Origin of the sequence: Salicibibacter cibarius, assembly GCF_016495725.1 — a bacterium.
Lineage (GTDB): Bacteria > Bacillota > Bacilli > Bacillales > Marinococcaceae > Salicibibacter > Salicibibacter cibarius.
The window spans coordinates 2,011,796-2,069,466 of the sequence record NZ_CP054705.1; the positions used below are offsets into that span (position 1 = coordinate 2,011,796).

At 47.0% G+C, this 57,671-nt stretch carries 56 protein-coding genes, 3 pseudogenes and 1 riboswitch (1 of these 60 cut by a window edge); of the genes and pseudogenes, 53 read left to right on the forward strand and 6 right to left on the reverse strand.

Features of this window, described 5'->3' with window-relative positions:
* From xerD to HUG15_RS10685, 22 genes are all read left to right on the forward strand, one after another.
* Positions 1-434: the final stretch of a site-specific tyrosine recombinase XerD gene (gene xerD, locus HUG15_RS10580; RefSeq protein ID WP_200128934.1), read on the forward strand. The gene continues 460 nt to the left of window position 1, outside the view; 434 of the gene's 894 nt are visible here — the last part of the coding sequence; its start codon lies beyond the left edge, outside the window; the stop codon is at positions 432-434.
* An 81-nt stretch (positions 435-515) separates the two neighbouring features.
* The gene (deoB, locus tag HUG15_RS10585; protein ID WP_200128584.1) at positions 516-1,709 is read left to right on the forward strand and encodes a phosphopentomutase; all 1,194 of its coding nucleotides are present in this window, start codon (positions 516-518) and stop codon (positions 1,707-1,709) included.
* 2 nt (positions 1,710-1,711) lie between these two features.
* Positions 1,712-2,542, forward strand: coding sequence for a purine-nucleoside phosphorylase (locus HUG15_RS10590; protein ID WP_200128585.1), 831 nt, complete (start codon positions 1,712-1,714; stop codon positions 2,540-2,542).
* Between the two features lie 5 nt (positions 2,543-2,547).
* Positions 2,548-3,366: a purine-nucleoside phosphorylase gene (locus tag HUG15_RS10595; protein WP_425504051.1), complete on the forward strand. Its 819-nt coding sequence runs from the start codon at positions 2,548-2,550 to the stop codon at positions 3,364-3,366.
* 391 nt (positions 3,367-3,757) lie between these two features.
* On the forward strand, positions 3,758-4,951 hold the full coding sequence (locus HUG15_RS10600) for a D-alanyl-D-alanine carboxypeptidase family protein (RefSeq protein WP_200128935.1): 1,194 nt from the start codon (positions 3,758-3,760) through the stop codon (positions 4,949-4,951).
* Between the two features lie 106 nt (positions 4,952-5,057).
* The gene (spoIIAA, locus tag HUG15_RS10605; RefSeq protein ID WP_200128587.1) at positions 5,058-5,411 is read left to right on the forward strand and encodes an anti-sigma F factor antagonist; all 354 of its coding nucleotides are present in this window, start codon (positions 5,058-5,060) and stop codon (positions 5,409-5,411) included.
* Entirely contained in the window at positions 5,412-5,852 is a 441-nt protein-coding gene (spoIIAB, locus tag HUG15_RS10610) for an anti-sigma F factor (protein WP_200128588.1), read from the forward strand.
* 11 nt (positions 5,853-5,863) lie between these two features.
* Entirely contained in the window at positions 5,864-6,613 is a 750-nt protein-coding gene (gene sigF, locus HUG15_RS10615) for an RNA polymerase sporulation sigma factor SigF (RefSeq protein WP_200128589.1), read from the forward strand.
* A gap of 187 nt (positions 6,614-6,800) precedes the next feature.
* Positions 6,801-7,412, forward strand: a complete 612-nt coding sequence (gene spoVAEA / locus HUG15_RS10620) for a stage V sporulation protein SpoVABEA (RefSeq protein ID WP_200128590.1) — start codon at positions 6,801-6,803, stop codon at positions 7,410-7,412.
* Positions 7,360-8,832 (forward strand): spore germination protein, encoded by a 1,473-nt coding sequence (locus HUG15_RS10625; protein WP_200128591.1) that lies wholly within the window; start codon positions 7,360-7,362, stop codon positions 8,830-8,832. Before spoVAEA ends, HUG15_RS10625 begins: the two co-directional genes overlap by 53 nt.
* A gap of 60 nt (positions 8,833-8,892) precedes the next feature.
* Positions 8,893-10,197: a diaminopimelate decarboxylase gene (gene lysA / locus HUG15_RS10630; protein ID WP_425504052.1), complete on the forward strand. Its 1,305-nt coding sequence runs from the start codon at positions 8,893-8,895 to the stop codon at positions 10,195-10,197.
* Between the two features lie 284 nt (positions 10,198-10,481).
* Complete coding sequence (locus tag HUG15_RS10635) at positions 10,482-10,829, forward strand: GNAT family N-acetyltransferase (RefSeq protein WP_200128593.1); 348 nt, start codon at positions 10,482-10,484, stop codon at positions 10,827-10,829.
* Between the two features lie 204 nt (positions 10,830-11,033).
* Positions 11,034-11,804: a segregation/condensation protein A gene (locus HUG15_RS10640; RefSeq protein ID WP_200128936.1), complete on the forward strand. Its 771-nt coding sequence runs from the start codon at positions 11,034-11,036 to the stop codon at positions 11,802-11,804.
* Positions 11,797-12,378, forward strand: a complete 582-nt coding sequence (gene scpB, locus HUG15_RS10645; protein ID WP_200128594.1) for an SMC-Scp complex subunit ScpB — start codon at positions 11,797-11,799, stop codon at positions 12,376-12,378. Before HUG15_RS10640 ends, scpB begins: the two co-directional genes overlap by 8 nt.
* A 260-nt stretch (positions 12,379-12,638) precedes the next feature.
* Complete coding sequence (locus HUG15_RS10650; RefSeq protein ID WP_343073157.1) at positions 12,639-13,469, forward strand: superoxide dismutase; 831 nt, start codon at positions 12,639-12,641, stop codon at positions 13,467-13,469.
* A 328-nt stretch (positions 13,470-13,797) separates the two neighbouring features.
* Positions 13,798-14,316 (forward strand): YhcN/YlaJ family sporulation lipoprotein, encoded by a 519-nt coding sequence (locus HUG15_RS10655; protein ID WP_200128595.1) that lies wholly within the window; start codon positions 13,798-13,800, stop codon positions 14,314-14,316.
* Between the two features lie 15 nt (positions 14,317-14,331).
* Entirely contained in the window at positions 14,332-14,805 is a 474-nt protein-coding gene (spoVAC, locus tag HUG15_RS10660; protein WP_200128596.1) for a stage V sporulation protein AC, read from the forward strand.
* Positions 14,805-15,818, forward strand: a complete 1,014-nt coding sequence (gene spoVAD, locus HUG15_RS10665; RefSeq protein WP_200128597.1) for a stage V sporulation protein AD — start codon at positions 14,805-14,807, stop codon at positions 15,816-15,818. The genes spoVAC and spoVAD overlap by 1 nt, the downstream gene beginning before the upstream one ends.
* Positions 15,815-16,165 (forward strand): stage V sporulation protein AE, encoded by a 351-nt coding sequence (spoVAE, locus tag HUG15_RS10670; RefSeq protein ID WP_200128598.1) that lies wholly within the window; start codon positions 15,815-15,817, stop codon positions 16,163-16,165. The genes spoVAD and spoVAE overlap by 4 nt, the downstream gene beginning before the upstream one ends.
* A gap of 255 nt (positions 16,166-16,420) precedes the next feature.
* Positions 16,421-17,524, forward strand: coding sequence for a D-alanyl-D-alanine carboxypeptidase family protein (locus HUG15_RS10675; protein WP_200128599.1), 1,104 nt, complete (start codon positions 16,421-16,423; stop codon positions 17,522-17,524).
* A 6-nt stretch (positions 17,525-17,530) separates the two neighbouring features.
* On the forward strand, positions 17,531-18,127 hold the full coding sequence (locus HUG15_RS10680) for a nucleoside recognition domain-containing protein (protein ID WP_200128600.1): 597 nt from the start codon (positions 17,531-17,533) through the stop codon (positions 18,125-18,127).
* Positions 18,128-18,664 carry a spore maturation protein gene (locus tag HUG15_RS10685; RefSeq protein ID WP_200128601.1) on the forward strand — a complete coding sequence of 179 codons (537 nt, stop codon included), beginning with the start codon at positions 18,128-18,130 and terminating at the stop codon, positions 18,662-18,664.
* Between the two features lie 941 nt (positions 18,665-19,605).
* Here the strand turns inward: HUG15_RS10685 and HUG15_RS10690 are convergent.
* Positions 19,606-20,790: an IS256 family transposase gene (locus HUG15_RS10690; protein WP_200123767.1), complete on the reverse strand. Its 1,185-nt coding sequence runs from the start codon at positions 20,788-20,790 to the stop codon at positions 19,606-19,608.
* A gap of 618 nt (positions 20,791-21,408) precedes the next feature.
* On the opposite strand from HUG15_RS10690, the gene HUG15_RS10695 reads away from it, so the two are divergent.
* The 9 genes and pseudogenes from HUG15_RS10695 to HUG15_RS10735 all read left to right on the forward strand — a co-directional run bounded on the left by HUG15_RS10695 (position 21,409) and on the right by HUG15_RS10735 (position 31,428).
* A complete protein-coding gene (locus tag HUG15_RS10695) occupies positions 21,409-22,128 on the forward strand; it encodes a pseudouridine synthase (RefSeq protein ID WP_200128602.1) in 720 nt (239 codons plus the stop codon).
* 104 nt (positions 22,129-22,232) lie between these two features.
* On the forward strand, positions 22,233-23,870 hold the full coding sequence (resB, locus tag HUG15_RS10700; RefSeq protein ID WP_200128603.1) for a cytochrome c biogenesis protein ResB: 1,638 nt from the start codon (positions 22,233-22,235) through the stop codon (positions 23,868-23,870).
* A 49-nt stretch (positions 23,871-23,919) separates the two neighbouring features.
* Complete coding sequence (gene ccsB / locus HUG15_RS10705; RefSeq protein ID WP_200128604.1) at positions 23,920-25,113, forward strand: c-type cytochrome biogenesis protein CcsB; 1,194 nt, start codon at positions 23,920-23,922, stop codon at positions 25,111-25,113.
* Between the two features lie 68 nt (positions 25,114-25,181).
* Positions 25,182-25,907 carry a response regulator transcription factor gene (locus HUG15_RS10710; RefSeq protein ID WP_200128605.1) on the forward strand — a complete coding sequence of 242 codons (726 nt, stop codon included), beginning with the start codon at positions 25,182-25,184 and terminating at the stop codon, positions 25,905-25,907.
* Positions 25,904-27,675: pseudogene (locus tag HUG15_RS10715) on the forward strand (ATP-binding protein). Before HUG15_RS10710 ends, HUG15_RS10715 begins: the two are co-directional and overlap by 4 nt.
* Before the next feature lie 12 nt (positions 27,676-27,687).
* A complete protein-coding gene (locus HUG15_RS10720) occupies positions 27,688-28,638 on the forward strand; it encodes an ABC transporter substrate-binding protein (protein ID WP_200128606.1) in 951 nt (316 codons plus the stop codon).
* Between the two features lie 19 nt (positions 28,639-28,657).
* The gene (locus HUG15_RS10725) at positions 28,658-29,671 is read left to right on the forward strand and encodes a FecCD family ABC transporter permease (RefSeq protein WP_246516590.1); all 1,014 of its coding nucleotides are present in this window, start codon (positions 28,658-28,660) and stop codon (positions 29,669-29,671) included.
* Positions 29,672-29,673: 2 nt separating this feature from the next.
* Entirely contained in the window at positions 29,674-30,969 is a 1,296-nt protein-coding gene (locus HUG15_RS10730) for an ABC transporter ATP-binding protein (protein ID WP_200128608.1), read from the forward strand.
* A gap of 282 nt (positions 30,970-31,251) precedes the next feature.
* Positions 31,252-31,428, forward strand: a complete 177-nt coding sequence (locus HUG15_RS10735; RefSeq protein WP_200128609.1) for a hypothetical protein — start codon at positions 31,252-31,254, stop codon at positions 31,426-31,428.
* Positions 31,429-31,477: 49 nt separating this feature from the next.
* Here the strand turns inward: HUG15_RS10735 and serA are convergent, their stop codons facing one another.
* Positions 31,478-33,025, reverse strand: coding sequence for a phosphoglycerate dehydrogenase (gene serA / locus HUG15_RS10740; RefSeq protein ID WP_246516637.1), 1,548 nt, complete (start codon positions 33,023-33,025; stop codon positions 31,478-31,480).
* Between the two features lie 139 nt (positions 33,026-33,164).
* Complete coding sequence (locus tag HUG15_RS10745; protein WP_200128611.1) at positions 33,165-33,431, reverse strand: ferredoxin; 267 nt, start codon at positions 33,429-33,431, stop codon at positions 33,165-33,167.
* 168 nt (positions 33,432-33,599) lie between these two features.
* Between HUG15_RS10745 and HUG15_RS10750 the strand changes: the two genes are divergently transcribed.
* Positions 33,600-33,845: a hypothetical protein gene (locus HUG15_RS10750; protein ID WP_200128612.1), complete on the forward strand. Its 246-nt coding sequence runs from the start codon at positions 33,600-33,602 to the stop codon at positions 33,843-33,845.
* 79 nt (positions 33,846-33,924) lie between these two features.
* Here HUG15_RS10750 and HUG15_RS23030 read toward each other — a convergent pair whose 3' ends face one another.
* The gene (locus tag HUG15_RS23030; RefSeq protein WP_246516591.1) at positions 33,925-34,200 is read right to left on the reverse strand and encodes a hypothetical protein; all 276 of its coding nucleotides are present in this window, start codon (positions 34,198-34,200) and stop codon (positions 33,925-33,927) included.
* Positions 34,201-35,023: 823 nt separating this feature from the next.
* Here HUG15_RS23030 and HUG15_RS10760 point away from each other — a divergent pair.
* Positions 35,024-35,455 carry a DUF2663 family protein gene (locus HUG15_RS10760; RefSeq protein WP_200128613.1) on the forward strand — a complete coding sequence of 144 codons (432 nt, stop codon included), beginning with the start codon at positions 35,024-35,026 and terminating at the stop codon, positions 35,453-35,455.
* A 150-nt stretch (positions 35,456-35,605) separates the two neighbouring features.
* Here the strand turns inward: HUG15_RS10760 and HUG15_RS10765 are convergent, their stop codons facing one another.
* Both HUG15_RS10765 and HUG15_RS10770 read right to left on the reverse strand, forming a co-directional pair.
* Positions 35,606-35,815: a hypothetical protein gene (locus tag HUG15_RS10765; protein ID WP_211202374.1), complete on the reverse strand. Its 210-nt coding sequence runs from the start codon at positions 35,813-35,815 to the stop codon at positions 35,606-35,608.
* A 137-nt stretch (positions 35,816-35,952) separates the two neighbouring features.
* Positions 35,953-36,982, reverse strand: a pseudogene (locus HUG15_RS10770) (RNA-guided endonuclease TnpB family protein).
* Positions 36,983-37,185: 203 nt separating this feature from the next.
* Here HUG15_RS10770 and HUG15_RS10775 point away from each other — a divergent pair.
* The 20 genes and pseudogenes from HUG15_RS10775 (at position 37,186) to HUG15_RS10860 (ending at position 57,442) form a co-directional block, all read left to right on the forward strand.
* Positions 37,186-37,872, forward strand: a complete 687-nt coding sequence (locus HUG15_RS10775) for an SIR2 family NAD-dependent protein deacylase (protein WP_200128615.1) — start codon at positions 37,186-37,188, stop codon at positions 37,870-37,872.
* A 284-nt stretch (positions 37,873-38,156) separates the two neighbouring features.
* Positions 38,157-38,768, forward strand: coding sequence for an adaptor protein MecA (locus HUG15_RS10780; RefSeq protein ID WP_200128616.1), 612 nt, complete (start codon positions 38,157-38,159; stop codon positions 38,766-38,768).
* Between the two features lie 79 nt (positions 38,769-38,847).
* Positions 38,848-40,110 carry a Glu/Leu/Phe/Val family dehydrogenase gene (locus HUG15_RS10785; protein ID WP_200128617.1) on the forward strand — a complete coding sequence of 421 codons (1,263 nt, stop codon included), beginning with the start codon at positions 38,848-38,850 and terminating at the stop codon, positions 40,108-40,110.
* Positions 40,111-40,396: 286 nt separating this feature from the next.
* Positions 40,397-41,389, forward strand: a complete 993-nt coding sequence (locus HUG15_RS10790) for a YpdA family putative bacillithiol disulfide reductase (protein ID WP_200128618.1) — start codon at positions 40,397-40,399, stop codon at positions 41,387-41,389.
* Positions 41,390-41,402: 13 nt separating this feature from the next.
* Positions 41,403-42,368 (forward strand): asparaginase, encoded by a 966-nt coding sequence (locus tag HUG15_RS10795; RefSeq protein WP_200128619.1) that lies wholly within the window; start codon positions 41,403-41,405, stop codon positions 42,366-42,368.
* A gap of 33 nt (positions 42,369-42,401) precedes the next feature.
* A complete protein-coding gene (locus tag HUG15_RS10800) occupies positions 42,402-42,566 on the forward strand; it encodes a hypothetical protein (RefSeq protein WP_200128620.1) in 165 nt (54 codons plus the stop codon).
* 253 nt (positions 42,567-42,819) lie between these two features.
* Positions 42,820-43,098, forward strand: coding sequence for a hypothetical protein (locus HUG15_RS23035; RefSeq protein ID WP_246516592.1), 279 nt, complete (start codon positions 42,820-42,822; stop codon positions 43,096-43,098).
* Positions 43,099-43,156: 58 nt separating this feature from the next.
* Positions 43,157-43,540, forward strand: a complete 384-nt coding sequence (locus tag HUG15_RS23040; protein WP_246516593.1) for a hypothetical protein — start codon at positions 43,157-43,159, stop codon at positions 43,538-43,540.
* Between the two features lie 249 nt (positions 43,541-43,789).
* Entirely contained in the window at positions 43,790-44,113 is a 324-nt protein-coding gene (locus tag HUG15_RS23045) for a hypothetical protein (RefSeq protein ID WP_246516594.1), read from the forward strand.
* Positions 44,114-44,236: 123 nt separating this feature from the next.
* A riboswitch (SAM riboswitch) is annotated at positions 44,237-44,341 on the forward strand.
* A 106-nt stretch (positions 44,342-44,447) separates the two neighbouring features.
* Positions 44,448-45,572, forward strand: a complete 1,125-nt coding sequence (locus HUG15_RS10810; RefSeq protein ID WP_425504038.1) for a methionine biosynthesis PLP-dependent protein — start codon at positions 44,448-44,450, stop codon at positions 45,570-45,572.
* Between the two features lie 29 nt (positions 45,573-45,601).
* A complete protein-coding gene (locus HUG15_RS10815; protein ID WP_200128938.1) occupies positions 45,602-47,437 on the forward strand; it encodes a bifunctional homocysteine S-methyltransferase/methylenetetrahydrofolate reductase in 1,836 nt (611 codons plus the stop codon).
* A gap of 648 nt (positions 47,438-48,085) precedes the next feature.
* Positions 48,086-49,051 carry a spore cortex-lytic enzyme gene (sleB, locus tag HUG15_RS10820; protein ID WP_200128622.1) on the forward strand — a complete coding sequence of 322 codons (966 nt, stop codon included), beginning with the start codon at positions 48,086-48,088 and terminating at the stop codon, positions 49,049-49,051.
* Positions 49,052-49,065: 14 nt separating this feature from the next.
* On the forward strand, positions 49,066-50,418 hold the full coding sequence (gene ypeB / locus HUG15_RS10825; RefSeq protein ID WP_200128623.1) for a germination protein YpeB: 1,353 nt from the start codon (positions 49,066-49,068) through the stop codon (positions 50,416-50,418).
* A 180-nt stretch (positions 50,419-50,598) separates the two neighbouring features.
* Complete coding sequence (gene cmk, locus HUG15_RS10830) at positions 50,599-51,279, forward strand: (d)CMP kinase (RefSeq protein WP_200128624.1); 681 nt, start codon at positions 50,599-50,601, stop codon at positions 51,277-51,279.
* Positions 51,279-51,874, forward strand: a pseudogene (locus HUG15_RS10835) (lysophospholipid acyltransferase family protein). Before cmk ends, HUG15_RS10835 begins: the two are co-directional and overlap by 1 nt.
* 170 nt (positions 51,875-52,044) lie before the next feature.
* Complete coding sequence (rpsA, locus tag HUG15_RS10840) at positions 52,045-53,199, forward strand: 30S ribosomal protein S1 (protein WP_200128625.1); 1,155 nt, start codon at positions 52,045-52,047, stop codon at positions 53,197-53,199.
* Positions 53,200-53,438: 239 nt separating this feature from the next.
* Positions 53,439-54,041 carry a YphA family membrane protein gene (locus HUG15_RS10845; protein ID WP_200128626.1) on the forward strand — a complete coding sequence of 201 codons (603 nt, stop codon included), beginning with the start codon at positions 53,439-53,441 and terminating at the stop codon, positions 54,039-54,041.
* Positions 54,042-54,102: 61 nt separating this feature from the next.
* The gene (der, locus tag HUG15_RS10850) at positions 54,103-55,416 is read left to right on the forward strand and encodes a ribosome biogenesis GTPase Der (RefSeq protein ID WP_200128627.1); all 1,314 of its coding nucleotides are present in this window, start codon (positions 54,103-54,105) and stop codon (positions 55,414-55,416) included.
* Between the two features lie 335 nt (positions 55,417-55,751).
* A complete protein-coding gene (plsY, locus tag HUG15_RS10855; protein WP_200128628.1) occupies positions 55,752-56,387 on the forward strand; it encodes a glycerol-3-phosphate 1-O-acyltransferase PlsY in 636 nt (211 codons plus the stop codon).
* Between the two features lie 29 nt (positions 56,388-56,416).
* The gene (locus tag HUG15_RS10860; RefSeq protein WP_200128629.1) at positions 56,417-57,442 is read left to right on the forward strand and encodes an NAD(P)H-dependent glycerol-3-phosphate dehydrogenase; all 1,026 of its coding nucleotides are present in this window, start codon (positions 56,417-56,419) and stop codon (positions 57,440-57,442) included.
* Positions 57,443-57,671: the final 229 nt, after the last annotated feature.

Below are 57,671 nucleotides of genomic sequence, written 5' to 3' on the forward strand. Positions count from 1 at the left end.
CGCTAACGCTCGATGACGCCCATTTGGACATGGGGTTTGTCCGTTGTATCGGAAAAGGAAACAAAGAACGCATCATCCCGCTCGGATCGAAAGCGATTGATGCGCTGAAAACCTATCGGTCCAAAGGCCGTCCAACGTTTATGAAAAAACAATCCCATGATATTCTTTTCGTTAATCGGTTAGGCAAGCAACTAAGCCGGCAAGGATTTTGGAAAGTGTTAAAAAAGCATGCGGAAAACGCGGGGATTAAAAAAGCCGTTACCCCTCATACATTGCGGCACTCGTTTGCGACGCATCTCGTGGAAAACGGAGCGGATCTTCGCGTCGTCCAGGAACTGCTCGGACATGCCGACATAACGACAACGCAAATTTACACGCATATTTCCAGGCATCATCTTAAACACATTTATCAAACCTATCACCCGCGGGCATAGACGGAGGTCAGATGTCAGAGGCCGGAGGCAGATGATTGCCCACCTCTCACTTCCCACCTCTAAGAAGAAAGGTGAATCAACATGAGTCATGTATTTTCTCGTATTTTTGTCATCGTAATGGACTCCGTCGGGATCGGAGAAGGCGTGGACGCAAAGGAATTTGGCGACGAAGGAGCGGATACGCTCGGGGCAATCGCCCGCCACAACAATGGCCTTGATATTCCCAACTTGAATCAACTTGGCATCGGCTACTTAAAACAGGCACCAGGCCTTCACAAAATAGAAGAACCGCTTGCTTTTTATGGCAAAATGAATGAAAGGTCCAGAAGCAAAGACACGATGACCGGCCATTGGGAGTTGATGGGTTTGTATGTCGACGCTCCTTTTCGCACGTTTCCGAACGGATTTCCGGAAGATTTAATTACGAAGTTGGAAAACGCGGCCGGGCGACCGGTCATTGGAAATAAAGTTGCCTCTGGTACGAAGATTATTGAAGAACTCGGAGAAGAACAAGTCGAAAAAGGCGCGCTTATCGTTTATACCTCCGCCGATTCGGTTTTGCAAATCGCGGCCCATGAAGAAGTGGTGCCGTTGGAGGAATTATACCGCATTTGTGAAATAGCAAGGGAATTGACGTACGAAGATCCCTACATGCTGGGCAGAGTCATCGCCCGCCCGTTTATAGGCGCACCCGGAAAATTTCAGCGCACAAGTAACCGTCATGATTACGCGCTGAAGCCATTTGCCCCCACGGTCATGAACGCATTGGCGGACGCCGGCTTTACATCGGAAGCGATCGGAAAAATTGATGATATTTTTGACGGGGAAGGGGTGACCCAATCGGTTCGAACGAATTCGAATATGGACGGGATGGACAAGCTTATGCAATCGATCGGGCGCCCGTTCGAAGGGTTGTCGTTCCTTAACCTCGTTGATTTTGACGCCCAGTTTGGGCACCGTCGCGATCCTGTTGGTTATAAAGACGCGATTGAAGCATTCGATGCCCGTTTACCGGAAGTATTGGAAGCGCTCGGTGAAAAAGATTTACTTATGATTACGGCTGACCATGGGAACGATCCCACCTATCCGGGAACCGACCATACCCGGGAGCAAGTGCCGTTGCTTAGTTTTACGAAAGCGAATCAGCCGGGCAAACCGCTTGGAACGAGAGAGACATTTGCCGATGTGGGAGCGACGATCGCGGACAATTTTCAAGTGGCGAGCCCTGAGCATGGGATAAGTTTTTTGCAGAGCTTGACGGAGAGGAGCAAATAGCTATGAACGAAACAGTGAAAAACGCCGTTGAACTGATCAAAAAAAAGACGGCGATGAATCCCCGAATTGCCGTTACGCTTGGTTCCGGGTTAGGCGGGCTTGCCGATGAGATTGAGGCCGAAGCCGTTATTCGGTATGAAGACATCCCCGGCTTTCCGAGCTCGACCGTTAGCGGGCACGCGGGAGAATTTGTGATCGGTCATTTGAAAGGTGTTCCGGTCATCGCCATGAAAGGACGCTTCCACTATTATGAAGGTTATTCGATGCAGAAAGTCGTCTTGCCGACTCGTGTGATTAGCGCGCTCGGTGTAAAGACATTGATCGTGAGCAACGCTGCCGGAGGGGTGAATACTGCTTATTCGCCCGGCGATTTAATGGTGATCAAGGACCATATCAATCAGATGGGTGATCATCCGTTGATCGGTCCGAACGATGAGGAGGTTGGTCCGCGCTTTCCGGATATGTCGGCCGCCTACGATGAAGACTTGATGGAAAAAGCCCATGAGGAAGCAACAGCGATGGGGTTGGGGTTGCAACATGGCGTTTACGCGGCAACGACCGGTCCCACCTATGAAACCCCCGCGGAAGTGCGGATGTTTCGGGCGCTCGGTGCCGATGCCGTCGGGATGTCCACTGTTCCCGAAGTGATCACTGCCAATCACGCGGGTGTGCAAGTGCTTGGTATCTCTTGCATTTCTAATGCGGCTGCCGGGATCCTCGATCAACCGTTAAGCCATGAAGAAGTGATCGAGACAACGGAACGCGTCAAAACCAACTTCACGGAACTTATCACACGTGTCATTTTGCGAATCGGAAACGGAGGGCAATCATGACAACGATGCGGAGACAAATTGAGAAAGCAACAGACGCTGTTAAGCGACAGTTGGGTGGCGGAAATGTCGATATTGGTCTGATTCTAGGCTCAGGGCTAGGCGACCTTGCCGATGAGGTGGAGAATGCGGTGCGGATCAATTATGAAAATATTCCCGGCTTCCCGACTTCGACGGTTGAAGGACATGCCGGCCGCCTCGTCCTCGGCGAATTAGAGGGAAAGAACGTCGTCGCCATGCAGGGTCGTTTTCATTATTATGAAGGATACAGTGCACAAGAAGTAACCTTCCCGGTACGTGTGATGAAAGCACTCGGCGTACATACACTAATCGTAACCAACGCGTGTGGGGGCATGAATCACAACTACCGTCCCGGAGATTTTATGCTGATTAAGGATCATCTAAATATGACCGGAACGAACCCACTTATCGGCCCCAATGATGAGGAACTGGGCACCCGTTTTCCGGATATGAGCCAAGCGTATTCCCCATCATTGATGGCTTTGGCGAAAAGAATCGCGGAAGAAGAATCATTCACCGCGCACGAAGGCGTATACGCAGGTATTTCCGGTCCCAGTTTTATGACAACGGCTGAACTGGCGATGCTGAGAAATTTGGGTGGAGATGTCGTGGGGATGTCCACCGTTCCCGAGGTCATCGTGGCGCGCCATGCCGAAATTGAAGTGCTCGGCATTTCCTGTGTCACGGATATGGCCGTGGCCGACGATCACGGCGGCGTCAGCCACGAAGAAGTCATGGAAACGGCAGCAAAAACGAAACCTACATTCGTGAAGTATGTGAGGCGCATATTAAAGGATATGGATTAGGGAAAGAAAGCTCAAAACGAAGACGGTTTTGGGCTTTCTTTTTTTGTAGCCGATGAAACGGGCCGTTTCGGACGTTATGGAACGGTCATGAAGCCCGAAACTGAAAGACCGGAACCATTTCGGTCGCCATGGAGCATCTATGAAGCCCGAAATCGAAAGAATCGCCCCGTTACGGTCGCCATGAGGCGGTCATGAAGCCCGAAAGTGTAAGACCGGCCCCGTTTCGGACGTCATGGAACGGTCATAAAGCCCAAACCCGAGAACCCCGCCCTGTTTCGGTCATCATGAATCGGCTGGACTTCTCTTTGTCTCTTAAAGAAAACCCTTAGCACCGGCGTATAAATGAATGAAAGGAGGGGGATGCTAGAAGAAAAAACGGAGGAAACGAATGATGTGCAAAAAAGTTATGGCAATCGCGCTATCATCGATTCTTTTATTCCTGCCTCAATTGGCTTCAGGGGAAGAAGAATCCACAGAGCTGGCGGAGGAAACGGGTGCTGCAATTTTAATGGAAGCCGATACGGGAGAGGTTTTGTATAAAAATAATGAGCATGAAACCTTGCCCCCCGCATCCATGACGAAAATTATGACGATGCTTTTAATAATGGAAGATATTGCTAACGAAGATTTGAGCTTTGATGAAATGGTGACGACGAGTGAAAAAGCCGCTTCCATGGGAGGCTCCCAAATCTTTTTGGAGACCGGGGAAGAAATGTCGGTGCGCGACATGCTGAAGGCAATCGCGATCGCTTCCGGCAACGATGCATCGGTCGCGATGGCTGAGCATATTTCAGGTTCAGAAGAAGCATTTGTTGAACGGATGAACGAAAGAGCGGACGAGCTTGGGTTAGACGATACGACGTTTTATAACTCAAACGGTCTCCCCTCCGATGGCCATGAAACGAGCGCCCATGACCTTGCCGTTATGGCTCGTGAACTGCTTGAATATGAAGAAATCACTTCATTTACCGGCGTCTATGATGATTATTTGCGCCAAGGGACAGATGATGAATTTTGGCTCGTGAACACGAATCGATTGCTGAAATTTTTTGATGGGATGGACGGGTTGAAAACCGGATTTACGAATGAATCAAAATATGGGTTAACAGCAACGGCAAAACGAGATGATATGCGTCTTATAGCCGTTGTGATGGGTGCGGAAACGCCTAAAATGAGAAATGCAGACGTTAGTGGGCTCCTTAATTATGGTTTTGCAAACTATCAGGTTGAACCGATGTTTGATAAAGGTGCAGCGGTAACCTCCGTTCCCGTTGAAAAAGGCACACAAGACTCCGTCGTCGGGCGCCTCGATAGTAATGTTAGTTTGTTGCACGGCAAACAAGATTCATCTGAGGACGTAACGGAAAATATCGAACTCAAAACGTTGCAAGCACCTATTGAAGAAGGGGACGTCATCGGTAAGTTCCAGATGCAACGTGAAGGGGAAACGATTGCCGAATCAGCAATTGTCGCCGGCGAAACGGTGGAAAGCGCTTCTTGGTGGCAGTTGTTTAAACGCTCAACGTTAAGGATCATCGGCGTTGAACCGGACCCTGAGGGTGCGATTCCTGATGACGATTCTTGAAAATCTCCAAGGAACGATGACTTATTTTGTCAGGATGGCAGGATAAAGACGGCGGAAAGCGAATGAGGAGTATGGAAAGCTAATTGGGAGAATGGAGGAACTAGAGATGAGTTTCAACGTTGAAACCGAACAGAAGAACAGCATATTATGTGTGCGCTTGTACGGGGAGTTGGATCATCATGCGGCGAGTGCTTTGCGGGAAAAGGTGGATGAAGCCTTGGAAGACCCCGGAATTGAACATGTGATTTTTAACGCGAAAGGTTTAACCTTTATGGATAGCTCAGGGGTCGGCGTTGTTTTGGGAAGGTACAAAAAAATACAGGCAAGGGGAGGAGAACTCGTCGTTTGCTCGGTTTCTCCTTCCGTGCACCGTATTTTTGAAATGTCGGGCTTATACAAAGTCTTGCGGCTAACGGATGGGGAAAACCATGCATTACGGACATTGGGGGAGGCCGTTTAAATGAAAAACGAAATGAACATCCAATTTTCAGCACTTAGCCAAAATGAATCGTTTGCACGTGTAAGTGTCGGCGCGTTTATTGCTCAACTGGATCCAACGATGGATGAATTGACGGAAATAAAGACCGTCGTTTCCGAAGCCGTAACGAACGCCATCCTTCATGGATATGAAGAAAATCCGGCAGGAACGGTTTACCTTACCGTCGTTTTGGAAGACGACACGGTCGCGCTTATCGTGCGTGATGACGGGGATGGCATCGGTAATATTGAAAAAGCGCGTGAACCTTTGTACACATCAAAGCCGGAACTGGAACGGTCGGGGATGGGATTTACCATCATGGAAAATTTTATGGACGAAGTGAACATCACGTCTTCCAATGGGACAGGTACGACGGTCTATGCGAAAAAACAACTGTCCAGAAATAAAGTGTTTTCTCATTAAGGGGCGGTGTTATGGAGACGAAAACCAAAAAAGGGAAGCAACCATCCGATGAGACGATACGCACGTGGATTGCCGAAAGCCAAAACGGAAGCCAACAAGCAAGGGACCGATTGGTGGAAAACAATACCCGGCTCGTATGGTCGGTGGTCCAACGTTTTCTGAACCGTGGATACGAGGGGGAAGATTTGTTCCAGATTGGTTGCATTGGCTTGATGAAGTCCATTGATAAATTTGATTTAAATTATGAAGTGAAGTTTTCGACGTACGCGGTTCCGATGATTATTGGTGAAATTCAACGCTTTATTCGTGATGACGGCACGGTGAAAGTCAGCCGTTCTTTGAAAGAATTAAACCATAAAATTCGGAAAGAAAAAGAAGAGTTGACAAAGAAAATCGGAAGAGCACCGACGCTCAACGAAGTGGCCGAGGCATTGGACGTTCATCCGGAAGATATCGTATTTGCGAATGAAGCGACTCGCTCGTTGTCATCCTTAAACGAAACAGTCTATGAAAACGAAGGGGACCCGATCACGCTCATGGACCAACTATCGAACCCGGATGAAACAAAATGGTTTGAAGAACTGGCCCTTCGGGACATCGTTCATGACCTTGAACAAAGAGAGCGTTTGATCGTGTTTTTGCGCTATTATCGGGATCAAACCCAATCGGAAGTTGCCGATAGACTCGGGATCTCTCAAGTCCAGGTCTCAAGGTTGGAAAAGAAAATATTGGAAAAAATGCGCAAAGAGATGGTGGAGTGATCCACTGTCTTTTTTTGCACTTTAAGAATGTTTAACTTTGTTAAAGAACAACTTTCTTACCTACATAAATGCAACCTTGGCTTTCCGCCATAAAACCTTGGCGAAAAGCCAAGGTTTCTAATTCTCGATGTATAGGAAAAAACGATTGCACAGAAAATAAACAAACGCACTGGAGGCGCTGACTAACATGACAAAGCGAATCATCTATGTAACAGACGGAGATGCCGCGGCAGCGAAAGCGGTGGCAGCGGCTACTAAAACAATCGGTATCGGGTGCCTCACTTTTAGCGGCGGTAACCCGACAAACTGTACATATGAAGAATTGCTTAAAAGGATTATGAAAACGAAGGATGAAATCACTGTCCTTTTGTTTGATGATGCCGGTCAACCTTATGAAGGAAGGGGCGAAACGCTTATGGTTCGTTTGGCGAGTGAAGAAGGAATCAACGTGATCGGGGCTCTCGCGGTGGCGTCTACGGAACGCTCGGGGGATTGGACGAGCGTGGATGTTTCGGTGGATCGTTACGGGAAGCTTAGCGAACAGGGCGTGGACAAAGAAGGGTTTCGCGATATTGAAGAAAACCGCATTCACGGGGATACCGTATATTGTCTCGATCAATTATCAATTCCTGTTATTGTCGGCATTGGAGATTTAGGAAAAATGGGCGGTCGTGATGATCCGAAAAGAGATGCGCCGGTGACGGAAACTGCCTTGCGGGTAATCATTGAGCGGGAGGATACGAAAGATGACGGAAACAAAAGAACAAACGTTAACGAACAGCTTGAAAAAGAACGATAAAATATTTAACGACCGCCTGAATATTGATGCCAGTTTTGATGTGGGCGTAAGAAAATTTACCGTGCTCGAAAAAAAAGTGCAAGTGTATTTCGTGAACAGTTTAAACGATGAACTAATTGCCGTCGAAATTTTGCGGGAACTTATGGACCTTGAAAAATTTGATATGAAGACTAACGATACAAGGGACACCATTGAAAATCATATTGCCCACATCCAAGTGGATGTTACGGACGATGTTGATAAATGTATTTTCCATCTGTTGTCCGGGCTCATTTTTATTTTAGTTGAAGGGGAAAGGGAAGCGTTTGTCGTTGATGTTCGCAACTATCCCGGGCGTGAGCCGGCTGAACCCGACACGGAAAGGGTGACCCGCGGTGCCCGTGATGGCTATACGGAAAATATCATCGAAAATGCCGGTTTAACGCGCCGGCGTTTGCGTGATGAGCGTTTAAGAAACGAGATTATGCAAGTAGGGGTACGTTCCCAAACAGATATTGTCGTTTCTTATATTAACGGGATTGTGGACCCGGATTTGGTATCGATCGTTAAAAAGGAAATGGAAAAGATAAATGTGGATACGATTACAATGGCCGACAAGACCGTGGAAGAATACATTCTTGATCAAGGCTGGAACCCGTTTCCGCTTGTAAGGTTTACGGAACGGCCGGATGTTGCAGCCGAGCATTTGACGGAAGGCCATATACTCTTGATGGTAGATACGTCACCGACGATCATGATCTTGCCGACGACGATGTTTCATCACGTTCAACATGCGGAAGAATTTCGGCAATCGACTGCTGTCGGTACATTTTTGCGCTGGATTCGTTTCCTCGGCATGTTTGCAGCCATGTTTCTCGTCCCTCTCTGGCTTTTATTGGTTTTGGAACCTGATATGCTCCCTGAGGTGATTTCGTATGTTGGGCCTTCGGATGATTCCAACGTGCCGGTATTCGCGCAGATGCTCATTGGTGAATTAGGCGTGGAGCTCATTCGGATGGCTGCCATCCATACTTCTGCTCCTCTCGGAACAGCGCTCGGATTTGTGGCTGCCTTGCTCGTCGGGGAGATCGCCATCGATGTTGGCCTCCTCACCGCAGAAGTCATTCTTTATGTCGCTTTAGGGGCGGTCGGAATATTTGCTTCGCCAAGCCATGAGCTTGGCGTTGCCTTGAAAATGGTTCGTCTACTCTTTATTATTGCGGTAGGCCTTTTCACGTCGTATGGATACGTTATTTCCATTACGGTCGTTTTTATTCTGTTGGTGCAAATGAAACCTTTGAACAAACCTTATTTATGGCCGTTCCTTCCCTTTGATCCGGAGGCGATGTGGCAAATAATTGCACGCACAGGTATCCCGAATATGCGTTTTCGGCCGAGGATCGTTGATCCTAAAGATGTTGTGCGTCAATCAAAGCCGTGATGGACTTCACGGAAATCATTTGCTAATATTAGGCATGAAGTGGGGGAGTGAAACATGTTCATGTCCGTAATGACGAAAAAAAGAAACGAACAAGGCCATTTAATGATCGGAGATATAGATGCAGTGCGCTTGGCAGAGCAATATCAAACGCCGATGTTCGCCTACGATGTTAATGCCATTCGTAATAAAGCGCGCGCGTTTAAACGCGCATTTGAACAAACGGGGATCGATTATCAAGTGGCTTATGCAAGTAAAGCTTTTAGTTGTATCGCGATGGTTCAACTGGTCCACGAAGAAGGGTTAAGCCTTGATGTTGTATCCGGCGGTGAACTTTATACGGCTATACAAGCAGGTTTTCCAATGGAAAACGTTCACTTTAACGGAAACAACAAAAGCAGACAGGAAATTAGAGAGGCTTTACAAGCAGGCATTGGCTGCTTCGTTGTCGATAACTTTCATGAACTGGAATTGTTGGAAGAAGAATGCGAGCGTCTGCAAACACAAACAAACATTTTACTGAGAATCACTCCGGGCGTTGAGGGAACCACGCATAGTTATATATCTACGGGCGGAGAGGATTCCAAGTTTGGTTTTGATCTTTTTAACGGACAGGCAGAAGCAGCTGTAGAACAGTCTCTTGCTGTCTCATCCATACAATTGCAAGGTTTGCATTTTCATATCGGTTCACAGCTTTTTGAAACCTCAGTGCTGACGAAGGCAATCGCAACCCTCTATCGCCACATCGAGCATTGGCATACGCTTCATGGGTTTATCCCAGAGGTCATCAATGCCGGCGGAGGGTTTGGGATCAGCTATACCCGCTATGATGAGCCGTTGGAACCGGAAGCGTTCGTGGAGACAATTGTGCATTCGATACGCGAAGAAAGCGGAAGGTGCCATCTTCCCCTGCCGGAAGTATGGATTGAACCGGGACGTTCAATCGTTGGCGAAGCGGGAACAACGTTGTACACGATCGGATCCCAAAAAGAAATAGAACATGTGCGCCATTATGTGAGTGTTGACGGGGGAATGACGGATAATATTCGTCCGGCATTATATGGCGCCCGCTACGAGGCCGAATTGGCCAACCGTGTCACACAACAGAATGAGAAGATGTATGCGGTTGCCGGTAAAGCTTGTGAAAGCGGGGATATGCTCATATACGATCTTCCACTGCCAACGGTAAAAAGCGGGGATATATTGGCTGTCTTTTCAACCGGTGCCTACGGTTACGCGATGGCCAGCAATTACAATCGTTTGCCTCGTCCGCCGGTTGTTTTTGTGGAAAATGACGAACATCAACTCGTCGTTGAATCGGAAAACTATGCAGATCTCGTTCGTAACGATCGGCCTCTTACTATGTAAAAATAAAAATAAACCTTGAACATTTTCCAAAATACATGTACACTTAGAAACCGTTAACGAAAAATAGAGACACATGTTTCTAAATTGCTTTTTTTGGTTATCCTATGTGTAAAGCTTTATCCCGGTGGTAAGCGCCCGTAAAACTCCCGCTTCACACCTGTAAGCGGGAGTTAACGGGCGACTAACACCCCGATTGGTTCAACTAGCCATCAGAGGGAGTAAAGCGCCCCCTCCGATGAAAGTTTCACTGTATCCATGGGCAGGAATGAGAGGAGCTAAGGCAGATGATCATTAAATACAAACCCGCATATCGAAAGATCGCGATGGGTTTGCTGTCCTATACGCCTGAGCTTAAAGAAGTAAAAACGTTGCAAGAAACGATGGATGAATACGAAAACGATGAATCAATGAAACTGTATCTGTGGAAAAAAGAAGAGGATATTGTCGGGGTTATTGGTTTTCAAGAATGCGCGAATGGGGAGGTTATGCTCCGACATATTTGCGTAAACCCTTCTTATCGACATGAAGGGATGGGAGAGACCATTCTTTCCGCGATGGAAGAAAGGTTAGGGAAAACGTTTATCGCTTCTGATGTTACCCGGGAGTTTCTTGAAAAACGAAAAAGCAAATAGAGCTTTACAGGCGCCGGAGAGCAGTTTTCCTCATCCGGCGTCTTTTTTCACTTTAAAAATGTTTAACTTTGTTAAAGTATAAGTAAAACTAAGGCTTCCACTTGAAAGACTTGGTGGAAGCCAAGTCTTTCTAACGTACGGTCAAGAAATAGAGTAAACATGTTATAATAGGGATTATTGGGACGAATTGGGGGGCTTCTCGTCTTGGCGGAAGAACGGTATAGTGTGAAATTGGATAGCTTCGAAGGCCCATTGGATTTGCTTTTACACCTCATCAAACAAGCTGAGGTTGATATTTATGATATTCCGGTTGCTCAAATAACAGAACAGTATATGACGTATATCCATGAGATGCAGGAGTTGGAGTTGGACATTGCAAGCGAATACCTTGTGATGGCTTCCACACTTCTGGCCATTAAAAGCCAAATGTTATTGCCAAAGCAAGATGTTTGGGCGGATGAAGATTTGGAAGAATGGGAAGCGTGGCCGGAGGAGGACCCCCGCGAAGCGCTCGTCGCACAGTTGGAAGCCTACCGTGCCTATAAGCGGGCAGCAACCGAATTGATGGAACGGCAGGCAGAGCGAGATCATTTTTTCAGCAAAGCACCAAGTAAAATAACACCCTCCACGGAACATAGAAATGAACCGGTGAAGATTGAATCTTCTCTATCGGAAATGTTGCAGGCGTACCAGAAATTAAAATGGCGCATTCGTGTAAATCGGCCGCGGACGACAACGGTGGAAACCGAAAAATGGACGATTGAAGATAAAATGCAGACGATCCGTACATGCGTTTCACAAAGTGCGGAACCGACTCCTTTTTTGCAAATGTATACAAAAGGGGAAGTACATGAACAAGTCATCGCTTTCATGGCTCTTTTGCAATTGATGAAGGAGAAAGCCGTGGTATGTAATCAGGGGGGGAATTTTGCGGCTATTTACATACAATCACGGGAGGAAACGAAACATGGATAGAGACGTCGCGCTCATTCTTGAGACATTGTTATATGTGAGTGGAGACGAAGGCTTGGAAGTGGCACACGCATCTGAAGTGCTTGGCATCGACCGTTCGACGGTCATTCATGAATTACAGAAATTGGTGTCCCGGTTCGAAGCAGAGGCACGGCCGCTCGTGATTTTGCAGTTCGGATCCCGTTTTCAAATGACGACAAGGCCTGAGTTTTCCGATTACGTACAGGCCTATGCTGCTCCGCCTCAACGAGGGAAGCTTTCGCAAGCGGCCTTGGAGACATTGGCGATTGTCGCTTATCAACAGCCGGTCACACGTGCAACCATTGAAGATATCAGAGGGGTAAACGCGGATCGAGCCATCGCGACCTTAACCGGGAAAGGGTTGATTGAAGAAGCGGGCCGTGTCAAAGGTGCCGGCCGAGCGATTCTTTACGAAACAACCGACCGTTTTTTAGATATTTTCCATTTATCCTCACTTGAAGACTTGCCTTCGATCACGGAAGACGAAGGAGGAGAACAACTGGATCTGTTCTCATCCGGGTACCGGGAGAGCCAAAATGATGACTTTCATTCGTGAGTCATGAGGACAACCCCTTGCTCCATATATATAGCAGAGGTCAGAAATCAGAAGCCAGAGGCCGGATTCATGATATGTCAAAGAAGCGACCGGCTTCCGGGAAATCTGATGTTCCGGCATCCAACATCTGATATCTGGAAAGGGCTTCTGGCTTCCGATGTCTGAATCCCGGAAAAATAGACGCTTACCACCGGGAGAAATCCTACTGTTTATAAGGGAGTGAGGACACGATTACGGAATGGGAAGCATATAAAGGGGAAGTGAAACAGTGGCTCGATGAACTGGAGGCATTCCTGGAATATGAGGAACCTCGTGCATTTGATGCCGACGGGACGAGAGAGAGAATTTCGGCCATCCGTGGGGAAATTGACCATTTGTCCGTCGGTGAATCAGCACAATTGACGCAATGGGTGGAGGAAATTGAGAAGGCATTAAGCGAAAACGAGCGATCAAGCAAAGCGGATCCCGTTCCGCCGGGGGGACACGAGCTGCCGCCGCTTCCGTACGCTTACGATGCATTGGAACCGTATATTGATGCAGAAATCATGTACCTTCATCATGACTCCCACCATCGAACGTATGTGGAAGGGTTAAATGAGGCCGAAGAAAAAATGGAAGAAGCGCGCAGGAATAATGATTACGAACTTATTTCCCATTGGGAACGTGAAGCGGCTTTTCATGGTGCCGGCCATTATTTGCATACCATTTTTTGGACGATCATGGATCCGCACGGCGGCGGAAAACCTAAAGGGGATTTACTTGCCATGATCGAAAGGGATTTTGGGAGTTTTGAACGTTTCCGCGCCCATTTTACAGCTGCCGCCGAAGAATTGGGTTCACCGGGCTGGGCGATTCTCGTTTGGTCCCCCCGTTCTCATCGATTGGAAATTTTAAACGCAGAACTCCACCATTATTTAACCCAATGGGACGTCATTCCGTTACTCGCATTGGATGTTTGGGAACATGCTTATTATTTGCAGTATAAAACGGATAAAGCAGCCTATATAGAGAATTGGTGGGAAGTCGTTAATTGGCCTGCCGTTGGGCGAAGGTTGGATGTGGCAAAGCAAGTGAAATGGAATCCATATTAATCATGTTGTGAAGAAAAACTGTTTCCGGACCGGAGACAGTTTTTTTGGTAGGTAAGAAAGTATAAAACGACTTTCTTACCTACATAAGTTGAGCGAAGGCTTCCGCCATAAAAGCTTGGCGAAAAACCAAGTTTTCTAAATGCGTACAGGCAAGTTTTTCTAACGAACGAGATGCATGTGAGGCTGCTGTAATCTCATACTAACGGTACGCTATGTTTTGGTAGGTAAGAAAGTATAAAACAACTTTCTTACCTACATAAGTTGAGCGAAGGCTTCCGCCATAAAAGCTTGGCGAAAAGCCAAGTATTCTAAGAAAGGAAGAACAATCATGTCCAATCGTCATTATCAAATGCTTGCTTTCTGTTTGTTTCTCACGATGGTTTTGTTATCCGCTTGCGGCTCAGCCGCCGGTGAAGAGCCGCCGAAAAGGGAACCGGATATGATTAGCCACCATTCACGTGAGTCGGTAAACCCACCGCCGGAAACATCGATGTATGAAAATGCAGATGCTCAGGAAGAACAGTCTTTAGCCCAACAAGCGAAGGCATCCACAGAGGAGATGGCGCAAGTGACGGATGCCCAAGCCGTTTCATTGGACAACCACCTCTACATTGTCCCGGAAGTGACGCACGGCACCCGGTGGAATTTGGAAGCCTTTCGAGAAGAAGGGCGTGAGCATTTAAAAGACACATTGCCCGGGGATACTGTTATTCACCTATCAACGGATCAAAAAGCAAAGATGGAGCTGAAACAGCTCACCGAAGACATTCAAAACGATACGGTAAGCGGGGAAGAGCTTGATCGGCGTTTGGAAAGCATTCAAGAATTTATGAAAACGGACGTATGAAAGGAACGAATGGTTATGGCAAATTCAAAATCAAACATGGAAACCGAAACATACAAACAAGTGGCTAAGCGCATGGAACCCCCTCGTCCACTGGGGATGAGGTGTTTAAAAGCTTTTCTCGTCGGCGGGTTGATTTGTCTCATAGGTCAATGCATTCAAACGTTTTACATGGCATTTTTTAATTTCAACGAAGCAACCGTGGGGAGTCCAACGGTGGCTACATTGATCTTCATCGCGGTAGTGTTGACTGGTTTTGGCGTCTATGATAAGTTCTCCCAGTTTTCCGGCGGTGGCACAATCGTACCGGTCACCGGCTTTGCGAATGCCATGGCATCCACGGCGATTGAATACCGGAGCGAAGGATACGTCCTCGGTGTCGGAGGCAACATGTTTAAACTGGCGGGTTCCGTCATCGTCTTCGGTACGGTTGCGGCATTCATCATTGGAATCATCTATGCCATTGTCACGCAACAGTGGGGGGTTATGTAATGTTCACCGGAAAACAAAGTTGGGCGTTCCCAACGTATCCGAGCATTCTTTCTTCCGGGGTTGTCGCCGGTCCGTTCGAAGCACAAAGCCCGTTGAAAGATACATTTGATTATATATTTGACGACCGTCGCATGGGGGAAAATACGTTTGAAAAAGCCCAAGTGGTGCTCATGGAAGAAGCTTGCCAACAAGCCGTGCAGAAAGCCGGAAAAACGATGCAAGATGTTGCATTTATTTATGGCGGTGACCTTATTAATCAAGATACGGGGACAAGCTTTGCCATGCGGACGTTAAACGTCCCGTATTACGGTTTGTTCGGCGCTTGTTCAACATCGATGGAAGCGTTGTCGCTAGCGGCACAAGCGGTGGAGTTAGGGGCGCCTCTTGTATTGGCGGGGACGGCCAGTCATTACGCCGCGATTGAAAAGCAATTTCGTTTTCCGATCGAATATGGCGCACAGCGCCCGCTAACGGCACAACGTACCGTAACCGCGGGAGGAGCAGCTTTGCTCGGCCCGAATGGATCGAATATTATCGTGACAAAATCGACAATCGGAAAGGTCGTCGATCATGGAATAAAGGATCCATATAATATGGGTGCCGCGATGGCTCCGGCAGCCGTTGATACGATTCTGGCCCACTTTGAGGATTTCCAGGTAGACGAGAACGACTATGATTTGATTATTACCGGGGATTTGGGTAATGTTGGACGTTCGCTCGCGCTGGAATGGTTCCGGCAGAAAGAACACCCGATGCCGGAAGCGAAGTTTCAAGATTGCGGTTTGCTTATTTATGAAAATGCGCCGGAGGCGATGGCAGGCGCAAGCGGAACCGGCTGCTCGGCAGCGGTCATATTCGGAAAAATTTTGGATGACATTACGAACGGACGTTTGAAACGCGTGTTAGCCGTAGCAACGGGAGCGCTTCTTTCCCCTGTTACGACCCAACAAAAAGAATCGATTCCTGGGATTGCCCATGCAGTAACGTTGGAAGCGAAGGGGGGATCCGCATGATTTTCTTTTGGGCGTTTGTTGTCGGGGGTTTGATATGTGTGATCGGTCAATTAATGATGGACGGTTTAAAGCTGAGCCCTGCCCATACGTTAGCCACACTTGTAGTAAGCGGAGCAATTTTGGATGGGCTTGGCATTTATGAACGTTTAATCGATTTTGCAGGCGCAGGAGCGACCGTTCCAATCACCAGTTTCGGCAATCAGCTTGTGCACGGGGCGATGACGGAAGCTGACAATTCCGGCCTTATCGGCGTTTTGACAGGGATTTTTCAAATCACCAGCAGTGGGATTTCTGCAGCGATTATTTTCTCTTTTATCGCAGCGTTAATTTTTAAGCCTAAAGGGTGATGGGGGCGTCTGCCCCTTCTTCACATACTTCATATACATAACTTGTCTATTTACGCATACATTTTCATAAAGTGGAACTTCCATCAGATGTGGCTTTCCTCTGATGGTTTTAAGGAACGCCGGTTAAGATCGCCACTTCCTGTGGCAACGCCGTTTCCGGAAATCAGAAATTGGAACCGGGGATCGGAAGATCATTCTCCGTTTGCTGTAAAAGGTTTTTCCGAGCTCTGAAATAGTAGGATGAGGAGGTGAGTAATGAGACTCCGGCTGATCATAGTTATGGCATGCCTACTTGTTTTTATAACGCCTCTTCAAGCTTATGCCGAAGAATCTTTTGCCGTATCGGCCGAATCAGCAATATTAATCGAAGCTGAAAGCGGACGAGTTTTATGGGAAAAGGATGCTTATAGCGAGAAGCGCATCGCCAGTATCACTAAAATTATGACCGCAATCGTAGCTATTGAACAAGGGGACTTGGATGATTCCGTGGAGATTTCAGAACGAGCGGCGGGCACTGAAGGATCATCGCTCTATTTGCAAGCAGGCGAAGAAGTGAAATTGGAGGATTTGTTATTTGGGCTGATGCTTCGGTCCGGCAATGACAGCGCGATCGCGATTGCCGAACATGTAGGCGGAAGTGTGGATGGTTTTGTTTTCTTAATGAATGAAAAAGTGAATGAATTAGGATTGGAAAATACCGTTTTTGCAAATCCGCACGGACTGGATGATCATGAAAACCATTATTCCAGCGCATATGACATGGCGATGATTATGCAGGAAGCGATGGAATTTGAGGAATTTAATACTATTTCCGGAACAAAAGTGCATCGTGCTCCCAATGAAAATGAAGATTGGGAACGTGTCTGGAGGAATAAAAACCGTTTGTTGACCGAGCGATATGAATACGCAACCGGGGGCAAGACCGGTTATACGGATCGTGCGAAACGAACGCTTGTGACGTCTGCAAAAAAAGATGACATGGAACTAATAGCCGTTACATTGAATGCACCCTCGGATTGGGATGACCATGTGCGCATGTTTGAATATGGATTCGACACGTATCAAATGCATCGGTTGATCGATGCTGGCGAACTTGAAAGGGGACAAGATGAACGATACGAAGCTTATGAAGTGCGTCGATCTGTCACGTATCCATTAAGCGAGGACGAATCCGCTCGCGTTTTGCCGAAAATCCAATGGACAACCGATGAGCATTTGCCTTTCGCCGGACACCTTCAGTTTCAATTGAATAACGAGGTCATTTCCGAACAGCCGATTTTTCGAGAAGTTGAAGATTCAACGGAGGAGCTTTCCTTTTGGGAGCGATTAAAAAACCGTTTCCGACAGATGATGGAGTGATCTGGAATGATTAATTGGATCTGGATGACGATGCTGGTTACAGGCCTGGTTTTTGCAATGTTTACCGGCAATATGGAGGAAGTCAATGAAGCGATATTCGAAGGCGCTGAAGAAGCGGTCGTTCTCTGTTTCGGCCTGATCAGCATTCTCGTTTTTTGGCTGGGGATGATGAGAATCGCACAAGAAGGAGGGCTCCTTACGCTACTTTCCAAAGTGATGTCTCCCCTCGTCCGGCGCCTGTTCCCGGAAGTACCCAAAGATCACCCGGCAATGGGATATATTCTGTCCAATATGACTGCGAACATGTTTGGGCTTGGCAATGCCGCAACACCGATGGGGATAAAAGCGATGGAACAGTTAAAAGAATTAAACGGGGGAAAAGATGAAGCCAGTCGTTCCATGATTACGTTTCTCGCGATTAATACCGCCAGTTTGACATTAATTCCGACAACAGTAATCGCGATTCGAATGACGTATGATTCCGAAAATCCCGGTGAGATTATCGGAACGACGATCGCGGCAACGGCAGTCGCCGTCATTAGCGCAATATTGATCGATCGTTTTTTTCACTGGCGTCGAGTGCAACGGACGAGGGCAAAATAAATGGCTGTATTTACGACAATATCCATGTATATCATTCCTCTTTTGTTATTTGTCATACTCGCAAGTGCCGTTATCAAGCAGGTACCGGCGTACGAAACATTTGTTGAAGGAGCAAAAGATGGTTTTCAAATGGCGATTTCGATCATCCCTTATCTCGTTGCCATGCTAGTTGCTATCTCCGTTTTTCGTGCTTCCGGAGCGCTTGATTTTTTGCTCGAAGGCATTCGCCCGGTTCTCGCATTGATCGGCGTGCCGACGGAAATCGTTCCATTGGCTGTGATGCGTCCCCTTTCTGGCACAGGCGCACTTGGGGTAATGAGTGATTTATTGGCCGTGCACGGGCCGGATTCATTTATCGGCAGGTTAGCATCCACGATGCAAGGGAGCACGGATACAACTTTTTACGTACTCACGGTCTATTTCGGCGCCGTAGGCATTAAAAAAATCGGTGATTCTCTAAAAGTCGGATTGCTCGCGGATGTATGCGGGCTTGCCGCGGCGATTTTTTTCGTTACACTCGTCTTCGGATCTATGTGATCGAGCGTAAATTTCCTCGCACCGACGGGTGGCGACAAATGTTAGGCGAAGTGCGATGAATTGGCGCCGCATCCAAAGGTGATTACTTATTTCAGCAGTTCTGCACTAGGGATGGCTGCGTGATTCTTGTCCTCACAAAGAGTGAACATCTCCTTTTTGAGGGACGACGGCGCGATTGTAATCCCTCAAGCAGAGGTAGAGTTACTGCGAGAGGAACAAGAGAAGCGAAGTAATCCCCCAGACGAAGGTCGAGCTGCGCCGAGAGGAACAAGGGACGTAAAGTAATCCCCCAGACGAAGGTCGAGCTGTGCCGAGAGGAACAAGAGACGTAAAGTAATCCCCCAGACGAAGGTCGAGCTGCGCCGAGAGGAACAAGAGAAGCGAAGTAATCCCCAGACGAAGGTCGAGCTGCGCCGAGAGGAACAAGAGACGTAAAGTAATCCCCCAGACGAAGGTCGAGCTGTGCCGAGAGGAACAACAACGTGAACTTTCCCACGGAAAAGATGTTAGTATCACCGGATTGGGCATGGCGAATAAAGGGTGAAAGAATTCTGAGCCAGACCACTAGTGCAAGGTGGCTTAATTACCCGATCATGGGGAAGACATTCGGTCGTCAACAACAGTTGTTTCTGGCCCCTAACCCGGACAATTGACCGCCTCATGGCGACCAGAAAAGCGGTCGGTTTTCGTTTACGGTCGCCATGACCGCTTTATGATGACCGTAATGGCCTGAATCGAAAGCGTTCGGGCGTCATAGCCGCTTCATGGTGACCGAAAAGGCTTGTATCAGTCAAGTCCTTAATTATGTGTAAAAGTATCACAATGAATCAGCGAGTGGGAGATAGGTTTTGAACTTGGGGTGTTTCCTTCTAGGGCGCCCGCGGGCGCCCTAGAAGGAAAATTTTGCTGAATCACCCTTGCTTTCTTGCCTTTTCATTTGCTTACAAATCGGTTGGTTTTCCTTTTAAAAACGTTCGGTTACCACGATCAAGGCTTTCTTCATGTTCCTTGAGCAACGCTCCAATTAATCGAAAGGCGGATTGGGTATTTGGAAAAATCCGAATGACTTGCTCGCGGCGGCGAACCTCGGAATTTATCCCTTCGAGATTGTTTGTCGTGCGCAATTGGTCATGATAAGCGATGGGTTCATTCATAAATTGAATCGCATCTTCAAATCCTTCATCGAGTTTCTCTAACGCTTTTTCATAACCTTTGACGCCCTCGTATTGATCAAAGATCTCGGTGCGTAACTGGCGGGCTCTTGCAGGAGAACTCCCGTTTAAGAGCTCCTTAACGAGCGAACGAAAGCCTTCTGAACCTTTTTTGGGGATGTGTTCAAACAAGTTTCGCTTAAAATGAACCGTGCACCGTTGCCACGAGGTTCCAACAAACGCTTGTTGAATGGCCTGTTTCAGGCCTTCGTGCGCATCGGAAATCACCAATTGTGGCGATGCCAGACCCCTGGCTTGAAGCGATTGAAAGAATTGAAACCATCCCTCTTTGGATTCGGCATGATTCACTTGAAGACCAATGATTTCCCGTTTGTTTTGGTCATTGACCCCGAGCGCGATATAAACGGCTTTGGAGACGACCTTTTGATCCTCACGGACTTTAATATACATGGCATCGGCGTAGACATACCTGTAGGCATTCACGTTCAAAGGGCGCTGGGCCCATTCGTTGACGACCGGGTCTAATTTTTCGGTGAGCGAGGACACGAAAGATTTGGACACACGCTCGCCGCAAAGCTCTTCCACAGCCTTCGTGACTTTCCGCGTGGATACGCCGTTAACGACCATCTCCAACATCGCTAAGAGAAAGGCTTGTTCGGAACGTGCATATTTCTCAAACACAGAGGGAGAGAATTCGCCGTTGCGCGTGCGTGGAACGGTCAGTGTGACTTTCCCAAAAGACATCGTGTAATCACGTTCGTAATAGCCGTTTCGATAGTCCACACGCGCGCCATTGCGTTCATAGGCTGCTGCTTGTAAGTAATCATCGCGCTCCTGCTCCATGATTTGATTCAGGACGAGGACCATCGAGGATTTCGCGACGGCACTCATGTCTGAATTCATGAGCTCTTCTTTTAATTGATCCGCGTTTAGGGTAAGATGGAACTGGGTCATTGTCGATTCCTCCTGTTTGTTTTTTTCGCTGAAAACATTGTAACACGGGAGTCGACTTGACCCTTTTTCTTTTTACACAATTATATGGACTATACCCTTGTATCAAAGATATTCGGTCGGCATGGCTGCCTCATGGTGCCCGAACAAGTGATTGGCCTTTGTTTACGGTCGCCATGATCGTTTCATGAAAACCGGGAGTCCTGCTTCGAGGGAAGATGTTCGGTCATGGATGAGAGTAATTGATCCCTTGACTCGGGCAGTGACCGTTTACCCTGGTTTGAAGTCCCAATCCAGACTTCCGGTCGTCGGTGTGATCACTTATTTTAGCCTTTCTGCACTAGCCCCGCGTCAATCGCATGATCTGTTTTCGACAATCATCCAGATTTTAGATCGATAGAACCCTGCGCAATGAGGGGCAACCTAAATTAAACCCGCATCTCAGTGGCCTTTGCAGGTGTGATTCTTTATTTCAGCCATGCTGTACTAGCCTGTATCGTCTGTTTTTAGACGGTATAGGCTTTTTGTATGCACGGAAGAATCGCGGGCTCTTACGGTTAAAAAACAAGCGCTTGAGAAAAGATACAGGGAAGGGTATGATGGGGGCTGAGGTGAAAACAGATGGAGCGACTGCAGAAAGTAATCGCGCGCGCAGGTATAACGTCCCGTCGCAAAGCAGAGGATTATATCGCCGCCGGGCGCGTCGCCGTGAACGGGAAAACCGTAACGGAATTGGGAACGAAAGTATCCGAGAAAGCGACGATTGAAGTGGACGGCATTCTGATCGAGCGGGAAGCGCCCGTTTTTTACCTGTTGTATAAACCGAAAAAGGTCATTTCGGCCGTACAGGATGATAAAAATCGGTCCGTCGTAACCGATTATATTAACGAACCCGAAGCGCGAATCTATCCGATTGGAAGGTTGGATTATGATACATCCGGCTTATTATTGTTAACAAACGATGGGGATTTTGCAAATTTAATGATGCACCCCCGGGGCAATATCAAAAAAACATACATTGCAAAGGTAAAGGGCAAGCCATCAAAAGACACATTAAAGAGACTTTCCCGTGGCATTGAACTGGAAGACGGAAAAACTGCCCCTGCGAAAGTCTCTTTTAAGTCCGGCAATAAAAAAAATGATACGTCCATTGTCGAACTCATCATCTCCGAAGGGAGAAACCACCAAATCAAACGGATGTTGGAAACCGTCGGACACCCTGTTCTAAAACTGAAAAGAGAAAGGTATGCTTTTTTGACGTTGGACGGTTTGGAGCCCGGAGATTTTCGTGCTTTAAAACCGGTGGAAGTCGCGAAATTACGGGAAATGGCCGTCACATAAGTGTCATAAAAAATTAAGTTTCGACGGCAGTAAACAAACTCGATGATCGTTATAATAAGTTTAGAGAATACCAGAAGTGGGTGGTATCGTATCGGGGTGATTTTTTGCAAGAGATAAAGTGTAGTTGTGGACATATAAACCCTTACGGCACAGAGGTATGTGGGTCATGCGGGAAGCCGCTTTCCGACACGGATTCCGATCAATTGCTTAATATGCGTTACGAAGGGGCTGCCCGGCGTTCGCAAACGTATAATAAGACGATCATCGACAAAATATGGAACTTTTTTTCATCGGTAAAAGTCGGGATCGCGATTATCGTCATTACGTTGATTGCTTCGTCGATCGGGACGATTTTCCCCCAGGAAATGTTTATCCCGCCCGGAGAAACCGCCGCGCAATTTTATGCAGAAGAACATGGCGCGCTCGGGCAACTGTATTACAGTTTAGGGTTGCATAATCTATATGGTTCTTGGTGGTATATGTTGCTTGTCGCCGCGCTTGGGACTTCGATTATTATCGCGAGCATCGACCGTTTCTTTCCGCTATATAAAGCATTGAAATCCCAGCGGGTGACCCGTCATAAAGGTTTCATGAAGCGGCAACGAATATTTGGGACGAGCCATGTCGACAATGTGGATGAAACAATGGACAAGGCCCAAAAAATATTAAAGGATAAACGGTATAATATCCGAACCGAAAACGGAAATCTCCTTGCGGAAAAAAACCGCTGGGCACGTTGGGGCCCTTATGTGAATCACATTGGGCTGATTGTCTTCTTGGTCGGAGCCTCTTTACGCTTTTTCCCGGACATGTATATCGATGAAAATCTTTGGGTGCGGGAAGGGCAAACCGAAGTTATTCCCGGCACATCCGGCGAGTACTACGTGGAAAACGAAGCGTTTACGGTCGAATACCATGAGCAAGAAGAAGGTGCAGAAGAGGAAGCTGCACCCTTGGAGGATACATTCCGTACCGACGCTGTGCTGTATCAACCGGAAGAAGGCGGCACCGTGGGGGTAGACCAGGAACTGGAAGAAATAGACCGGCAGGCCATCGAAGTTAATGATGCCTTTCATTTTGATGATTATTCCCTTTATCAGGTTGATTATAAATTAGATGAATTAAGGGAAATGAGCTTTGATGTTGAAGATACACAGACGGGTGAAACCGTTGGTTCGTTTACGGTTGATTTGAATGAACCGGACGATGATTACGAGCTTGAAAATAATGAAAATGTCCGTATTCATAGCTATTTTCCAAACTTCAATATCAATGAAGAAGGGGTCCCGACAACGGAAAATGACGTTCCGGACAATCCCGGGTTTATTTTCGAAATGGAAAATTCGGATACGGGGGATATGGAGCATACGTTCGTTGGGGTGCAAGCCAATTACAATGTGAGTCCGAATCAAGAAGATAATCGTTACGTATTCGAATTTGCCGGTTTGGACACTAATCACGTCACTGGTTTAACGGTGCGAAAAGATAATACGTTGCCGTTTCTCATTGTCGGCGGCGCGATTTTCATGATCGGGCTCGTGCAAGGATCGTATTGGCCACACCGGCGCATTTGGTTACAGCGTAAAGATGGTGAAGTTTGGCTTGCCGGCCACACCAATAAAAATTGGGAATCATTGAAGAAAGATATACATGCAGTAACGGAAGAGACACAAGTAACGACACCGCGAGATCAAACGGATGAAGACGATGAACAGACCGCGGAAAAAGACGAAAACATTTAATCTTAAATCCGATCGGACACGGGGTTCGTTACTTAGGAGGTAAACAAAGATGGAGCAATTGAGCATGAATCTGCTCGGCGCAGCATTCTTCCTGTATCTCGCTGCTACCATTTTCTATACCGTATCTGTCACGGGAAGAAAATGGCGAGATAAAAAAGGAGAGATGACCGGCAACAACTGGGGGAAATTAGGCTATATATCGTCGATCTTAGGCGTCGCGAGCGCCTTGGGGTATTTCTTCACCCGCTGGGCAGTTGCCGGACACGCGCCAGTCAGCAATATGTTTGAGTATACCGCGTTTTTTGCCATTACCCTCAGCCTTGCATTTGTGATTCTGTACGGCATCTACAGAGTAAATGTGCTCGGCTTGATTACAATGCCGGTCGTCATGATTATGATCGCCTATGCATCTGTGTTTGCAACGGAAGTGCAACCGCTGCAACCCTCTTTGCAGTCCCACTGGTTGGAGATTCACGTCATCACCACGGCATTGGGTCAAGGAATTCTCGCGGTAAGTTTTGGAGCGGGGTTAATTTATCTTCTCCGAACCATTGATTTGAAGCGAAAAGGGATGACGAAACGAACGTTTGGCGTAGAATTCATTATGTATACGTTAATAAGCGCGCTGGCTTTCATCATCCTTTCCAATGTCTTTGGGGCAATGGATTACGAAGCGAACTTTGCCTATATCGATGAAAATGGCGAGCAGTCGGAAAAACTTTACGAACTTCCTCCGATTTTCGGTCCGAATGAAGGGGAACTTCTCACCGAAGATCGGATGCAACCGTGGATCGAGATGCCGGATTGGATCGTAAGCGAAGATCTTAACACGGTCGTATGGGCATTTGGAACCGGTCTGATTCTATACGCACTCTTGCGTGTGCTTACCCGCAGACGTGTCGGCGCACTTTTGCAGCCGCTATTTAAGAGTGTCAAACCGCAAACGGTAGATGAAATCAGTTACCGTGCCATCGCGATCGGATTTCCCGTTTTTGCGCTCGGGGGACTCGTATTTGCGATGATCTACGCCCAAATTGCTTGGACGAGGTTTTGGGGTTGGGATCCGAAGGAGGTATATGCGCTCGTCACGTTTCTATTCTACGCAGCCTATCTCCATTTACGATTGAACCGCAATTGGCACGGAGAACCTTCCGCTTGGCTGGCGGTTATCGGGTTCGCGATTATCATCTTCAACCTGATTTTCGTAAACCTTGTCATCGCGGGTTTACATTCGTATGCTTAAAAGTTTACGGAGGGGCCTTCGATGGATGGCCTCTCTGCATTTAACAATAACGGAAAGGAGCACTGGCAATGGGAAAAACCGAAAGAATCCTTGTCGTCGATGATGAAGCTCGCATTCGCCGATTGCTACGCATGTATTTGGAGCGTGAAAACTATCAAGTCGAGGAAGCGGAAAACGGAGAACTTGCCCTTGACATGGCAAAAGAAACGGATTATGACCTTATTTTGCTTGATTTAATGATGCCGGGTATGGACGGGATTGAAGTGCTGCAAGAACTTCGGAAAATAAAGGCGACGCCGGTGGCCATTTTAACGGCAAAAGGCGAGGAAGCCGAACGCGTGCAAGGATTTGAAGAAGGAACCGATGACTACATTGTAAAACCGTTCAGTCCGAGGGAAGTTATTTTGCGCGTAAAGGCATTGTTGCGCCGCTCGTCGACAACCGCCTATTTACACACCGACACACAAGCGAAAAATATCCTGGCTTTCGATCATATAACGATTGATCATGATGCCCATCGTGTGACTGTAGACGATGAAGAAGTGCTGCTTACGCCGAAAGAGTATGAGTTGTTGCATTATCTCGCCGGTAGTCCCGATAAAGTTTTTTCCCGTGAACAGCTGTTAAAAGACGTATGGGAATATGAGTTTTTTGGGGATCTTCGTACGGTTGATACCCATGTGAAGCGCTTGCGCGAAAAATTGAACAATATTTCGACGGAAGCAGGCGAAATGATTACGACCGTGTGGGGAATTGGTTATAAATTTGAGAACAGCACGAACAACGCAAAATGATTTGGAGAAGTGTGGTTGGTAAGCTTTGGCTTACCATTTTACTCTTGGTAACGGCAGTGCTGATCATTTTAATGGTATTGTTGGATCAGTTTTTCGAGAACATGCATCTGAATCAAATTGAAGATGAATTAAGGAGTCACACCTCATTCATCATCACACTACTGGAAGAAGACGCTGAAACACACGATGACATGAACACGGTGCAACAACTGACAGAGACTTCCGGAACGCAAGCGATTATTTTCCGTAACGAAATGCCTTATTGGAATTCGTTTCAAGGTGCCGAGGATGAGGTAGCCATCCCGCCGTTGCAACTGGCTGGAATCGAGGAAATAGCGTCGGCGCTGGACGGGGAAGAAGCCGTTACGACCCAACTGATTTATGAAGACGCCAATGAAGAAGAAACGGATTTTATCGTTGTGGCGGCTCCTTTTCAAATGACTGATGGAGCAGATTATTCCTTGGTGTTATACCAATCGCTCGGTGTAATGGAAGAAACGACGCAAGAAACGAGAAGGCTGATTTTTTTGGCGGGGGGCATCGGATTTACGTTGACGACGTTTTTTGCTTTTTTTCTGTCATCAAGAGTGACCGCTCCATTACGTAAGATGCGGCAGTCCGCCCTCGAAGTTGCAAAAGGGAACTTTGATACCCCGGTCCCGATGATGACAAGAGATGAGATCGGCCTTTTGGCTATTGCCTTTAACCGCATGCGTCGTCAGCTTAACAACAATATTGAAGCGTTGAATCGGGAAAAAGAACAGCTCTCCAGAATATTAAGCAGCATGGTCGACGGTGTTATTACGTTGAATCGCCATGGCAATTTGCTGGTGAGCAATCCCCGGCCGATCAATTTTTACAAAGCCATCACTATGAACAAGACGGCGAAACGATCGGGGAATGGATTCCCGAGGAAATACGTGCATTGTTCGAGACGGTGGTAAATACTGAAAAAGAACAAACAACGGAAGTATATGTGCAAGGAAGAACGTTTGGGGTTTTGATGAGCCCGTTGTATCACGACAAGTTCGTCCGTGGGGTTGTGGCTGTCATTCGAGATATGACGGAAGAACGGCAAAACGATAAATTACGGAAAGACTTTATCGCCAATGTATCCCATGAGTTGCGCACACCCATCGCGATGTTACAAGGGTACAGCGAGGCAATGATCGATGGTGTCGCCCAAAGCCGCGAAGAAGAAAAAGAGATGTCTCAAATCATTTACGACGAATCCCTTCGCATGGGGAGGTTGGTCAATGAATTGTTGGATATGGCCCGCATGGAATCCGGGCAATTGACGATGCTGATGGATCGGGTTGACTTGTTTGCCCTTTCCGAGAAAGTGTTTCGCAAATTCAAACCGATGGCCGAAGATGTGAATGTCAAACTCTATTACGAGACGCATGGAGCGGACCCTTGGGTGGATGCAGATGCTGACCGGATTGAGCAAGTGATGACCAACTTGCTCCACAATGCGATTCGGCATACGAGCCATGAAGGCAGCGTGACGTTAAATGTCATCAGCCGCGAAGAAGGTATACAGATCGAAGTAACGGACACGGGCGCAGGCATTTCGGAAAAAGATATTCCGTTTGTGTTCGAGCGTTTCTATAAAGGTGATAAGGCACGGACAAGAGACAAAAATAACGGCGGTACCGGCCTGGGGCTTGCCATCGTCAAAAATATCATCGACAATCACGGCGGCAAGTTATCTGTGCAAAGCAAAATCGATAAAGGCTCGACGTTTACGGTCTTTTTGTATCGATGAGGGGAGAGGTTTATGCCAATCGTTCGCTCGCTAATGTTTGTGTTTTTGCTGTTGTTACTAACAGCTTGTGGGAATGAAGAAATAGAAAACCGTCAGACAAAGGATGAACCGGTGGCATCCGATAGCAGTCATTACCCGATAGAGGTTGAAGATGCCGACGGAAGCGCTGTGGAAATAACAGAAGAACCGGCGTCCATCGTCAGCTTAATGCCAAGCAATACCGAGATCGTTTTTGCGTTGGATAAAGGCGATGCGCTCGTTGGCGTGACGGATTTTGATGATTATCCCGAGGAGGCAGAAGAAATCGAAGCGGTTGGGTCAGGTTTAGGTTTCGATGTGGAACGTGTCCTTGCCCTTGAACCTGACCTCGTCTTGGATCATGCCTCAAGCGGAGATGCTGCGAGCGAAGGGCTAGAGCAGTTGGAGAGCGCGGGGATCGATGTATTAACGGTTGCCGACCCTCGATCACTGGACGAGGCATATGGCGTCATCGAAGATGTGGGCACAGTCATTAATCGTGAGGCGGAAGCTGAAGGTATTGTTCGGGATATCGAAAGTGAAATCGACGCTATCCAAGCAGTCACAGGTGACATCCCTGAAGAAGAGCAAAAGCGGGTATGGATCGAAGTGTCCGAAGACCCGGATCTGTATACGACGGGGAGCGATACGTTTATGGATGATATGTTGATGGCCGTTGGCGCTCGAAATGCTGCTGAGGATAGCGAGGGTTGGGTTGCATATACGGAGGAAGATGCGGTTGCATTGGATCCGGATGTGATCATTACGACTTACGGGGACGAAGACAGAATCATGGAAAGAGAGGGTTGGCAGGAAGTGACCGCGATCCGGGACGAGGCTGTCTACAGATTGGATGACGATCTCTTGTCCAGGCCCGGTCCGAGACTGAAGGAAGGGCTCGGCACACTTGCCGCACACATTTATGAAGAAGAGTGGGAAAACTGATCGTAAGCAAGCCTCACGCATGTTGTACGTCGTGGCAATTCTCTTTCCGGCAATTATGATTGTTTTCGGCATATCGGCTGGAAGTCAATCCATCACCCCGAATGAAGTGCTCATGATATTGGGTGCTTCTTTGTTCGGAACGGAACCGGCAGCCGTTGGCGCAATTGAATCGCAAATTGTGACGGATATTCGGCTGCCGCGAACGCTCCTTGCCTTTCTCGTTGGAGCAGCTTTGTCAATCGCGGGTGCGGCATTTCAAGGGTTTTTGCGCAACCCCCTGGCCGACCCGTACACACTCGGCGTCTCTTCAGGGGCTGCCCTCGGAGCGGTCCTCGTCATTTTTTTTCAACTGACGATTCCGTTTTTGGGACATTTCACCTTACCTGTGGTGAGCATCAGTTGTGCGCTCATGACGCTTCTGCTTTTGTTGGCTTTTGCGAAGACGATGCGCCGTTCATTATCGGCTGAACTGATCATTTTAATCGGTATTATTATTAGCGCATTCTTTGGCGCATGTTTGTCGCTATTGATCGCGCTTGCCGGTGAAGAATTGAGACAAGCGGTGCAATGGTTGCTAGGCAGTGTCGGCATGCGCGGATGGAGTTATGTGCATTTAATGATTCCATTTTTCATTGTTGGTGCAGGGGTGTTGATGGGCCATCTAAAAGAGTTGAATGCTTTTTCGTTCGGGTTGGACTTTGCCCGCAATGTCGGTGTTAGTGTGAAAAGAAGCGGGATTTTGATATTGACGGGCGCGGCTGTTTTAACGGGCGCGGCGGTTTCCGTTGCAGGGACGATCGGTTTCGTGGGACTTGTCGTCCCTCATTTTGTACGACTATTGACGGGTCCCGATCATCGTCATCTTTTGCCGGTGTCGATGCTCATCGGTGGGGGATTTTTGATCGCGGCGGATATTCTCGCCCGTCTTGCATTCGCACCGATGGAGTTGCCCATCGGAGTCATAACCGCCCTCGTTGGCGCTCCGATCTTTGCTTATTTACTCATCAGGCAACAACGTGTGCAGGAGGGATAATGGTGCTAAGGGCAGAAAAGATCACGGGCGGTTACGGCCAACGGGCCGTCGTTCAAGATATTTCGTTTAGGGTCGACGGAGGAGAGATGCTCGGGATCATTGGTCCGAATGGGAGCGGGAAATCAACATTACTGCAGCTTTGCACCGGCGCCTTGCCGTTAATGGACGGCGAAGTTTGGCTTTGTGGGCAGCGGTTGCATACATACAAAGATAAGGAACGGGCGCGCTTATTAGCTGTCGTGACCCAACAAGCTTATGTTTATTTTTCTTATACGGTACGAGAATTCGTTGCTTTAGGCCGTTACCCCTACACACGACGGTGGTTATCCGTTTTTAGCGAAGCAGATGAAGAAGCGATTGCACAGGCGATGGCCGAGATGGATGTTTTTCGTTTTCGGGACCAACCGCTACAAATGTTGAGCGGAGGAGAGCGTCAACGTGTCTTTCTTGCCCGGGCACTTGCCCAGCGTCCGGCTGTGATTTTATTGGATGAGCCGACGAATCATTTGGATATTGCGTATCAAATGAAATTTTTGGATGCATTAAAAAAATGGATTGATGGCAAAGGCGGAGCTGTTGGCATCATCTTTCATGATCTCAATTTGGCAGCACTCTATTGTGATCGGCTTCTTCTTTTGGGGGAAGGGGAGCGCAAAGCTTGCGGAGAACCGGAACAGGTGCTTACGGAAGAACGAATTCAAACACAATACGGAGCTCGCGTAAGCGCCGTCAAACACCCGGTTATGCCAAAACGACAACTGCTGCACTCTCCCGGGATTCTGACGGAAAAACAGCCCGGCAGAAACCCTCGAGTTTGGGTCGAGGAAAATGCAGTCGTTATCGAATTCCCCGAGTCGTTTAATGTGTTTTCCGGGCAAACATTCACATGGAAAAAGCAACTAAACGTCTGTATCCCGGGGGAAGCGTTTGATCCAAAGGCTTCCGGTCCTTTAATAATCGATCGCTCTTTTGATTGGCAGCCGGCAGCTGGAGTTCGATTGAAATGCATTGAAGACGATAACGGGGAGAGAATCATAGTGGGAGCGGCACTACATGCGAATCGGAAAGCGGACGTTTTCGTTATTTTGTTTGCGAAACGCCGAGATGATGCTTTGGCTGATTTGCTTATCGGTCTCACAAAACAATTGGCGGTTTTTCTACACCCGGACTTGGAACTGGGCGACATATCGATTGGCAGTCATCCGCAAGGAGCGGAATGGAACACGCAAAGTGTTCATCCATTTGTTAGTGCCGAATTGCAAAAACTGTTAAAAGAGATTAAGGAAAACGAGGCGTGACCCAGACAGTATCGCGAGTGGTTGTGGGGTGCGAGTTGCTTAAAGGGCTGCATTTAGTAAGTAAGGGCAAAAATATCAGGCAAAGCGATCCGGAGTGGACGGAGGTGAGAGATAGCGCGCCAAAAAATGAAGAAAAGCCTAAAATTAGTCGCCCACTCGGCGACACCTTCCAATATTCATACGTTGATTGACAAAAGACCAAGTTGTTACCGTTCTAGATGCTACCTTTCTGGCATAGGTTCAAAATGAATGATTGGGAAGGAAGGTGAGGGTGCGCGCTAAATGATCCTTGACTATGCGAAACGTATTGCAGTCGTTTTCTTATTTTCAGTCGTATTACTTCTAATCATGAATGGATTAACCATTGCCATCTCAGGTCTGGAAGCCAATGAGACGGACCCGTGGCCCGTTATGAATGATACGCTGTCACTAATGGTGAACAATGGTTACCGGCTTTGAAAAAATTAAAATCAAAAAAAGCCGCCTCTAACGGGCGGCAACTTTTTTTCTAATGGAACTCAATCGGATCGGCAGCGTGGATTTCTTCGACGGCTATGAGGTCATCGATCACCGAATCGGAAACTTCTTTGTCTACGGCCAACATCATGATGGCCTCCCCGCCTTCTTCTTTTCTTCCTACTTGCATGGTTGCGATGTTTACGTCGTGCCGGCCAAGCAATTGCCCCATTTTGCCAATGACACCGGGCTGATCGCTGTGGCGGATATAGATTAAATGGCCGGTTGGAATCAATTCTACGTTAAACTCGTTAATTTTTGTGATGCGGGGACCGTAGGCATCGATATACGTCCCTTGTACGATGAAATCGCCGCTATTTCCGCTTACATGGGCCTCGACAAGGTTCGCATACCCATAAGATTCGGACGTATGGGCTTGCCTATAAGTGATGCCCCGTTCTTCTGCAATCACACCGGCATTGACGACGTTTACCGGAGCATCGATGCGTGGCGACAAAAATCCGGCCATGAAGCTACGGGTGAGCACTGATGTCTCCTCACGGGCGATATCGCCGCTAAAGGAAACATCAATGTGTTGGACCGCTGTTTTGACGCATTGACTGACAAAATGACCCATTGTATTCGTCAATTCGTAATACGGACGTATTTTCTCATATAGTTCTTCCGATATCGCCGGTAAATTAATGGAATGAGCCGCAGGTGCGCCGTTTAACACTTGCAGCACTTCCTCGGCGACCTGAACGGCTACGCTTTCTTGCGCTTCCACTGTAGACGCGGCAATATGCGGGGTGGCGACTACTTGCGGCATGTCAATCAGTCCGTAATTGTCCGCAGGTTCATGTTCGAAAACATCGAGTGCGGCGCCGGCAACGTGGCCGCTATCCAGTGCTTCCTTTAAAGCAGCTTCATTAATGATTCCCCCGCGTGCGCAATTCAATATGAAGACACCGGGCTTTGTTTTTGCAAGGTTCTCTTTTCCGAGAAGGTCTTGTGTTTCTTTTGTGAGTGGCGTGTGGACGGTAATGACGTCTGCGGTTTGTAAAAGTTCTTCCAGTTCCAGAAGTTTAACGCCAATTTTTTGCGCGCGTTCCGCGGTTAAAAATGGATCAAAAACGACGGTGTTCATTTGGAATGCGGCGGCGCGCTTGGCGAGTTCAGTGCCGATGCGTCCCAACCCGACGATTCCTAAGGTTTTGCCGCGAAGCTCCGTTCCTTGAAAAGCTTTTCGGTTCCATTCATGGTTTTTTAACGATGTATAGGCTTGTGGGATATTCCGAAACAGAGCCATCATCATCGCGAAGGTATGCTCGGTCGTTGAGATCGTATTCCCATCCGGAGCATTAATGACAATGACCCCGTGTTTTGTGGCTGCGTGGAGATCGATATTATCGATCCCGACCCCGGCTCTGGCCACGATCTTTAGCTCAGGCATTTGTTCAAGCAACGCAGCATCCACTTGCGTGGCACTTCGGACGAGTAAGGCGGAAAAGCGGGATAAATCATCGATCTCATCGGGCTTTCCTTGCACAACTTCGATTTTTTCGTTTTGCATCAATGGCAGTAAACCGTCTTCACTCATTGTGTCGGCAACGAGAACAGCGTAACTCGTCCCTACATCAGCTTGTACAATCAATTTCTCCAACTCCTTTTTTTTAGCGCTCTGACGTATCAAAGCCCAGCGTATGTAAAAATCCCCCGGTCGCGGGGGCGGTTTCCCATCAATTCGTTGTTTTGTCTTTTTCGAACGTTTTGGGATCACCGTGAAAGGCTTCCTCTGCGACTTTAATTGAATCCGAGGGGCATTCCTCAAAAGCGTCTTGCAAATCTTCTTGAAGCGGGGCGGGGACGTTGCATGTCCCCTGATTACAATCAAGAATTCCTTCTGCCAGCCCTTCTTCATCATAATCAAATAAATCGGGAGCGGACACACCGCAGGCGCCACAAGCAATACATGTATTTTTATCCACGATTGTATACATCTCCATGCCTATATGCCTCCGCTTACGTCCAAGAATACTCTTTAATTATTGTATGACTTGAAAACATTTATTGCAACCGCAAATGAATCATGAAAAGAAGATTGTCGTTTCCTGTTGTCAAAGTTGAATTGTTCGGTTAATGTACAATTATAGAATACCAGGAGTGAGTGTTGCATGATGACAGAAAAACAGAATCGAGATGAAAGCGGGGACGAGTCAGCTGCGCCCCTGCCGTCAAGATTGGATAAACATGGCACGCGGAAGAAACAAAAAAAACATGAAGATGATACCGAAACAAACGAAGAAAACCGTGCCACGTTAAAGAAAGATTATCAAAAAAGCCCAATGATTGCCCGGGTACTCCTGTCCTTATTCCTCGTACTCGTCATCGTTGTTTTGTGGATGGCATTGTTTTCATAGAGGTTGGTGAACCTCTCCAGCTAAACTGAAGGTTTTGATGGAGCATCCCTTATCTTAAATACAGCTCAAATAAAAGCGGTTAAGACGCCTTCGGCGACTCTAATGCTTTTGTAAGGCTAATTAATGAAGACAAAGTCGTATATGTCCCTTTTGCCAAACCAGGGACTTTTGCCTGAAGAGACAACCATCGCTTTTCAGAAATGGATTTTTGGATGCCCCGGACGAAATATCGCGCACCGATATTATAAGAGGCGGATAAATCAGCATGATACCTCTTTCCGGTTGAGAATGTGGCGAGGTCTTTTTTCCAATTTCGCTCCACGTCTCCGGAACCATCGAAGGCCGATTTATCCATGACTGAACAAACCGCAGAGTTATTGATACCAAGGTCTACCGCACATACTTTTTGGTCGCTGATTTTGGTTTTATTTAATTTTACTTTCGATTGGTAACTAAAGTTAAGGAAATATTTCTTCCCAACCTTCACAAGTTTGGGGTTGCTTTCTTTCCAATCCCAAACTCCGCGTTTGTATAAGTCTTGTTCGTTGAATTCGATATCTATCCATACCTCTTATGGAAGATTTTGATTTGGGCCGTCGTCTCTGATGCTCTCTCAAACATATTTCCTCGATAAAACACCGGAAACTCCTTGTGTTTTAATTGTAACCTCGGAGGGCTCTTTTTAAAATTTCTCCCTTCAGAAAGAGCGATTGCCTTCTCTTCGGAAATACGAAGGAACTTATAAAAACGAACGTTAAATTCCCGGTACTTTGGAGAGGGGTTTGATATTATTGTATGTATGAGCCATTCCACCGCAGGAACGATAGATTTTGTTGTCATATCATCGAAAATGCGCGAATGGTTTGTAATCTTATGAGACAACGTTTTTGCCATTTTCATCATCAACCCCCTCCGAAAGCTTCATTAGAATGATATATTTTTACAGCAACATTTGTTTGGTCTTATTATACGTTATCCTTAATGCAAAGTCTAATTCTATACATAATTGACATCCTTATCCGAAATGATTTTAAGAACAAGGTGAATAAGACCTTAACGCCTAACCCTACTAAATCGGAGATTATTTTGAAGGGGAATGCGGCGCTAATTTTTTCGTTCAAAACGTCAGGAATGTCGGCAAAGGTTCGGGCATATATCTCTCCAACGGAGGTGTATGTATGGCCGGTTACAAGGAAGCGTATATGACACCGATTGGGGAACGCCTGATTCGCGAACTTATTGAAAGAAAACAAGAAGAAAAAAAGCGGGAACGATTAGTCACCGTCGCCGGTTGGATCACCACGGCAATGTTTGCTCTCCTGTTGGTTTTATTGTTTTCCATGGTTGAATCAAATGTCGGGGCTTCAATTATGCAATTTTTTCTTTCCGCTTATGGATTCGTGCTCGTGGCCATATGCGCCGGGGCTTCGGCCTTTCTCATCATCGAAAAGAAAAAAAGCGACAAGGCGGAAGAAGAATACACCGAGCTAAGAAATGAAGTCGTAGAACGATACGAGGAAATTTGGAATACGGAACAATTGCGAGAATATAGCTATGCATTGTTCGAATGGTTGGAGAGGGAACATGATGTAAATTTGTACCATCGATAAGTGTGACGTTAGAAAACCTGGCTTTTCGCCAAGCTTTTACGGCGAAAGCCTTAGCCCAACTTATGTAGGTAAGAAAGTTGATTTATACTTTCTACCAAGAAGGAAAGAATGGATGAGAGCCGCTTGTGCGGAGTCATCCATTCTTTTTTTCTACCGGTCCCGGAGCCCGTTCAAGTATGGGCGGGAAACCTCGTGGGTTAAAGGATCGGCAATCACGAGACCGATAAAACAGAGAATGACGCCGAGGCCCATAAAAACAAAGGGAAGAACAAGCTTTTTTTTCAAATAAAGAAAAATGAGCAGCAAAAAAAAGCCGGCTCCGAAACAGGCAGCACCTAAAATAAAAATGATATAATCCATATTCCACCTCATTGACTATTTAGCCATGTATACTATTATTTTGAACCTCTCGTCACTAAAGGAACGAGCTTCTTGAGTCCTAAGAACACTAACCTTACTCACTGGATTCCCAGCTTGAAGAGGGTTCGGTTATTTTATTAGGCTAACCCCGTGGTTCCCACGGTTGTTTGCTTCAAACCTTCGATCAAAATATTTTGTGCCGCATTGAGGTCACGGTCGTGGAAGGCCACACATATCGGACACGTCCACTGGCGAATGTGCAGGAGTTTCTTCCCATCACGATGACCGCAATTGGAACAGATTTGAGATGAATGAAAAAATCGATCAACTTCTATTACTGTTTTTCCGTACCAATCTGCTTTATACTTGAGTTGCCGCACAAGTGCTGACCAAGATACGTCACTTACAGCCTTGGACAGTTTTCTGTTTCTCAGCATTCCTTTTGTATTCAAATCCTCAATACAAATGACATCGTGGTTTTTGATGATATCTGTCGAGAATTTGTGTAAAAAGCCTAGACGCTGATTGGTCACTTGCTCATGCAAATGAGCAACTTTGATCTTTTGTTTTTGATAGTTCTTAGCTTGGTCGAGAGGAACACCTCTTTTCTTAGCTTCTAATCCCAGGCGAGACAGCTTTCGCTGCTCTCGGGTGAGTTTCTTTTCCATTGTTTGGGTAAATCGGTTGTTATCTACTTTACGCCCTGTTGACAGGATGGCGAAATCGGTAATCCCAAGGTCAATGCCAACAGCAGAATTTGTTTTCTCTTTTGCTTCAATATGCTGCTCTGCCTTTAGGGATACGAAGTGCTTGCCTGAAGGTTTGCGAGTAATTGTAGCCGAGATAATGCGACCTTCAACCTTCAATCATATTGACAGGAACTTGGTACTTGCCTTGAATTGCACTCGTATATTTTTGTAAAGATGTGGCATCCACTTCCTATAACCGAGGAAATTCTTCCTTTAGTGCAGGAAGTAAATTTGCACAAAAATTATAACTCAGACCTTTCCCCGAGACCTTGTACTCAGATTCCCACAAGGCACGAAAATGGTTAAATACATAACGGCTGCACCCAATGGTTTTGTTCATGAATGTTTCTTGGTCTTCCGTTGGGTAAAGGCGATATTGATAACCTTTGTACTTTACATTTATGCCTGCGTTTGTCATTGGGATTATGCACCTCCTTGATGATTATATTCTTAATACTATTATACCACTTCAAAGGTGTTCGGGAACCTAAATTTAAAAACCGATCAGTAGTCATCACATGACTGAGGCCATAAGTGTTCTGCTGATCTTATTATAAATAAAACGAAACAAGCTTACCATTGAATTTCATGGCAATTTGGCGAAAACGGAGGGATTTTGAAATGGACAGACATCCGAAACGATTAGCCATTTTAACCGGTGCAGGAATGTCTACGGAAAGCGGCGTGCCTGATTTCCGCTCGCAAACAGGCTTGTGGGCCAAGCATGATCCGATGCAAACAGCGACTGTTCAAGCCCTTGAAGATCGTTACGATCATTTTCATGCTTTTTACGGCAACCGCCTGGAAAGCCTGCAGTTCATCGAACCGCACAGCGGGCATGCCATCATTACGGAATGGCAAAAGAAAGGAATCGTCTCTGTTATTGCTACCCAAAATGTCGATCGCTTACATCAAAAGAGCGGTAGCGAAAACGTTGCCGAGCTGCACGGAAATCTGAGAGAATTTAGTTGCCACGATTGCGGGAAGGCTGCAAAACAGGAAGATTTTATCGCGAAAAAACATTGCCATCGTTGTGGGGGGAAACTCCGTCCGAACATTGTATTATTCGGAGAGCAGTTGCCGATGCAAGCTTGGGAATATGCGGCCCGGTACATAAGGGAATCCGATGTACTGCTCGTTGTCGGGACAAGCCTGCAAGTAGCTCCCGTCAATCAATTGCCGGAGCTGGCACCGGGCGAAAGCATTTACATCAACGAAGAAATCGACACGCCCGTCCCGTTTACACGAACGATCCAGGCAAAAGCAGGGGAAGGGTTGCAAAGTTTATCCAAAGAGTGGCAAATGTAGCGGAGATCAGATTACAGAAGCCAGAGGTCGGAATCCAGACAACAGAAATCAGAAGCTAGTTGTCAGATAAGGTATGTCGAGGAAGTGAAGGGCTTCTTCCGGTGCACGTGATCTGATATCCGGAGAGATTTCCGGATTTTGAGGTCTCCGAGATACATATGTAAATGAATGGTGCTTTAACCGAAAAGGGCAAGTGACTTACGCTTTTAAAGAACGAGAATAAGACCTGTTGAATAACGTATAGAAAAGGCCGGGAAAGGCTGGGTCCAAAAGGAGGGGCGGTTATGCGCCTGGAACGGATCGCCGCTAATAAAATAAAAGTGTTTCTAACCTTTGATGATTTAAAAGAACGCGGGTTAACGAAAGATGATTTATGGATGGATCGTCCTCGCGTCCATCAACTATTTCGTGATCTCGTGATGGAGGCTGACGCTTCACTCGGTTTTAAGGCCGACGGAACGCTGTCCGTTGAAGTGTTTGCTTTGCCGGCGCAAGGCATGGTCATTCATATTTCCAAAACGGAAAACGAACATGAAGATGATGACATGATTGAAATGGACATCACCGTAGATGAACGGCAAGATTTATTTTATAAATTCCATGATTTCGAAGCGGTATTGCAACTCGTTGCTTTATTAACCCGAATCGGCGTTAAAAGCGGTTCGCTCATGTCTATGGAAGGGCACTATTATCTTTGCTTTCCGGTGAGCACACGCTATTTTTTAGGGTATGATCGTTTCGTCGCCCTCATTTCCGAGTTTGGAGAAGCTTGTCCCCATTCGCCCGTTGTCGTGACAGAACACGGATCATTGCTTATTGAAAAAGAGGCGGTAGCTGTATTGGCACGCGCCTTTGGTTTCGGAGCCGAATCTGTGGAAAACGAAGCCGATTTTTAATATAGTTGAGAGGGAACATTACAAATTGGAAATGGGGCCAATCGCCCCCAATCCCATGAACCGCGCGGAGGTGACCCTGATGGGTGGAGAATCGGAGCTTGATTCCGACAAAGAAAAAAGCCACCGTTTAACAATCATACAAGCGCTTATGGCCTCATCTCTAAAAAAGTGGGGGTATGGACCTCAAGTTCATGCGTTGCTTAAAGAACCGCTCCGGACGCTCGCCGTTCGGATTCCCATAAAACTGGATAGCGGTGAGACCAAGATCTTCACCGGTTTCCGTGTCCAACATAATGATGCGATTGGGCCGGGGATCGGAGGGGTGCGGCTTCATCCCGAAGTGACGGAAAAAGATGTTCAGGCACAGGCGATTTGGACGTCGCTGCAAGCGGGAGTCATCGATATTCCATATGGAGGCGCGAGTGGCGCAATCGTTTGCAATCCAATGGAATTATCCTTTCGTGAACTTGAAGCATTGAGCCGCGGGTACATTCGGGCCATTGTCTCTTTTATCGACCCGACAAAAGATGTCATTGCTCCCGATGGCGTAACCAATACACAAATCATGGCGTGGATACTCGATGAATGCAGCCGGTTAAAAACGGATCACTCCCCCGGGTTTATTAGCGGAAATCCGTTGATTTTGGACGGGTCACTCGGGCGGGAAGCGGCTGTTGGGAAGGGCATCTCGATCATAGCCAAGTCAGCGGCCAAGCGAAAGAAGCTTCCGTTGGAAAAGACCTGCGCCATTATTCAAGGGTTCGGAAATGTCGGGACTTATGTTGCTAATACATTGAACGATGCCGGAGTAACGATCGTCGGCATCTCCGACGGCCACGGCGCGCTTTACGATCCTGAGGGGCTTGATGTGGGTGACTTAATGGATCGCCGCGATAGCTTTGGCATGGTAACGAACGTTTTTAAAAAATCGATTTCCAAACATGAGCTGCTCGCTAAGGATTGCGATCTGATCGTTGATTCTTCCGGAGATCAAAAGAAGCTAACGACCCAAGACGTTGAAGCAATAAAAGCAAGTATTTTTATCGAAGCCGGTAAGGGAAAGATAACGGGAGAAGCAAGTGAGCGTTTGCATCAACGTGGGACATGCGTGATCCCTGTCCTCTTGACGGGTGCCGCCAACACTGCCGTCTCTTATTTGGAAGGCGTCCAAAAAAACATTTGGACAGAAGAAGTGCATAACAAATTGGAAGAGATGTTGGAACGGGCATTGACATTCATTGTTGATGCATCTTACAACCATGATGTGAATATGCATGAAGCTGCCCAAATGATCGGCATTCAAAAATTGGCGGTCGCAAGCTGTTTGCGCGGATGGGTATAAAGTGAAACTTCCATTAGGGGGCGGTTTTTCCCTCTGATAAGGAGGTCGGCTAAAACCGTCATGTCCTGTGACAACGCCGACACTAGCACATTCTGTGCGTCGCAATCGGGTGTGCCAGGGGTCGGTACCCGGATAACAGAAATCAGAAGCCAGAGGTCGGATGCATGATATCGAAAAAGTATATAGAGTTTCTATGAAATTGACTTTCATCCGATTTCCGGCTTCCGATGTCTGGATGTATAGGTCCACCCGGTTTTGGAAAGCGTTAAAGTTGGAGGAATAGCAGTTGATACAAGAGAAAATTCTAATCATTGGCGCCGGTCCATGTGGACTGGCGGCCGCGATCGCTTGCAAGGAAAAAGGATATGATCCCCTTATCATTGAAAAAGGAAATATCGTTTCCGCCATTTATCACTATCCGACGCATCAAACCTTTTTCAGCACTGCCAATAAACTGGAAATCGGGGATGTTCCTTTTATTACGGTAGACCGTAAACCTAGGCGGAGCGAGGCACTCGCTTACTACCGAGAAGTCGTCGAACGAAAACAATTGCGTATCCACACGTATGAAACCGTAGAAAATGTTCGCAAAACGGAGGACGGGACGTTTGTGGCGGAAACAACAGCTAAAGGGGAAAATAAAGCCTATCAAGCCGACTATGTTATTATGGCGACAGGCTATTATGATCATCCGAATGAACTTGGCTGTGAAGGGGAGAACCTCCCCCATGTGTATCATTATTTTAAAGAATCCCACCCTTTCCATGGACAAAATGTTGTCGTGATCGGAGGGAAAAATTCAGCGGTTGATGCTACATTGGAGCTGGAAAAAGCAGGTGCAAACGTCACCGTTCTATATCGGGGAGAGACATATTCATCAAGCATTAAGCCGTGGATTTTGCCTGAATTCGAAGGGCTTGTCCGAAAAGAAAGCATACGGATGGTATTCGGTGCAACGATTACCCGGATAACCGAGACGAGCGTTTATTTTGAAAAAGATGGCTGGGAAAATGAACTGGATGCCGATTTCGTGTTCGCGATGATCGGTTATCACCCTGATCATCCGTTTTTAACAGCTGCCGGTGTGGGAATTGACAGAGATACGGGAAGACCCGTTTATGAACCGGAAAGCTTCGAAACAGATGTCCCTGGTCTTTTTGTCGCCGGTGTGTTGGCAGCCGGCAATAATGCGAATGAGATTTTTATTGAAACGGGAAGATTTCACGGTTATCGGATTGCGGCGGCAATTGCAAACGCCGAAAATGTAAAGCGGACGTAAGGGGATTCAAGCGATGAAAAAGATTGCATTGATCACGACCGGGGGGACGATCGCGAGCAAAAAAACAGACGGAGGACGCTTGCGTGCCGGAGAAAAAAGCGGTGAAGAGCTCGTCGATATGTGTGACGTCCCTTTTGAGTTGGAGATTGTTTCGTTGTTTAACAAACCGTCCATCCATCTCGGGTATGAAGATTTATGGCAATTAAAGGCATATATTGAAGATTTGTTGCGACAAGAAGGAATCGATGGTGCGGTCGTTACTTCCGGGACGGATACGTTGGAAGAAGTCGCCTATTTTCTCGATTTGACGGTGGAGAACGAAAAACCTCTTGTCGTTACAGGTTCCATGCGAGGACCGGACCAAGTGGGCAGCGATGCGTTTGTTAATTTGCGAAATGCCATGATAGCCGCTGCCGACGAACATACTGCCCAGCTCGGTTCGGTTGTCGTTTTTAATGATCATATTTTTTCTGCGAAATATGTACAAAAAACGCATGCTTCTAATGTACAAGGGTTTCATGCACCTGGATACGGATACTTTGGCTTGATTGACAATGACCGCGTCAATCTTTATCAAAGGCCGCTTTATCGCGATATTTATATACCGAAAACAAAGATAGGATACTCCGGGTCTCAGGTTGAAATTATTAAAGCCCATTTAGGTTCGTCGCCATCATTGCTACGGCTTTTGCTGGAAACGGGGGCGACGCATGGGATCGTCCTTGAAGGGTTAGGAAGAGGACAAGTTCCGCCGGCTTTTATGCCGGTGATCGCGAATGCCCGGGTCCCGATTGTGATTACGACGAGCGCAAATGAAGGCGAGGTCTATCCAGCATATGAATATGAAGGAAGCACGTACGATCTGATGAATCATGGGGTTATTTTAGGGAAGGATTATAGTAGCCGAAAAGCAAAGATAAAGCTGCATGTGCTTTTGGAAACCGGTGTTACGGACCTCCAGGAAGCGTTCAACAAGTGAAACTCCATCCCGGTGTGAAGGAGGGAAGCGGCAGTGACGACGGATACAAGGTACCGCATCGTAATCCGTTGCCAGGATTGCGGCGAGAAATACATCTTGCGAGGCCGCCAAAAAGGGAACGGGCAATATGAGACAGGGTTTAAGCGGTGCGTATGCGGCAATGAAGATGATTTTGTCGTAGAAGCATCTCCGGAGTAACCCTCCCCTACTAAAGCTACATCCGCGCCTCTTGAACAAAAAAGTTAGCGCCGCATTCCCCTTCAAAATCTACGATTTAGCGGGGGTTAGGCGCTAAGGTCTTGTTCTTAAAATTATTTCGAAAGAGGGGAAGTAACTATCTGATGACCAAGTGTAGAATTAGACTTTACATAAAAGATAACGTAGAATAAAAAGCAAACAAATGTTTCTGATGTATATGACCTTGGAAAACTATCGGAAGGAGGGTTTGGTGATGAATAGAGTTAGAACTTTGTCACACAAGATTACAAACCATTCACGCATCTTCGATGCAACACTAGATATCTACAACGACGCACTGGCTTTTATAATCGAAGTCATAGAAAAAGGATTCGATACTCTTGGTGAGATGACGACGAAGTCTATCACTGTTGCGGTGGAAAAACTCATTCATACGACTAAATCAAACCCTTCTCCGAAGTGCCGGGCGTTTAATGTTCGGTTTTATAAGTTTCCTTCGTATTTCCGAAGAGAAGGCAATCGCTCTTTCTGAAGGGAGAAATTTTAAAAAGAGTCCTCCGAGGTTGCAATTAAAACAGAAGGCGTTTCCGGTGTTTTATCGAGGAAATATGTTTGAGAGAACATCAGAGACACGGCCCAAATCAAAATATTTCATAACAATGATTGGGTATGGATTGATATCGCATTTAAGGAACAAGACCTATATAAACGTGGGGTTTGGGATTTGGAGAGAAAACAATCCTACACTTGTTAAGGTCGGGAAGAAGTATTTCCTTAACTTCAGCTATCAATCAAAAGTGGCATTAAATAAAACCAAAATTATTGACCAAAAAGTATGCGCAGTAGACTTAGGGATTAACAACTCTGCAGTTTGTTCCGTCATGGATGTAAACGGCACTGTCTTGGCTCGGGAGTTTATTAACCAGCTAAAAGAAAAAAGACCGGTTATATACGTTGACGAACAAACTACGTAAAGCACAACGGACGTCTGGTTGGATTGTAGCGCCGAATTTTTGGAGAAAAATCAATGGGGTTCAAAAACACATCGTGAATGATACGTCGCAGAAAATAGTGACATTTGCAAGTGAAAACAATTGCGATGTCATTGTATTCGAATTCCTGGACAAAATGAAGACGGTGAAAGGGTATTGGGGCGCGAAAAAACTTCGTTTTAAGCTCCGTTACTGGCGAAAGAAAGGGATTCTCAAAACAAGGTAACGGAGATGGCGCACTATCTTAGTATGCGCATATTAAGAGTGAATGCTCGTAATACGAGTAAATTGGCATTTGATGGTTCCGGAAAAGTGGAACGCAATGGCAAAAAAGACCTTGCCACGTTTACAACAGGCAAAGTCTATCATGCCGATTTATCGGGGTCATATAATATCGGCGCACGATATTTTGTTCGTGGCATTCAAAAAACCATTTCTGAAAAGCGATGGTTGTCCCTTCAGGCAAAAGTTCCTGGTTTGGCAAAAAGGACATATACAACCTTATCTTCATTAATTAGCCTTACGAAAGCATTAGAGTCGCCGAAGGTGGCTTAACCGCTTTTGTTTGTGCCGTATTTAAGATAAGGGATGCTCCATCAAAATCTTTGATTTAGTTGAAGAGGTTCACACATGACGGAAATTCCTGTACAATAATGAGACAGTAAAATAATAATAATGTTCTTATCAAGAGAGACGGAGGGAAAGGTCCAAAGATGTCTCAGCAACCAGCTCCCCGGAGTCAGGTGCTACTTCCTTCGGAACGGTGGTTCCGGGCGATAAGAAGATGCATTCATCGGTGGCAATGCTTTCTTCTTATTCGATACACAAGAAGAGGGCATTTTTTATTTTTTCTAAACTTACATGTGCAGTAGCTGGGAAAGGAGAAGGGATGATGGAGAGGACATATACGAAGGAGACAAAGCTTGTGCAATCAGGCAACCGCAGAGATGAACGTACCGGTGCCGTCAATGCGCCGATTTACATGAGCACGGCTTTTGAGCATACGGGTGTCGGTGAATCAACAGGCTATGATTATGCCCGTACCGGAAACCCTACGCGTGAGGTGCTTGAAGAGGCGATCGCCGAATTGGAAGGGGGAAGGCATGGCTTTGCCTGCAGTTCCGGTATGGCGGCGATTCAAGCTGTGCTCAGTTTGTTTTCTCAAGGAGACGAAATCATCGCTTCCATGGATTTGTATGGCGGCACATACCGATTGTTTCGCCAATACTGGCCGCAATGGGGGGTCGACGTTCATTATGTTGACCCGCGAGACTTGCAATCCGTTGAGCAAATGATTGAAAAGAATACGAAAGCGTTGTTTATTGAAACGCCGACAAATCCTCTAATGCAGGAAGCGGATTTAGATGCACTCAGTCAAATAGCCGAGGAACATAATTTGCTCATGATTGTTGACAACACGTTTTACACCCCGTTATTGCAAAGGCCTATTGAATTTGGCGCGGATATTGTGATTCATAGCGCCACTAAATATTTGGGCGGCCATAATGATATCGTGGCAGGGCTCGTCGTTACTGATGATGAAGCGTTAGGGGAGCGTCTTTTCAATATTCAAAATGGGATTGGGATGACACTCGGAGCTTTTGACTCCTGGCTGCTACTTCGCGGAATGAAAACGCTGGCGCTAAGAATGGAAAAACATCAACAAAATGCCCGCGCGGTTTGTGAAATGTTAAAAAAACATCCGCTTATCACGGAAGTCCTCTATACGGGCAAAGGAGGAATGCTTTCGTTTAAAGTTCAGGACGAGAAGCTCGTCGACCCATTGCTTCGCCATTTGCGGCTCGTCACATTTGCCGAAAGTCTGGGCGGCGTCGAAAGTTTAATGACGTATCCGAGTGTTCAAACCCACGCGGATATTCCCGAAAACGTTCGGATTAAAAACGGCGTGACGAATGAATTAATGCGTTTATCTTGCGGCATTGAAAATCACGAAGATATCATTGCCGATATTGAATGGGCCCTACAGGAAGCTGGACGCGCGATCCAAGTATAGCCATGGCGAAAAGAGAGAGAGGGATGAAGGTGAAGTTTCTGGAAAAATTGAAAGATGAGATTTTAATCGGAGATGGGGCGATCGGTACTTTGTTGTACAACCGGGGGTATAGCGGTTCGATCGAAGATGCCAATCGCCGCGCAGAAGATATGGTTGTATCCGCACATCAAGAATATATTGAAGCGGGCGCAAATGTTATTCAATCGAACACGTATGCAGCTAATCAGCTTAAATTGGATAATTATGGATTGGGACAGGAAGCAGCTCGAATTAATACCCTGGGAGTGCGCCTGGCAAAAGAGGCGGCGAACGGCAAGAAAGAAGTATATGTAGCAGGGACCATCGGCGGGATTCGTGATGGAAGAGCAAGTTCTTTCACCAATCAAGACATAAAGAAAGCGACCCAATCACAAGCTGAAGCGCTTATGGCCGAGGATCCAGATGTCATCCTTTTGGAGACGTACTATGATCTACACGAACTTATTCAAGCGGTGCGGATCATTAAACGGTTATCGCCGGACATGCCGGTGATCGGGAACGTTTCATTAGGAGATGTGGGTGTTTTGCACGGAGGGATTCCCATCAATGATGCTCTCTTGCGCTTGTTGAATGAAGGTGCGGACGTTGTTGGGATTAATTGCCGGATGGGTCCTGCCCAAACGATTGCATCATTGGAAGAAGTTTCCGTTCCGGAAGGGACGTATCTCTCCGCCTATCCGAATGCGAGCTTGCCAGGCATTCAAGATGGCCGTCTCGTTTACCAGTCAAACCCGGATTATTTTAAAAACCAAGCAGAGGAGTTTCGGAATCAAGGGGTGCGCTTACTGGGCGGTTGCTGTGGCACAACGCCGGAACATATCCGTTCCTTTAAGGATAAATTGCAACACCAAGCTCCTATTGTAAAGGCGCGTGCGAAAGGGTCAACGGTGCGCGAACAAGCTTCGGCGGAAGTCGGAAATACCATTCAACTGGATAAAGAGGATCCTTCCATTATCGTGGAACTTGATCCGCCCAAGTCACTGACGAAAATCGATACATTTATACAAGGGGCGAAGGCGCTCCACGAAGCAGGGGCCGATGCGGTTACGCTCGCGGATAATTCCTTGGCCACTTCACGTATCGATAACCTTGCCGCGTCCACGTTAATCAAGCAACAGGCAGGCGCTCATCCTTTGCTACATATTGCCTGCCGGGATCGGAATTTAATCGGCATGCAATCGCACTTGCTTGGATTACATGCTTTGGGAATCAGAGATGTGCTCGCGGTAACCGGCGACCCGACGAAGGTGGGGGATTTTCCGGGAGCCACGTCAGTATATGACCTTACCTCTTTTGACCTCATCCGGTTAATTAAGTCCATGAATGAAGGTTTCAGCCAATCCGGGCGCCCGTTAGGGTTACAAACGCAGTTTACCGTCGGTGCCGCTTTCAACCCAAATGTAAGTTCCATGGAAAAAGCCGTGAAACGGTTGGAGAAAAAAATCGTGGCCGGTGCTGATTTCGTAATGACCCAGCCGATCTACGATGTAGAAACTTTGCAACGTCTGAAAGAAGCGACTGCCCATTTGGATATTCCTATTTACATTGGCATTATGCCTTTAATCAACGAGCGAAATGCTGAATTCTTGCACAATGAAGTCCCGGGCATTCAACTTACGGAGCAGGTGCGGGAGCGAATGGCTGCTTGCAGGGGAGACGTCCAAAGAGGAGAAGAAGAAGGGTTGGCAATCGCAAAAGAATTGCAAGTCGCCAGTCTTGACTTGTTTGGCCGTCTATACTTAATTACCCCGTTTCTGCGCTATCACATCACGGCTCGGCTCACCAGTGATGTCAGGTCCGGATCTGCGCAAAAGATACGTTTTTGACTCAAATATGATAGATGGAAATGGGAAAAGTGTTAGCTGCGTGCAGGAAGTGAGGACAAAACGATAGGTAAAGCGAGTAACAATGTCCTCACCATCCCTCAAACCGAAGGCTTCCCACTCATAGAGGGTCGGGAATCCTATTGCCGTCCCTCAGAGTTTGGGATTACGCGCCACTCCACGCAAAAGCTACCAATCCGCTTTTTCTTATGTTCCACTTTAAGAATGTTTAACTTTGTTAAAGGGGTAAAGTATAAGTAAAAGTAAGGCTTCCGCTATAAGGACTTGGCGGAAGCCAAGTTTTTCTAATGTTTTAAACGGATAAGCCGTTTTTAGACGATATGAAGGCGTCTTCCATTCTAATTTCAGCGAACGTAGTTACGTTCTGATTTCGATAATCACATCAAATCGTAAATAGGTGTTTTCGGAAAGAATTCCCAAACAGCGCCACCAGTGCCAGCGCTCTTACCAACGTCATATCCGCAATTGTTCCCGCCCCCATGATTGCCCTTTTCCTAAAACCTAACAACGTTCTGATTCACTTGTCTGCCTTAATGGCAGACTTTTTCTTTTGCACGTATAAATTCCGGTTTTTCTCGAAAAATAAAGGCAATGAAAGTAAGTTTAAGTGAAAAGAAGGAGGTAAGGCAAATGGAAGGGAGCGTCCGCTACTTCCTTGCAACGCTAATCGTAGTGGGTGGCGTTCTGGGATTTGCCACTGACAGGGGTGAAGCCTTTAGTGATCAAATCATCCAGCAAGGTGCTACCGGAGATGATGTTGTAGAGCTGCAAGCCAGACTTCAATACATTGGTTATTTTGATCAAACCATTGATGGTGTGTTTGGCTGGAGCACGTATTGGGGAGTTCGTGAATACCAAGAAGCATTTGGGATGGAGGTGGACGGGCTCGTCGGGGAGCAATTGAAAAACCGTTTGGAAGAGACAACGGAATATGACGAGCAGCACGTACAAGAAGCATTGGAAAATGCTCGGGAATTTACCCATTATGGAAGTACGCCGAACGAGATACAAAAAGGGCCGAAAGGCAGCGGTGAAGCAGAAGAGGAACAGGCTCCCGAGGCTGAAGAAGAGCCGAGCGGTGAAGAACCACCCGCTCCGGAAGAAACGGCAGATGAAGAAGAACCTGCCCCTGAACCGGAAGCGGAAGAAGGTGCACAACCGGATACAGGCGGAGAACAGCCTGACGAGGGCCAAGACGATCAAGCGAACGTTCAAAAAGCAATGAATGCTCCGGAAGGTTACTCGGATAATGACATACAGATTATGGCTAATGCCGTTTACGGGGAGGCAAGGGGAGAACCATACGAAGGAATGGTAGCCGTTGCGGCCGTTATTATTAATCGTACCGATGATCCTGAATTTCCGGACACGGCAAATGAGGTCATATTTGAACCGAGAGCTTTTACGGCGGTTGCGGATGGACAAATTTATCTGGAGCCGGATGAAGAAGCACGCGAGGCCGTTTTGGATGCGATTAATGGCCAGGATCCATCGAACGGAGCCGCCTATTATTACAACCCGGAAACGGCCACTTCGGAATGGATCTTTAGCCGTGATGTGCATACAGAGATTGGAAAACACGTGTTTGCAGATTAACAGGAGGTGATTGGATGTTTCGAGCAATTCTCATTGCTGTCTTATCGGTTGCCCTGATTGGGACCGGCGTGTTCGCGTATAACGAACACCAGGAAAAAGAAGCGCTGGCGATTAGCCATGAAAACAATTATCAAAAAGCATTTCACCAACTCGCCTTTCATCTGGATCATATGCAAGACGAGTTGGGAGCGTCTTTGGCAACAAACGGCGTTGCTAATATGAACGGATCGATGGCAGAGGTATGGCGAATTTCATCATTGGCACATAGCGATATGGGTGACCTGCCGATGGGGCTCGTTCCGATTGACAAGACAGAAGAATATTTGTCAAATGTTGCCGACTTTACCCATGACGTCGCGATACGGGATCGGGCCGAAGAACCATTAACCGATGACGAATATGAACAACTGGAAACGTTTTATGAACAAGCGGGTGAACTATCCGGGGATCTTCGCACTGTGCAAGCCAATGTACTCGCCGATGATATTCGTTGGAGAGATATTGAAACGGAATTGGTGGCCAACACAGACCCCGGGGAAGGGACAGCCATCGATGGCATCCAACAAATCGATGAAAAAGCGAAAGGTTTTGGCGAGAATAATTGGAACGATGATACCGGTTTTCCTGTCGATGCCGAGGAACGACTTGCGAATGTGGTGGAGGATAAAGAAAAATTTGATGAAGAAGAGGCCGTTGAAAGGGCACGTGAATTCCTGAATGTTCCTGATGATACGAATGCGGATATCAGTCGTTTGGGCGAAGGGATCCCGTATGAAGGATACAAAATTTATATTGAAGACCCTGACGGGGAAAGCAATTACGCGATGGACATGACGCTAAGGGGCGGGTTACCGACGTGGGTGATGCAAGACCGCCCGATTACGGAAACGAATATCAGCTTAAATGAAGCATCCGAAATTGCCGCTGATTTTCTCGATGAACGTGGGTTCGACGATGTAGAGCTGGTAGACGGAAAGCAATATGATTCGATTGGAACATTCCAATTTGTTCCAACTGCAAATGATGCACGCTTGTATCCGGACGCGATCATCATGAAAGTGGCGCTTGACGACGGAGATGTCGTTGGTTATAAAGGAGCCGATTATTTGGCGAATCATCGCGAACGCCACGATTTGGATCCGGAGCTTTCATTGGAAGAAGCATTAGACGAAGTACACGAGAATCTGGAAGTTAGAGAAGAGCATTTGGCAGTGATTGAAAACCAATCCGGCGAAGAAGTGTTAACGTATGAATTGTACGGAACGATGAACGATGACACGTATCAATTGTTTATCAATGCGAATGACGGGACGGAAGAAGATGTCAAGCGCATGCAAGGGGCAGAACCTGTCTACGATGCAATGTAAAAAGAACCGGCGAATGGTTACGGCTATTCGTCGGTTTATCATAACGATAAAATTTAATATTCTTTTTTTTCGGCTAATAATACTCAATCGTTTGTCTTGTATACGCTTGTATGATAAGCTTAAAGCAGTGTTCGGGTCGCCCCGACATAACGATATCAGCTTCTACATACGGGGGGCAATATGCACAAGATAAACATCGCCATTGATGGACCGGCTGGTTCGGGAAAGAGCACAGTCGCGAAGGAAGTAGCTGCAAAACTATCGTACCTATACATCGATACAGGGGCGATGTATCGCTCTCTCACTTTCCGTGCATTACAAGCGCAAGTATCCGAACAAGATGAACAATCGCTTATCGAACTATTAAAAGAGATGGAGATCACCCTCGAACAACAAAGTGATGGCGAAGTGCAGGTGCTTGTGAACGGAGAGCGGCTCGGAGAGGAAATTCGCTCACAAATTGTTACTGCGAAAGTCTCTGAAGTTTCTGCCCATCGAAAAATTCGGGAAGAAATGGTGGCCAGGCAGCAACAGTTAGCGAAACAGAAAGGGGTCGTCCTCGATGGGAGGGATATCGGTACTTACGTACTTCCCGGTGCCGAATTGAAAATATACATGGATGCATCAGTGGAAGAAAGAGCGAAACGACGGCATTTGGAGAATATGGAGAAACAGCGTCCTTCTGATATAACCACAACGAAAGAAGCGCTTAAACGGCGTGACCGGCTTGACCGGGAGCGGCCGATCGCTCCTTTGCAACAAGCAGGGGATGCGGTGCTCGTCGATACGACAAATCAAACGATTGAAGAAGTGGTTGCGCGCATTTGCCGTATCGCCCGAGAGAAGGAGAATGAAAGTTGATGTTATACAGGATCGGTCGACTGATTTGCCGTGTCGTTTTATCGTTGGTTTTTTTCGCCAAAATCGAGGGAAAAGAAAATATACCGGCAGAAGGACCTGTCATTATTTGCAGCAATCATAAGAGCAACTTTGATCCCCCCTGCTCGGTTCTTATATCAAACGCCCGCTCCGATTTATGGCAAAAGAAGAAATGTTCGCCTCAAAATGGTCCGCGTCTTTTTTTACAAAGCTGGGAGCCTTTCCGGTGAAAAGAGGAGGCAGTGATCGCGGAGCCCTTCGACAAGGGATAAGTGTTCTCGGAAACGGGGAAATGATGCTCCTTTTTCCGGAGGGGAACCGCAGCAAGACGGGCGAAATGAAAGAAGAAGGGCTTGCCGGCGCCGGCTTTTTTGCATTGAAAAGTGAAGCGACGGTCATCCCCGCATATGTACGGGGGACATACAAGCCTTTTCGCAGAGTGGCACTTCGCTACGGGCCGCCGGTTCCACTCGATGATTTACGAAATGAAAAAGCATCATCCCGGGAAGTAACCGAACAAATAATGAGTCATATTCGGATGCTTAGGGATGAAGTGGAAGGTCCGCAAAAAGGTTAACATCATTCTTTCATTTTTACTGAAAGGGTTTTGTATTAGAAAACTTGGCTTATCGCCAAGCTTTTATGGCGAAAGCTTTGGTTTCACTTATGCAGGTAAGAAGTTGATTATAATTTCTTACCTGTGAAAAAGAGTTTTGTTCCCGACAAGGGTAAGGAGGCAAATCGGCAATGGACGAAGAGATGAACAACGAAATGGCGAATGTGAAGGAGTTTAACGTTGATGATATCGTCAGCGGAAAAGTAACGAAAGTGGAAGAAAAACAAGCGTTTGTAGACGCTGGATACAAAGTAGACGGCATCATTCCGATCAGTGAAATTTCCAGCTTGCACGTGGAAAAAGTATCGGACGCTTTAAATGAAGGTGACGAAGTGGAGCTAAAGGTCATTAAATTGGAAGATGACGAGCTTGTCCTTTCCCTTCGTGGGGCACGTGCCGACAAAGCGTGGGCATCTTTGCAAGAAGCATTTGAGCAAGGGGATTTGATCGAAGCAGAGGTAGCGGAGATTGTCAAAGGGGGCCTTGTCGTTGACGTAGGGGTCCGTGGCTTCATTCCCGCATCGCTCGTTGAACAGCATTTTGTCGAAGATTTCTCTGAATACAAAGGGAAGCAACTGGAACTTAAAATCATTGAAATTGATCCGGAAGATAACAAGCTGATCCTTTCGAGAAGAGCAGTGCTTGATGAAGAAGAAGATCACCGGAAAAAAGAAGTGCTTAATAATCTCGAAGTCGGCGCGGAAGTGACGGGGAAAGTCCAACGGTTGACTTCTTTCGGCGCATTCGTCGATGTCGGCGGGGTTGATGGATTGGTTCATATCTCGCAGATGGCCCATCACCGCGTAGAGTCTCCGGGAGAGATCGTAAAAGAAGGCGAAGAAGTTCAAGTTAAAATTTTGGGCGTTGATCCGGAGAAAGAGCGTGTATCTTTGTCGATTAAAGAAACGCTTCCCGGACCTTGGACACTTATTGAAGGCCAATTTCAACCGGGAGATGTGATTGACGGCCAGGTAAAAAGGCTTGTCTCCTTCGGGGCGTTTGTGGAAGTTGCTCCGGGAGTGGAGGGACTCGTCCACATTTCCCAGATCGCCAACCGTCATATCGGCACACCCGGCGAAGTACTTGAAGAAGGACAAGCGGTTCAAGTGAAAGTGCTTGATATTAACCCCTCGGATCAAAGAATTTCGCTCAGCATTCGCGAGTTGGAAGAAGAAGGAACTACTGAAAGCAAAGTTCAACGAGAATTTGAAGAACCGGAAGAAGACCATACGGGTTTTTCATTTGGTGACATGATTGGTGACCAGTTGGATAAATATCGTAACTAACAAATTGTTTTAGGGCACAAAAGTGAAGCGAAGGCAATCGGCGAATCGTTGGATTCGCCGATTGTTTTCCGCTTGGTAGGTAAGAAAGTATAAATCAACTTTCTTACCTACATAAGTGCAACTAAGGCTTTCGCCATAAAAGCTTGACGACAAGCCAAGTTTTCTAACAGTTGGCAGTCCCCTGTCTATGAATCTTCGTTCCTGTCCATAATGGAGGATGTCCGGACAGGAGGATTCATATGGAATATGCATTATTTTTTTGGTTCGCTTGGATGCTTTGGATTATTGCCACGTTTTTTATGAAGAGAACGAAGAGACAGGCCTTTCTTGCCGCCGCCATTTTGATAACGATCATCTTTGTTCCAATCACATTGACGCTAAGTGTTGTGGAATTATCGGCGGCGTATGGAGTTATTATGATGCTTGCATGTTTATGGACCGGGGTTTTGCCGGCTGCCCACAAATGGAAAGTCATTGTCCTTGCCGCTGCACTCATGCTTTTATATGCAAGTTTTCAGCTCATGGTTTGGTATAACCCGGTTATTTTTCTGCTCGGTGAAACGTGGATACCTGCTGTTGTGCTTTCTTTTGTAATGGTATTTTTTCATGGACATTCGGAAAGCCGGTATCCGTTGGTTCTTTTGGCATTTGCTTTCGGTGAACTGATTGCTGCCGTTACCGTTATGCCGTTAACGGGAAACTTATACTTGGCAGATGTTCATTTTTATAATACGTTGGCCACTGTTCTTGTCCTCCTGGTGTGTTGGCATTGGTTGGAGCAATTTGCATGGAGACTGGTTGGGACGGGCAATGCCAAACGATCAAGCGGCCTACCTTTATAGATGGGGCGTGGCTGAAGGTGAAAAGACGCAGACAGATTGAGAAATAGGAGGAAAGCAAAAAATGTCGAAACCGACCGTTGCGATCGTGGGTCGTCCAAATGTGGGGAAATCCACGATTTTCAACCGTATTGTCGGCGAGCGGATCGCCATTGTTGAAGACATACCGGGGATCACCCGTGATCGTATATATGGAGAAGGGGAATGGCTCAACCGCACGTTTCATTTAATTGATACAGGCGGGATTACGTTTGATGAGGAACCGCTATTGGAACAAATGCGCCAACAGGCTGAAATTGCAATCGAAGAAGCGGACATTATCCTTCTGCTCGTGAACGGGCGTGACGGGGTGACAGCCGCCGATGAAGATGTTTCGAACCTGTTGTACCGTTCAAATAAACCGGTCGTAATTGGCGTCAATAAAATAGATAACCTGGAGATGCAGACGCAAATTTATGATTTTTATCAATTGGGGCTCGGGGAACCTTTTCCAATATCCGGTGCACATGGTCGCGGAATCGGTGATATGTTGGATGAAGTGTTTACTTATTTTCCCGCGAACGATGACGGCGACCTTGAACCTGATACCATCCATTTTGCCGTGATCGGTCGACCGAACGTCGGGAAATCTTCTTTGGTGAACGCGGTTCTCGGAGAGGAACGGGTGATCGTAAGTGAGGTTGCAGGTACGACAAGGGATGCGGTTGATACCGGTTTTACGAAGGATGGCCAAAAATATCGCATTGTCGATACGGCCGGAATGAGAAAACGGGGAAAAGTATACGAAAATACGGAAAAATACAGTGTGTTACGGGCGCAAAGGGCGTTGGAACGCGCGAATGTCGTTCTCGTTGTGATTGACGGCGAGGAAGGCATTATTGAACAGGATAAAAAAATTGCAGGCTATGCCCATGAGTCGGGGCGGGGTGTCATTATCGTCGTAAATAAATGGGACGCGATTTCTAAAGACGGGCGTACGATGGATGAATTTACGGAACAGATTCGCAAAGGGTTCGCTTTTCTTTCCTATGCGCCGATTGCTTTCGTATCAGCCAAAACGACTAAACGCGTTCAAAAAGTTCTCCCCGTCGTCCAGCGCGTGTCGGAAAATCATCAAATGCATGTGCCGACCCATGTGGTTAATGACGTCATTCTCGACGCGGTTTCCATGAATCCGACACCAACCTCCGGGACGAAACGATTGCGCATTAATTATGCCACCCAAGTGGCCGTCGGTCCGCCCACATTTGTTGTATTTGTGAATGATCCGGATTTGCTCCATTTTTCCTATCGGCGATTTTTGGAAAACAGTTTACGGGAGGCGTTCGCATTTGAGGGTACACCTTTAAAGGTCATTGCCCGTAAAAAAAATGACTAGTTTTTAAGGGTCAACACTAAAATCTATGGTTGAAAAATAGATGTAATCATGAACGATGGTAACCGCTGCGGAAAAACACGACGCTTTCCGTGGGCTTGCGTCCAGCCTCCTCGTTAGAAAACTTGGCTTGTCGCCAAGCTTTTATGGCGAAAGCCTTAGTTGCGCTTTTTTCTGCGGGGTCTTCCCGCTGCGTTTTCTCACAGGAGTCTCCGTGTTTTTCCTCCGCTAGCTAGTGTTATCACCATAAATATTCACTGATATCAACGATAGATTTTGATGAAGAGTCGTTTTTAAAGTCGTTTTCTAACACGGATAGGGGAGGGGGAGCCTCAACGATGGATGTACTTATCGCCGGTTTGATGGCTTATTTGTTGGGATCGTTGAGTGTCAGCTATATCATTACGCAAAAGGTTAAAAAAGTGGATATCCGCCAATATGGGAGCGGGAACGCGGGAGCGACGAATACGTTAAGGGTGCTCGGAAAAGGTCCCGCGATTTTGGTGCTTGCACTGGATTGCTTGAAAGGGGTGATCGCCGTTTGGTTCGGTTTTTGGGCTGAAAGCTTATTTAGCGGGACAGGTCTCTCCCTTTTCGAAGGATATGAAGGATGGGCACCGGCAATTAGCGGATTGTTGGCTATATTTGGCCACAATTGGCCGGTGTATCATCGTTTTCGCGGTGGAAAAGGCGTAGCCACCACCATTGGAGTCATCGCGGCATTGATTTTTTTTCCGGCTATCTACGTTGGAATTGTCGCGATTTTGGCGGTAGTGATTACGCGCTATGTATCACTCGGCTCCATCATTTTTGCACTCGCGACCCCGATCCTTCTTTTCGTTATGATGGATTATTATGGACATCCGTGGCCGTATTTTTACCTTGCTTGTATCGTAGGGGCAATGTCTCTGTGGCGGCATCGAACGAATATCCAACGGTTGGTCAGCGGAAATGAAAGTAAACTTGGACAATAATGAGTCATTCAACCAACGGGGGGCTATGTATGGGAGCAAAAAAAGTGGCTGTTTTGGGAGCGGGAAGTTGGGGAACCGCTCTCGCGATTGTTCTTGCAGATAACGGGCACGATGTTACGATCTGGGCACGGCGTCATTCCCAGGCGAAAGAAATGAATGAGCACAAAACGAACGAACAATATTTAAGCAACATCACGCTTCCGGAAAATATTACGGCGACGACGGATGTGAAAGAGGCGCTTAAGGAGCGCGAGGCGGTTATTGTCAGTGTTCCTACCTCGGGCATTCGCGGGATGACGCGCCAATTACTTGAAGCTCATATGGAAATCCCGCTTATCGTTCACGCTACAAAGGGGATCGAACCGGATACACTTTTGCGGGTATCGGAAATGATGGCGGAGGAAGGCATGCACAAATTGAGTTCCAATTTGGTCGTGTTGTCCGGACCGAGTCATGCCGAGGAAGTGGCGAGCCGGCAACCGACGACGGTCACCGTTTCATCGCAAGTGATGGACGCTGCCAAACGCAGCCAAGACTTGTTTATGAACACCCAGTTTCGTGTATATACGAGCCAAGATATGGTCGGGGTAGAATTAGGCGGAGCTTTAAAAAATGTGATGGCTCTCGGGGTTGGACTTGCCGAAGGCTTGGGGTATGGAGATAACGCCAGGGCGGCAATCATGACGAGAGGAATCGCCGAAATGACACGCCTTGGGACAAAACTCGGGGCCGATCCGCTAACATTTTCAGGTTTATCGGGACTTGGAGATTTGATTGTCACTTGCACAAGCAAATACAGCCGAAATTGGCGCGCCGGCTATCGGTTGGGCCGAGGGGTCTCACTCGATCAAGTGCTTGAGGAAATGGGAATGGTCGTGGAAGGCGTGAAAACGACACAAGCCGTCTCGCAATTGGCAGAAAGAGAAGGGGTGGAAGTCCCTATCACAACCGCGATATATGATGTTCTTTTTAATGGCCAATCGCCGGTCCGGGCCGGACAATTACTCATGGACAGAGACCCTAAAAAAGAAACGGAGCATATCGTTGAATGGTAATTTTCTTTTTAAGACCCCCATGCAGCTGACGCTGCATGGGGGTCTTAAAGTGGAAAAAAGAAGATCGCTTTTTTCTTCGGGGTCTTCCCACTGCGCTTTTCCACAGTCTCCGTGTTTTTCTTTCGCTAACTCGTTTCTTTGGCCTATTGTTTAATTATTTTAAACCTAAATTTTCCTGAATTATTCATACTTCCAAGTGAAAGCGGAATGAAACATCAAATCCCACCAT

Coding starts and splice junctions, on each gene's coding strand:
- sigF (WP_200128589.1), top strand. CDS start 5,864: ATGGAGACGAAAACCAAAAAAGGGAAGCAACCATCCGATGAGACGATA.
- HUG15_RS10720 (WP_200128606.1), top strand. CDS start 27,688: ATGCCAATCGTTCGCTCGCTAATGTTTGTGTTTTTGCTGTTGTTACTA.
- HUG15_RS10760 (WP_200128613.1), top strand. CDS start 35,024: ATGGCCGGTTACAAGGAAGCGTATATGACACCGATTGGGGAACGCCTG.
- sleB (WP_200128622.1), top strand. CDS start 48,086: ATGGAAGGGAGCGTCCGCTACTTCCTTGCAACGCTAATCGTAGTGGGT.
- HUG15_RS23030 (WP_246516591.1), bottom strand. CDS start 34,200: ATGGATAAATCGGCCTTCGATGGTTCCGGAGACGTGGAGCGAAATTGG.
- HUG15_RS10710 (WP_200128605.1), top strand. CDS start 25,182: ATGGGAAAAACCGAAAGAATCCTTGTCGTCGATGATGAAGCTCGCATT.
- HUG15_RS10655 (WP_200128595.1), top strand. CDS start 13,798: ATGTCCAATCGTCATTATCAAATGCTTGCTTTCTGTTTGTTTCTCACG.
- HUG15_RS10795 (WP_200128619.1), top strand. CDS start 41,403: ATGAAAAAGATTGCATTGATCACGACCGGGGGGACGATCGCGAGCAAA.
- HUG15_RS10625 (WP_200128591.1), top strand. CDS start 7,360: ATGACGGAAACAAAAGAACAAACGTTAACGAACAGCTTGAAAAAGAAC.
- HUG15_RS10695 (WP_200128602.1), top strand. CDS start 21,409: ATGGAGCGACTGCAGAAAGTAATCGCGCGCGCAGGTATAACGTCCCGT.
- scpB (WP_200128594.1), top strand. CDS start 11,797: ATGGATAGAGACGTCGCGCTCATTCTTGAGACATTGTTATATGTGAGT.
- HUG15_RS23045 (WP_246516594.1), top strand. CDS start 43,790: ATGGCGCACTATCTTAGTATGCGCATATTAAGAGTGAATGCTCGTAAT.
- HUG15_RS10810 (WP_425504038.1), top strand. CDS start 44,448: ATGATGGAGAGGACATATACGAAGGAGACAAAGCTTGTGCAATCAGGC.
- plsY (WP_200128628.1), top strand. CDS start 55,752: ATGGATGTACTTATCGCCGGTTTGATGGCTTATTTGTTGGGATCGTTG.
- HUG15_RS10690 (WP_200123767.1), bottom strand. CDS start 20,790: ATGACCCAGTTCCATCTTACCCTAAACGCGGATCAATTAAAAGAAGAG.
- HUG15_RS10860 (WP_200128629.1), top strand. CDS start 56,417: ATGGGAGCAAAAAAAGTGGCTGTTTTGGGAGCGGGAAGTTGGGGAACC.
- HUG15_RS10675 (WP_200128599.1), top strand. CDS start 16,421: ATGAGACTCCGGCTGATCATAGTTATGGCATGCCTACTTGTTTTTATA.
- HUG15_RS10780 (WP_200128616.1), top strand. CDS start 38,157: ATGCGCCTGGAACGGATCGCCGCTAATAAAATAAAAGTGTTTCTAACC.
- ypeB (WP_200128623.1), top strand. CDS start 49,066: ATGTTTCGAGCAATTCTCATTGCTGTCTTATCGGTTGCCCTGATTGGG.
- HUG15_RS10765 (WP_211202374.1), bottom strand. CDS start 35,815: ATGGATTATATCATTTTTATTTTAGGTGCTGCCTGTTTCGGAGCCGGC.
- cmk (WP_200128624.1), top strand. CDS start 50,599: ATGCACAAGATAAACATCGCCATTGATGGACCGGCTGGTTCGGGAAAG.
- HUG15_RS10775 (WP_200128615.1), top strand. CDS start 37,186: ATGGACAGACATCCGAAACGATTAGCCATTTTAACCGGTGCAGGAATG.
- spoVAD (WP_200128597.1), top strand. CDS start 14,805: ATGTTCACCGGAAAACAAAGTTGGGCGTTCCCAACGTATCCGAGCATT.
- HUG15_RS10735 (WP_200128609.1), top strand. CDS start 31,252: ATGATCCTTGACTATGCGAAACGTATTGCAGTCGTTTTCTTATTTTCA.
- HUG15_RS10680 (WP_200128600.1), top strand. CDS start 17,531: ATGATTAATTGGATCTGGATGACGATGCTGGTTACAGGCCTGGTTTTT.
- der (WP_200128627.1), top strand. CDS start 54,103: ATGTCGAAACCGACCGTTGCGATCGTGGGTCGTCCAAATGTGGGGAAA.
- HUG15_RS10750 (WP_200128612.1), top strand. CDS start 33,600: ATGATGACAGAAAAACAGAATCGAGATGAAAGCGGGGACGAGTCAGCT.
- ccsB (WP_200128604.1), top strand. CDS start 23,920: ATGGAGCAATTGAGCATGAATCTGCTCGGCGCAGCATTCTTCCTGTAT.
- spoVAEA (WP_200128590.1), top strand. CDS start 6,801: ATGACAAAGCGAATCATCTATGTAACAGACGGAGATGCCGCGGCAGCG.
- spoIIAA (WP_200128587.1), top strand. CDS start 5,058: ATGAGTTTCAACGTTGAAACCGAACAGAAGAACAGCATATTATGTGTG.
- HUG15_RS10590 (WP_200128585.1), top strand. CDS start 1,712: ATGAACGAAACAGTGAAAAACGCCGTTGAACTGATCAAAAAAAAGACG.
- HUG15_RS10745 (WP_200128611.1), bottom strand. CDS start 33,431: ATGGAGATGTATACAATCGTGGATAAAAATACATGTATTGCTTGTGGC.
- spoVAE (WP_200128598.1), top strand. CDS start 15,815: ATGATTTTCTTTTGGGCGTTTGTTGTCGGGGGTTTGATATGTGTGATC.
- spoIIAB (WP_200128588.1), top strand. CDS start 5,412: ATGAAAAACGAAATGAACATCCAATTTTCAGCACTTAGCCAAAATGAA.
- HUG15_RS23035 (WP_246516592.1), top strand. CDS start 42,820: ATGAATAGAGTTAGAACTTTGTCACACAAGATTACAAACCATTCACGC.
- rpsA (WP_200128625.1), top strand. CDS start 52,045: ATGGACGAAGAGATGAACAACGAAATGGCGAATGTGAAGGAGTTTAAC.
- spoVAC (WP_200128596.1), top strand. CDS start 14,332: ATGGCAAATTCAAAATCAAACATGGAAACCGAAACATACAAACAAGTG.
- HUG15_RS10595 (WP_425504051.1), top strand. CDS start 2,548: ATGCGGAGACAAATTGAGAAAGCAACAGACGCTGTTAAGCGACAGTTG.
- HUG15_RS10845 (WP_200128626.1), top strand. CDS start 53,439: ATGGAATATGCATTATTTTTTTGGTTCGCTTGGATGCTTTGGATTATT.
- serA (WP_246516637.1), bottom strand. CDS start 33,025: ATGAGTGAAGACGGTTTACTGCCATTGATGCAAAACGAAAAAATCGAA.
- HUG15_RS10635 (WP_200128593.1), top strand. CDS start 10,482: ATGATCATTAAATACAAACCCGCATATCGAAAGATCGCGATGGGTTTG.
- HUG15_RS10600 (WP_200128935.1), top strand. CDS start 3,758: ATGTGCAAAAAAGTTATGGCAATCGCGCTATCATCGATTCTTTTATTC.
- lysA (WP_425504052.1), top strand. CDS start 8,893: ATGTCCGTAATGACGAAAAAAAGAAACGAACAAGGCCATTTAATGATC.
- deoB (WP_200128584.1), top strand. CDS start 516: ATGAGTCATGTATTTTCTCGTATTTTTGTCATCGTAATGGACTCCGTC.
- HUG15_RS10685 (WP_200128601.1), top strand. CDS start 18,128: ATGGCTGTATTTACGACAATATCCATGTATATCATTCCTCTTTTGTTA.
- HUG15_RS10725 (WP_246516590.1), top strand. CDS start 28,658: ATGTTGTACGTCGTGGCAATTCTCTTTCCGGCAATTATGATTGTTTTC.
- HUG15_RS10785 (WP_200128617.1), top strand. CDS start 38,848: ATGGGTGGAGAATCGGAGCTTGATTCCGACAAAGAAAAAAGCCACCGT.